Source organism: Muribaculum sp. NM65_B17, from assembly GCF_004793735.1.
Taxonomy (GTDB): Bacteria; Bacteroidota; Bacteroidia; order Bacteroidales; family Muribaculaceae; genus Muribaculum; species Muribaculum gordoncarteri.
In genome coordinates, this window is the sequence record NZ_SRYY01000003.1 from 403,699 (window position 1) to 461,369 (window position 57,671).

A 57,671-nucleotide genomic window follows, 5' to 3' on the forward strand; every position below is an offset into this window, starting at 1 on the left:
CGGAGGTCGGTTTTAATGCCGTGTGCAAGGAGTTCAACGGCTACCGTGAACTGTTGACACGAAAAGACCTGACTGATGCCCTATTGAAAAAATGCGAAGCGATTCCCGCCGGGATAGCGTCCATCCTGAACAAAGACGAAGTTACCTAAGGCGATTACTCCTTCAAGTGCTATATCCTGTTCCATATGATGGGGATTGACAAGGTAACAAGCTCCCTTGATGCGGAAAAGTCAGCAAAGTTTGCCGCCTCAATAAGGGAAGCCGCCACAAAGATGAAGGCATATCCCGATATTTTTGGGATTTCATATCGTACGGGAGTTAAGAAAAGTGGCATATCTTTACTCTCAAATCCCGTATATAATGACGCAACGAGAACAATCCCCAATGGATATTTAGTATATATTAAAGAGTTAGTATCCGGTGATTTCTCTTCCTCCGAGAAAAAGAACTATAAAAATTGGGCAATTAATGTTTATAAAGTGGAATTTGTCGAAGATGCGACATATACTTATAATTGTCATTTTTATGGATGGTATATGCAAAGTATACATACCAGTGAACGGCTCTGGCTGAACAATCCCAGTATTTATTGGGAAAGCGGATTGTACTATGAAGTTCCTGAAAAAGAAGGGGAAGTGGTGCTTTATTATGATTCGTCAGATTTTTGGTATTATAAGTGCTGGCATTCTGCTCGGCGCATAAACAGTAACCAATATGTATCCAAATGGGGACCCGGGTGCTTGGTTAAACATACGCCTACAAATGTCCCCGAGGAATATGGTAAATCACGAAAATATTACAAGCGTTATAGCCCTACTATTGACGGACCGTTATTAACATCATCAAGTGGCACATATTCCATTGACCTGTTGCCTCCGGGGTATAGCGTAACATGGAGTCTTTCCGACAGCTATTATGCACAAAACTGCATGACTGTGGATGCCAATGGGAGCTGCACCATAACATGTGCCTCCAACCGTGATATGGACAATGCCACACTTACCGCCACCTTGCATTATAATGGACATGTGGCAACAACAGCGACAAAAACCATACATGCCTATTCAGGATTTAAAGCCACCTATGATTGGACGGATCCAAACAATAAGCAATCACTTGATTATCCTTATATCATATATCGTCAATCCTCTCATAAAGGGCAGGGATTAAATATAAATTCTCCTAATCTAATAAATGCCACGGTTACTTATGATGGAGATATGGTTCCTACTCGTTGGGTATATGACAATTACAACGGCTACATAAATGTCAGTTTTGATTCAGATACACGGGCACAAGCATTCGTCATCACAGTGAATTGCGAAGCCGGAGAATATAGAATAATCGTACTAAATCAAGCTCGTTCTTACAGCCTTTCCACAGGAATGGACGGAGATAACTTAAATGTAAGTATTGGTAATGAAAATTCTGACGCTCTTGCACAGAAATATTCCTCTGTTGGCGTTCAAGCATCGGCAGAAGAATTGGAGTGGACTCTTGAGGTGTACGACACGGTTAATAGTAGGATGGTGTATTCCGGTAAAGTCATGAGCACTGAAACTTCAATAAATACCTCAGGCTGGACTCCTGGCATCTATGTAGTCCGTGCTACACTGGGTGACAATGCTTTAAGCAAGAAGATATTAATTAAATAAATTTTACTAACCATAAATTTAAAGTATTATGAAAAAGAACTTATTATGGATGTTGGCGGCATGGATGCTGGCGATGGTGACAGTAAGCTGCTCCAGTGATGACAATTATGTAGAGGAACCCATGTGGCCGAGACTTGAGAATGGGAAAGTGGTTATGGGTAGCGGTGCTTCGAGAGCGGAGATTGCCTATGTCCCGGCTAATATGGATGAGCTGCCTGAATGGCTGCAAAAACTGATTTTGACCGATGGTTCGCAACAGGTTGGATATATTCTATGCGAGGGAACATGGGATGGTCAGCATGCTTATTTTTTTTGGCATGGATTCAGTTCTCTTTTAGCGGGCTTCTATACTTACGAAGGTGTTCAATTGGCTTCTTATTTAGGAAAACCCAATGACCCGGAATTCATTGAGAAAGGAGGAGGCTGGGACAATTGGACTTGTCTTGCGTTCCATTATCCTATAGGCGAAGCCGACGAAGGCGAGGAAGCCGAGGAATAATCCCTCAGCAAGTTCCATGCTTAGCCGTGCAATTACGTTTCTCTCCATTACACGGCTAAGCATGTGGTCCGTTACGCACACCGGGTGACAATACTTTAAGCAAGAAGATATTAATTAAATAAATTTTACTAACCATAAATTTGAAGTATTATGAAAAAGAACTTATTATGGATGTTGGCGGCATGGATGCTGGCGATGGTGACAGTAAGCTGCTCCAATGATGAAAATTATGTAGAGGAATCCATAAAGGTCATAGGGGGAGCGGAGGTTGCCTATGTCCCGGCTAATATGGATGAGCTGCCTGGATGGCTGCAAGAATGGATTTTGAAGGATGATATGCAAGGGCTTGGATATATTGTATGCGAGGGAACATGGGATGGCCGGCGTGCTTATTATCTTTGGTATCCATTCACTTCTACGTTAGGGTGGTTCTGTACTTACGAAGGAGTCTATTTGGCTTCATATGGAGGAATTCCCGATGACCCTGAATTCATTGAGAAAGGAGGAGGCTGGGACAAATGGACTTGTATTGCTTACCATCATCCTATGTAAGACGAAGACGATGAATAATCCCTAAGCATGTAGTCCGCGGCACGCTGAGTGACAATACTTTAAGCAATAAGATATTAATAGAAGTTATTTAACCTTATTTTGAGTGTACTTGCTTGTTGACTCTACGCGATGAAATAATTACGGATAAATTTCCGTAATTGAATGTAAATGCCTAATTTTGCTGTTCTAAAACATAACCCCAATTAAACCCCTTTTGGATATGGAAAAAAGGAAATTGAAAATCAGAGATTTGACTATGCGCGACGGACAGCAGTCGCTTTTCGCCACCCGTATGACTCAGGCGAGCATCGACCGCTTGTTGCCGTTGTATGAGGGAGCCGACTTCTACATCATGGAAGTGTGGGGCGGTGCGGTGCCTGATTCAGTTATGCGCTATCTCGATGAGTCGCCTTGGGAACGCCTGAGAAAGGCGAGCAAGGCCATGAAGGGACATTCGCTTCTTTCAGCATTGTCGCGTGGACGTAATCTGTTTGGATATGTGCCCTATCCCGACAGTGTGCTTGAAGGATTCTACAAGGAGGCAATAAAGAACGGCTTGAACGTGATGCGTATATTTGACGCTCTCAACGACCTTGACAATGTCAAGGAGTCGATACGCATGATAAATGAACTTGGCGGCATACCCGACGGAGCGGTGTGCTATACCGTCGACCCCAAGGACGAGGATGACAACAAGGGCTTTTTCAGCCGCTTCTTCAGCAAAAAGCCTGAAAAGATATTCACCGACGAGTATTTCGTGGAGAAGGCTCGTGCAATGGAGGCTTACGGCGCCAAGATTATCACGCTCAAGGACATGGCCGGACTGGTCAATCCTTCACGCATAGCTTCAATCATGCCCAAGCTTAAGGCCGCTCTTACGGTTCCTGTGGATTTCCACACCCACTGTACGCCCGGTTACGGATTGGCTTCTTCGTTGATGGCAATGATTCACGGAGTCGACATCCTGGACACGAATATATGGTGGTTTGGCGGAGGCTCGGCCGCTCCCGCGCTTGAGCTCATCTACGTGTTTGCCGGAAAGCTCGGTATCGAGGTTGAGGTGAACATGGAGGCTGTGGGACGCATACGCAAGGAGTTGCGCACAGTGCGTGAGGAGCTGCATGCATTCGACCTCGTGAAGAATTTCCCGAAGGAATTTGACCCGTTGACCGATACTCTTCCCGCTGAAATCGATGCCTTGTTCGACAAGGCAATCGAAGCGGCCAAGGCCGACAACGAGGCTGAGTTGCTTGACGCATGTCATGCCATAGAGGACTACTTCGGATTCCCCAAGCCCAATCTCCTTGTGAAGGAGGCCGAGGTTCCGGGCGGTATGTACTCCAACATGGTTGCCCAGTTGAAGGCTTTGCAGGCCGAGGACCTTCTTGACGATGCAATGCGACTGATACCCAAGGTGCGCCGCGATGCAGGTCTCGTTCCCCTCGTTACTCCTACCAGCCAGATTGTGGGAAGTCAGGCGGTGAGTGTGGCTCTTGACCGCAAGAAGGGCAATCCCGACTATTCCAATCCGTCCAATCAGTTCATCTCGCTCGTCAAGGGAGAGTACGGACACACCCCCGTGGCCGTTGACCCCGAGTTCCGCGCCAAGATTACAGGCAGTCCCGAGGAGAAGGCTTACGATGTATCGAAGTACAAGAAGCCTGAAAATCCCGTGCTCCCTGAATACGGAGGCGTAAAGCTTGCCGCAAACGATGAGGAGTATCTGCTGCTTGAATTGCTCCCGAGCGTAGCCAACGGATTCCTGAAGCGTCGTCGCGCCGAGGAGTGGGAAGCCGCCAATGCCGCCAAGAAGGCTGAGGAAGCTGCCGCCAATGCCGCTGCCGAGGCTGAAAAGGCCGATGACGAGCCTATAACCGGCGAGGTTGTCACCGCACAGATTCTTCCCGGTACTGTAATCGAGGTAAACGTTAAGCCCGGCGACAAGGTAAAGAAGGGCGATGTATTGCTCGTTTATGAGGCAATGAAGATGGAAAATAACGTGGAGGCTGGTCACGATGCAACTGTTAAGCGTGTATTCGTAAAGCCCGGCGACATCTTCGCTCCAGAAGCAGTATTGGTTGAGTTTGAATAACTTGTTTATAAAAAATTCACAGAAAGTTTTGTCGAGTGGCAAGAAATGCGTAAATTTGCACGCCATTACGAATTATCGCCTTACCAGCGTGATTTAGACCACTTTGAATAAAACAATCAAATAATAAAGCAATAAGATGAAACAAGACATCCATCCTTCCAACTACCGCGAAGTAGTGTTTAAAGATATGTCAAACGACGAAATCTTCATTACTCGTTCAACAGTAGCCGCTAAGGAAACTATCGAGGTAGATGGCGTAACCTATCCTCTCGTGAAGCTTGAAATCACAAGCTCTTCTCACCCCTTCTTCACCGGCAAGCAGAAGCTCGTCGATACTGCCGGTCGTGTGGACAAGTTCATGAGCCGTTACGGCAACCGCAAGAAGAAATAAGTCTTGCCTCGCTAAAGCGTGCCGCCGATGCACGCTGCTCCAAAACGATTATAAAGTCCTTGACCTTCGGGTCAGGGACTTTTTTTAATGTGTTAACGGCTCCAATTGTTTTGACATATTGCTAAAATCAAGTACCTTTGTCGGTCTTATAAACGTTACGAAACAATATGAAATATTCTATATCACGGATATCTGCCGAACTTGGCATCGATAGAGTGTCATGTCCCGATTATGAAGTGTCTTTGTTGCTGACCGACTCGCGTTCGCTCATATATCCTTCGGAATCGTTGTTCTTCGCGCTGCGCACGAGCAATAACGACGGACATCGTTACATCGAGGAGCTTTACGGCAAGGGCGTGCGCAACTTTGTGGTCGAGAGGGTGCCCGATTCGCTTAAGGATGCTGCCGATGTCAACTTCCTTGTGGTGGACGATGTCAAGAGTGCGTTACAGACGATTGCCTGCCGTCACCGTGACAGGTTTGATGTGCCCGTTATCGGCATCACGGGAAGCCGTGGAAAGACTACCATAAAGGAGTGGCTCTATCAGCTGCTGCAGAGCGATTTCCGCATAGTGCGCAGCCCTCGCAGCTTTAACAGTCAGATAGGTGTTCCGCTGTCGGTGTGGGAGATGAATGATGATATAGACCTTGGCATATTCGAGGCCGGTATATCGATGCCGGGCGAGATGCAGTCGCTGCAACGCATGATAAAGCCTACCATAGGGATTCTGACTAATGTAGGCAGCGAGCATGCCGAGGGGTTTGAATCGATGCTGGAGAAGTGCCGGGAGAAGGCCGGACTTTTTGTCGATTGCGACCGATTGATATACTGTGATGACGATCCGCTGGTGAAAAAGGTGATGGACGAGGAGTTTGGCGACAAGGAGCGTTGTGCATGGTCGTTCAAGGACAGCGTTTGCCGGCTCTATGTCAAGCACGTTGAAAAGAGTGACGGGTCGACTGTGATAGAATATGTATATGACAACCGATCGAATTCGGTGACGATTCCGTTTACGGCCGACAGCGATGTCGAGAATGCGATACATTGCATAGCCGTGATGAGCTTGCTGGGTGTGTCGGACGAAGTCATTGCCGAGCGGATGTCACGCCTCACTCCCGTTGGCACGCGCCTCAATGTCATGGAGGGTGTCAACAACTGTATGCTTATATGCGATGCTTATACGAGCGATTATCACTCACTGAACCCGGCATTGGATTTTATGGGACGCCGCATGACCGCCGACCGCACATCGACGGTGATACTGAGTGATGTAATGCATGAGGATATGGACTCCGACGCTCTATACCGCAGCATAGCCGAATTGCTTCAGAACCGTCACATCGACCGTGTGATCGGCATAGGCCCTGAAATATCGCGTCACGCATCCTGCTTCGGAGGTGACGCCAAGTTTTATCGTTCGACCGACGAGTTCCTGGGTGAAACTACCACGAGCGACTTTGATCATGAGCTTGTGCTGATAAAGGGAGCGGGTGACTTCAGGTTTGACAGGATTGTCGATATACTCGAGGCGCGACAGCATGAAACGGTGCTTGAGGTCAATCTTGACGCAGTGGTGCATAACTTCAACAATTTCCGTGCGCAGGTGCGTCCTACGACCGGAGTCGTCGCCATGGTTAAGGCATCGGGTTATGGAGCAGGTTCCTACGAGCTTGCAAAGACGCTTCAGAGCCAGGGTGCGGCTTATCTTGCCGTGGCGGTGCTCGATGAAGGAGTGGACCTCCGCAAGGCAGGAATAACGATGCCTATAATGGTGCTCAATCCGCGAGTTGTCAACTATAAGTCGCTGTTCAACTACAGGCTTGAACCGGAGATATATTCATTTGACATTCTGAACGAGATAATACGTGAGGGACGGCGTTACGGCATAACCGATTATCCGGTGCACATAAAGCTTGACACCGGAATGCACCGATTGGGATTTCTTGAGAGTGACATGACCGAGCTTGTAAGAGTGCTTAAAAGCCAGAATGTAATAAAGCCGCGCTCGGTATTCAGTCACCTTGCAGCCGCCGATTGTCCCGAACTTGACGACTATACACGTGGACAGTTTGAGTACTTCGCCCGATGCTGTGAGCAGCTGCAGGGGGCATTTGACTACCACATATTGCGTCACATCCTTAACTCCACCGGCATAACACGTTTCCCCGAATATCAATATGATATGGTGCGTCTTGGTATATGCCTTTACGGAATTCCCACACTGACCGACGGTTCGCAGGGCGACTTGAAGCCGGTAAGCTCGATGCACACAGCCATCATATCGATAAAGGAGTGGGAGGCCGGAACCACCATCGGCTACAGCTGCAAGGGTGTGCTGCATCGCAAGTCACGCATCGCCACCATACCGATAGGATATGCCGACGGACTTGACCGTCATCTCGGAAACGGGCGTATGTCGGTGTGGATTAACGGTCATCGCTGCCCCACGGTGGGTAACATCTGCATGGATATATGTATGATTGATGTTACCGACGCGTCATGTGCCGTAGGCGATCAGGTCGAGATATTCGGAAACAATATATCGGTCATGGAGATTGCCGATGTCCTCGGAACGATTCCCTACGAGGTGCTCACTTCGGTGTCGTCGCGTGTCAAGAGGGTTTATTATCGTGAGTAACCTTTGACTTCGGGAGTATCTGCGGGCCTATTACCGCCGTGATAATTCCGCCTATCAGCATTACGGCAATCGACACGAGCAACACAAGCGTCGAACCGCCCCATCGCAGCAAAACCGGAATGAAAAAGGCTCCGGCCACGGCTCCCATCTTGCCTATTGCCGCCGATGCGCCCACTCCGGTGCCTCGGTCGGCTACAGGATATATTCGTGCCGGAAGTATGAATGTGATGAGGTGGGGACCTGCATTAAGAAACAGCTCGAAAATCATGAATCCTGTTATGGCTGTCCATGAAGCCCAGTGAAGCTTATAGGCTACGAGCAGAAGCGCCAGTCCTGCGGCCGATAGGAAGAATCCCCATGACTGCATGCTTACGTGATAGAGCTTGTTGAGCAGCAGTAGTCCGGCCATGAATCCCACCATCATTATTATGCTCAGCCAGATGGTGAGTTCCACCGAATTGACGATATGGTCTATTTGGGTAGCATGAGGAGGAAGATTGTCGATTCCTAATGCCATTATAAGAATAGGAAGGAATATGCCTATGCCGTATACTCCAAGTCCTTCACATGCCCAGGGCACTCCGCTGAACACCAGCTTCTTGGCGTTGCGTTTCAGGAAATCACCCATTGATTCGTCGGAGTCGGGTGACGCTTTGTCGGTCGAAGCCGGAACGGTCATCACCGCATCGGACCCGAGAAAATACTTTACCGATTGCTCGGCTTTGGCGGTCATGCCCTTTGACATCAGCCATCCGGGGCTTTGCGCGAAACGTATTCGTAGCAGGAGCATGAGTCCGGCTATGGCCGTGATTATGAACAGCAGGTTGGGCCATGGTGACGCTTTATCCCATGATTTAATCAGGAAGAAGCACGCAGTGGCCACAATCGCTCCGCCGAGCGATGCCGAGGCTTTGGCTGTACCCACCATGAAGAGTTTCCATCGGTTGGGCATAAGTTCCGATATATAGTCGGAGTCGAGGCTGTATTCACCGCCTACGGCAAATCCCATTACAAACAGGCAAATGAGCAACACCGGGATTGGATGATAGAAGTAGGCCACAAGCGATGCTGCTATCATCAGCAACGGGCATAGCCTGAAGAATAGCAGATAACCGTAACGGTCGCTTAGCTTTCCGAACACGATTGCTCCTATCATAAGTCCGATGAGCGATGTGCAACCAAGAATGCCCTGCATGCCCGCCGACAATTCGGGATGCATCATGAGCTGCATCATGGGGATGATGATGCCCACGAGAGTTGCAAGTCCTTGTCCGATGGCCTGGCCGAGCGATGCTACAATCAGCACTCTGAAATGACCCCATCGGAGGGGCATGTCGGCCACATTGACGCTGTTTTTATCCATGACAGTTGAAACGTAATTGTTTATAGATACTAAACGCTTACGCTTCATCGATGGTTCGTCATCGCGACGGTACTACCATGGCTCCGATTTCCCAAAGAAGATATAGCGGCAGAAACACTACCATAAGTGTGAATGGGTCGCCGGTGGGGGTAATCAGGGCGGCGAGGACGAGCAACACCACGATGGCATGGCGACGGTAGCTGCGAAACATGTCACGCGTCACAAGCCCGAGCTTGCCGAGCAACCATGCTAAAAGGGGGAGCTCAAACACAAGTCCCATGACAAATATCATCATCAGGAAGTTGTCCATATAGGAGTCGAGTGATATTTGGTTGGGTACGCTCGCGCTTACCTGATATTCGGCTAAAAAGCGCAAAGTAACGGGAAACACGATGAAGTATCCCACCGCCACTCCGAGAAAGAACATCAGGTTGCCGGCCACAAAAGCCGCTTGAACGCTACGGCGCTCGGTTGAATATAGGGCGGGGCTGATGAATCCCCACAGCAGATACAGGATTATCGGGCAGGAAAATACAAGTGCCAGCCAGAATGAGGTCGATATGTGTATGAAAAACTGCGATGCGAGCTGGATGTTGATGAGCTCCACATGGAAGCCGTAGGTCGAGAAATCGGGAAGCCATTCGCTCAATCGGGTGATGGAGTTGAACAACCGGTATAGCACGAAGTCACCCCGGCATGGCGCAAGTATCACCCGGTCAAACAGGTCGGGCATTACGGTAAAGAATCCGACCGAAAGCACTGTCACGACAATGGCAGCACGCACGAGGACACTACGCATTGCATCGAGATGATCCCAAAATGTCATCTCGACGAGTTGCTCCTTGTCGTTGGCTGTCGATGAACTTACCGTATTATCGGTTGTCGGCATCCTTTGCTTCGGTATTGTTTGCGGGCTTGGTTATTTCGTCCTGGATTTCGTTCATCCCTTTCTTAAAGCTGCTCACTCCTTTTCCGAGTCCTCGCATCAGTTCGGGAATCTTTCTGCCGCCGAAAAGAAGCAGCACTACGAATACGATTATTATTACTTCACCCATGCCTATATTACCGAAAAGCAGTGGAATCATGTTCACTATATTAGTCATTGGTCAATCTATTGAGGTTAAAATGTGTAGTTTATGGATGTAAAGATACGAATTTAGCCCTAAATGGCTTCGTAATTGAGGAAAAATACGTAATTTTGTAGCCTTATTTAACAATTTACCAATCACATAGACATTATGAAGGCATTTGTATTCCCCGGTCAGGGTGCGCAGTTCGTAGGTATGGGCAAGGACCTCTACGATAACAATCCCGTGGCCCGTGAAATGTTTGAAAAAGCTAATGACATTCTTGGATTCCGCATCACCGACTTGATGTTTAACGGTACCGATGAAGATCTTCGCCAGACTAAGGTGACTCAACCTGCAATATTCCTCCACTCGGTTATTCTCGCCAAGACTCTTGAGAATGAAATGAAGCCCGACATGGCTGCCGGTCATTCGCTCGGCGAGTTCTCGGCTCTTGTAGCTGCCGGAGCTCTCAGCTTCGAGGACGGACTTAGGCTCGTAAGCGCACGTGCTCAGGCTATGCAGAAGGCTTGTGAGATGAAGCCGTCGACAATGGCAGCCGTATTGGCTCTGCCCGATGAAACTGTTGAGGAGATATGCGCATCGGTTGACGGTGTTGTTGTATGTGCCAACTACAACTGCCCCGGACAGCTTGTAATATCAGGTGAAGAACCTGCTATCGATGCAGCTTGCGAAAAGGCTCTTGCAGCCGGAGCCAAGCGTGCTTTGAAGCTTAAGGTGGGTGGCGCTTTCCACAGCCCCTGCATGGAACCGGCTCGTGCCGAACTTGCCGAGGCTATCGAACGTACTCCTGTTCACACTCCCACTTGTCCCGTATATCAGAATGTGGACGCTAAGCCTCACACCGACCCCGCTGAAATCAAGGCCAACCTTGTTGCCCAGCTCACCGCTCCCGTTCGTTGGACTCAGACAGTTCAGAACATGGTAGCTGACGGAGCCGACGAGTTTATCGAACTCGGTCCGGGTAAGGTCCTTCAAGGCCTCGTGGCAAAGATTGCCAAGGGAATGAATGTATCAGGCCGTCAATAATATATTGATTCTAACATAAAAAGTCAGGGTCGTCAACGTGATGTTGGCGACCCTGATGCTTTTATGGATAATAGCGATGGTTACTTTTCGGCTTCTTCCGATTTTTCGACTTTTTTGTTGCGGAATGAATTGACCATATCCTTTCCGAGTAGAATCCACGCCGATGCAGCCACGACTGCAAGGAATACAAATCCTACAAGAATTAGCACCTTGGACGGCTTTGACGGGCGCAAAGGCACGGTGGCAGGCTGAACAACCGTGTACACGGGAGTCGTCTGCTGTACTTTTGCCTTGGCCATCTGGAGCTGCTGGGCGGTCTGATTATACAGGTTGAAAGCAAGTGATGACTCGTTCTGAAGACGGTCGCGTTCAGTCTGTGCCGACCGCAGTATCAATCCTTGGTTTTTGTCGGTATAGTCGGCATAGCGTTGCTGTGCCTTGTAATACTCGTCGCGCGCCTCGTCATTGAGTTTCTGGGCATACTCCATGTCCTGACGGGCTTTGTTGGTGCGATATTCGGTTACATACTCGCGCAGTCGCATTGCAATGGTGTCGGCCAGCATTGCCGATACTACAGGATCCTGCATTGTCGACGACAGAGTGATGACCGAAGTCTTTGTGTCCACATTTGCCGAGATTCGGCTGCTCAGAGCGAGAACGATGTCGTTTTCCTTGGGTGAAAGGTGGAAAATATTTATAGAATCGCCCTCAGCGACCTCGTCATCGGAGGTAAATAATGATTTTACACCGCCTATGACAGTTCCGGGAAGCGACATTATTGCGCTCCACCATGGAGCTGAAGTATCTTCCTCAAGGTATTGACGCACGGTAGTGGCGTTACCTTCCTTGTCGACAAGGTTTACATCAAACAAACCTACGACAAAGGGCACCGAGCTTACGACATCGGGATACAATTGAGGATACACGGCATCGGCTCCGCCTCCGGTGCCCATGGATATTCCGGCCATTGAGGCGAGGGCTCCGAGTCCTCCGCTTGCTGCCTTGCCGTCATTGGCTTCGGGAGCGAGTTTTATTGTAGTAGTGTATTCTCGAGGTATGCTGAATGCTACGATTAGTCCTATCACCGCACCGGCAATTCCCCAACGTATCAACATTCGTCGCGAGTCCCACAGTTTGCGCGCAAGTTCGAGAAGGTCTATCTCCTCTTCTTGATTCGGCATATTGTCGATATTGTCGTTCTGCTGTGTCATATTATCACTTTAATAGGTTAGAGATGGTTGCCGCCATTGTTCCGAGTGAAGCAAATGAGGTTGCGAGGCCTATGAATTGAGCCCAGTTGAAGCCTTCCTTATCAGGCTTGGACGGAACTATGATTTGGCATCCCGGTTCGATGGGGGTGTTCCCTTTGGCCCTAGCCACTGTTCCGTTCATATATACGATGAACACCTTGTTTTTGCGTGCTCGTGAGCCATATCCGCCGGCTTGGTCTATGTAGTGTTTAAGCTTTTTGCCTTTTTGGAACACCACCGTGTTGGGGAACATTACATCACCCGATATCTTCACGGTGTTTACGATTTCAGGCACCATTATTTGGTCGCCTTCCTTCAATACTATATCATAGTCGCTTCCGGGCATGGCAAGTGCTTTTTCGAGTTCTATACCTACGCTGTAGGTGTTGCCCATCTGAAGCTTTGAAACGGATATTGAATCGGCTCCTTGGCTTTGCATAGCAAGTCGCATTGCCTCGTCGCGAGCGGCAGCCTCATCTTCGGTCATCTTTCGCATCAAGCGAGCTCCACGAGGATATGCGTATTCTGTGATGCCTCCTGCACGGCGTATTACATCGCTAAGTCGTTCATTCTTGGATTGAAGCGTGTAGTTTCCGTCAAACACCACCTCTCCGTCAACCGATACTCTTCTTTGTGTCTGATAACCGGGGCTGCGGCGCACCTCAACTATGTCGTAGGGTTGCAATATGAAATCCTGCTTTCCGTCTACAACCAATCCGTCTTTAACTCCGAAGGTGAATATCTCGGCTGTCTGGCTTGTTGGTTCAAGTGTATCGGGGTCAATCAAGCGGCGTGACACATCGATTCGTGCGGTTGATGCTCCGCGTAACAATCCGCCGGCTTGGATGATGAGGTCTTCGACTGTCATGTTGTCGGCAAACGGGTATTGTCCGGGATGGGCTATTTGTCCTGCGATTGTCAGTTCGCCACGATCCTGCAAATCCTGAATTGAAGGAATCAACAGTACATCGTTACGGCGAAGAGTTACATCGGGAGCCTTACCCGACATTATTGCTTCAAGGTTGAGCGGAAGAACTTCAAGCGACAGGTCGTCACCTTCGCGGTACAAAATAGCGCGTGTGGTGAACGCATCCTCAAGTAGTCCGTCGGCATTGTTGATAAGGTCCTTTACTGTGCGGAGTCCGGGAGCAATTGCGTATATTCCGGGACGGAATGTGGCGCCCTTGATTTCAACACGATTGGCGAAACGGTCAAGAATCGTTCCTACTGTGATTTGGTCGCCGTCATTAAGTTTATATGACGCAAAGTCGCCGTTTACTATATTGTAGAGTTCGTTTTCGCGTCCTGTCTGGCGAGATAGTCTTACCTGTTCAGTGTAAGCGTCGCCTGAAAATCCTCCGGCGTAGTCAATTAGTTCGGCCAGCGTTTCACCGGGCTTCATCTCATAGGACATCGGTCGTTTTACATTTCCGTTTATGGTTACGAGCTGTTCGTAGGGCGGAACGATTATAACATCGCCTTCCTGCAGGCGAACGTTGCCGGTCTGCTTGCCGTTAAAGAGATACTCATAAACATCCACTCCTACGAGGCGGCGACCGTCGCGGAGCACCTGGATGTTACGCATTGAACCTATGTCGTTGATACCTCCCGATTTGTACAGAGCGTGAAACACTGTAGAGAACGGTGACAGGCGATAAGTACCCGGTATGGCTACTTCGCCCATTATGTCTACTTGTATGGTGCGGATGTTACCGAGTGTGACGGCTATTTCAGAGTCGGGTTGTTCGCCGCCGATTCCTGCATATTTTGACTGGAATGAGGATCGGATGTGATTGCCGGCTTCCTCAATTGTCATTCCGCTGAGATATACCGGACCTATCTGTGAAACCATTATGCTGCCTTCGGGCGAGATGGTTTGTCGGATATGGTCTTCGTTGGCTCCCCAAATGTCGATAACTACTTCATCGCCGGGGCCGAGTCGATAGTTGCGGGGTGTTGCAACGTTTTCGTTAGGTTCGAATGAGAGAGCTTGATTGTTGAACACTTCGTGGCCGAAAATCGAACGAGGCTTATTTTCGTTTGTCTGGATTTCCAGGGCAATCTCATCGTATGGGGTAGGTAATTCTTCTGAAATGTTCCTATTATAGTTTGATTCACCTCTTTGAACGCCTGTTTCATTTCTTTGAGTGCCTGAGCCTTTCTTTTGAGGACCTGATTCCTGATCGGTGGTCTTGCGTTCACGAGTGGTTATCTCCTGTGCCGAAGTGGTGGTCTGTGCGCCTTGCTCCGACTCAAAACGGGCTTTCAATCGTTCAACTTGATCCGAGGTAACTCCGCGGGCAAGCAATTCCTTTCCTATTTGCTGCTGGGATTTTCCTTGGGCTGTTGCTTGCTTTACATACGAAACGACCTGTTCATCGGTCATTTTTGCTGACACATATTGTGGCATAGCCAGAAAAATGGCGAGTAGCAGCGGGAGCAAACGTACAGCAGAGAATGCGTTTTTTCCTTTCATTACCTATTTCTTAGATTGTTATTTATTATTTTTTGCGTTATGTTTCTTTATCTGATTTGACAATATTATATTGGCGAAGGTCCACACTATTATATCGAGAAGCAAGAGTAGGGTTATGTCGATGTAGCGTGACAGTAAGATGTTTACACAGTTAAAAAGAAGTGCCACAGCCACGATTGTTACCATAGCTATACGCTGGGGCAACCCGAGTGCAAGTAACTTGTGGTGAATGTGGGTTTTGTCGGGCAGGAATGGGTTCCCGTGACTACGTACTCGATGAATGAATACTCGCGTAACATCGAAACAAGGAACGATGAGAGGCGACAACGCTAATATGAGCGGATTAGTGCCAAATATCGGGCAGCGGTCGGGTGACACCAACATGAGTTCAAGGCCGAGAAACGCTAAAAGCAGGCCAATGGTAAGACTGCCCGTGTCGCCCATGAAAATTTTTTGGCGGCGTGAAGGGTCACCAAATACGTTGAAGTAGAAGAACGGGACCAATACTCCAAGGCAGGCAAACGACAGCATGGCATAGGCGTGACGGCCTATCAGATGGAACATCACGCCGTAGGTGATGAAAGCTGCCGCTGAAAGGCCTGATGCGAGTCCGTCGATACCGTCAATTAGGTTTATTGAGTTGATTACATAGACCATGATAAGGATTGTAAGAGGTATCCCAACCCAATCGGGAATCTCATGTATGCCAAACAATCCATAGAGGTTCTGTACCCAAAGACCGCCGGCGATGACAAGGAGGGAGCAGATTATCTGCACCACGAATTTTGCGCGATAGCGAATTCCAATCAGGTCGTCGGCCATGCCTACTAAATAGAGAAGAAAAAGAGCGCAGAATCCAAATGCCAATGACCGTGAGTTATAGGTCATAAGTCCAAGAAGCCGTGCGTCACCAAACAGAATGCTCATACCCAGCAACAGTGATATGGAGAAACATATAACCGGGGTAAATGCTATTCCGCCGAGGCGTGGAACTGTGCCGTGATGGATTTTGCGTTCATCGGGTTCGTCGAAGAGATTCCTACGAAATGAAATTAGAAGAATCTGGGGTATAAGGAATCCCGCAAACGTTATACAAAGCAGAAATGCGATGGTTGAATTGAGTATCCAATAATCCATAGTTCTTAGCTAAGTGAATTTTTATCTCCGAAAAGTTAAATTACGCCTATTAATTAATCGTTTACAATCATGTGAACCGCTCTCGCAGCACACAAGACAACCATCGGAGTGCAATTTACAAAACTCCGATAATTCAAGAATCAACAATTGTTGATTGATTTCATATATATGATGCGTGTGAAACATCATTTCAGATAGTAAAAAAGTCTTTTTTAACAGTTACAAAGATAGTAACTTTTATCCACTACACCAAATGACATAAAGATATATTGGCCGATAGGCCTGCAATGAGGGTATTTAGGAGTGTTGATTTTGGTTTTATTGACGGTTATTTTATAAATTTGCGAATGGTGACACTCTGCGGTCATCTAAAATCAATAGCCAATTACATTATGCAGTTATATATATGAATGGAAAAGTTTTGATAATGATGCTTCTGGCAGCCGGAGGCATCAATTTATGGGCTTCGGCGCCCAAGGGTGCGATTACTCCCGAGATGATGTCGGAGATACGCAGTGCCTATGAAGGTTCGTCGGCCGACAAGGCTATTCATAACGCAATAGCCAATAACGGAATAGACGAATTGGCGGTGAATGCGGCCAATAAAAACGGATTTGATACCAATTTTTCTCATCGCGTGAAAAGTAAAGGCATCACAAATCAGCGTTCGTCGGGTCGCTGCTGGTTGTTTACCGGGTTGAATGTATTGCGTGCGCAGATGATGTCACAGCACAATCTACCCAAGCTTGAATTGTCGCAGAACTACAACTTTTTCTGGGATCAGCTTGAAAAGGCCAATCTTTTCCTGCAGGGGGTCATTGACACAAGCGACCGACCCATGGATGACAAGACCGTCGACTGGTTGTTTGCCAATCCGTTGAGCGACGGCGGGCAATACACCGGAATTTCCGAGAACATAATGAAGTATGGCGTTGTGCCGGTCGAGGTCATGGTCGACACCTATAGCGCAGCCAATACGAGCAAGATGCGCAATCTCATAAGTCTGCGCCTAAAGGAAGACGGTCTTGAGCTGCGTGACATGATTGCCGGCGGTGCCAAAAAAGGTGATGTGGAGAAGCGTAAGGTGGCTATGCTTGGCGAGGTTTACCGAATGTTAGTGCTGAATCTCGGCGAACCACCGGCCGAATTTACATGGACACGCAAGGATGAATCGGGCAAAATCATAGACACGCGCACATATACACCGCAGTCGTTCTACGCCGAATATGCGGGTAACGACCTCAAAAATGATTATGTGATGCTCATGAACGATCCCACACGTGAGTATTGTAAGGTGTATGAAATAGATTACGACCGACACAATTACGACGGTAAGAACTGGACCTATGTCAACCTCCCTATTGAAGAAATAAAGGAGATGGCTATTGCATCGATAAAGGACAGCACCATGATGTACTTTTCATGTGATGTGGGTAAGTTCATCGATCGTGAGCGCGGATTGCTCGATGTCGACAATTTTGACTATGAGTCGCTCTTCGGTGTTAAGTTTGGCATGGACAAGCGCCAACGCATACTCACTCATTCAAGCGCATCGTCACATGCCATGACGCTTATGGCCGTGGATCTCGATGAAAACGGAAAGCCGCGTAAATGGATGGTGGAGAACAGTTGGGGTCCCGGTGCCAATGACGGTCACCTGATAATGACCGACGACTGGTTCAATGAATACATGTTCCGACTTGTGGTGAACAAGAAGTATGTTCCCGAGAATGTGCTTGCTTTGCTGAAGCAGAAACCCATCATGCTTCCCGCATGGGATCCGATGTTCAGCGAAGAGCAATAACGTGCGTTACATAGGGTCGACATCGTAGTACACGACCAACGACCTCAACGACTTATCGGCCATCTGCGCTTCATAAACGCTGCGCAGTATGGCCTTTACTTTGCTCATCGACGCCTGAATCTCGACCTTGAGCATTATCTTGCGTATGTAGAGTGACTGTATTCGTGCGATATGCGGTTCGTCGGGTCCGAGGATTCGATTCCCGAAGAGGTGACGGAGTGTTTCGGCGTAACCTGCCGCCGCCCTTATGAGCAGATCTTCGTCACGATGCTTCAGGTAGATGTTGATGACGCGCGTAAACGGAGGATAGCCGTAACGCCTACGCTCTTCAAGCTCATGCTCGTAAAATCCCTCGTAGTTGTGGGCCTGGAGGTACGACAATATAGGATGGGCCGGTTGCGATGTCTGCACTATCACAAGGCCGCGTTTGTTGCGGCGTCCGGCTCGTCCGGCCACCTGTTCAAGCATGTTGAAGGCGCGTTCTGATGCGCGGAAGTCGGGGAAGTTTATAAGGTTGTCGGCGTTTAGGATTCCAACAAGGCTCACACGCTCGAAGTCGAGCCCCTTGGTCACCATCTGTGTGCCCACAAGTATGTCGGCTTTCCCTAGCGAAAAGTCATTTATTATATTGAGATAGCTGTCCTTGTTGCGCGTTGTGTCGAGGTCCATGCGCATTATGCGTGCGCCGGGGAATGAGCTTTCGGCTATCTCCTCGATGCGCTCTGTGCCGTAGCCGTAGACCTCTATCGCAGGCTCCTTGCACGCCGGGCATATTGTTGGCAGCTTGTAGGTTGCGCCGCAATAGTGACACACCATCTCTCCGGCTTTGCGGTGATAGGTAAGCGACACATCGCAGTTCTGGCACTTGGGCACGTAACCGCACTGCTTGCACACGACTACGGGTGCGAAGCCTCGGCGGTTGTGAAACAGGATTACTTGTTCGCCACCTTTCACGGCCTCGCGTGACATCATGGCCAGCCGTGCGCTCATCGGGCCTGATATGCGTCCGCGTCGTCGCTCATCGTTGAGGTCGACAATCTCGATCAAAGGCAGTTGCACGCCTTCGTAACGCTCGCTTAGCGTGACAAGCCCGTAGCGGCCGTTAAGTGCTTTGTAATATGTTTCGATGGCCGGGGTTGCGCTTCCGAGCAGCGTTTTAGCTCCATGCATCGAGGCGAGGACTATCGCGCAGTCACGCGCATTGTATCGCGGCGCGGGGTCGAATTGCTTGTAGCTTGATTCATGCTCCTCGTCGACGATGACAAGTCCGAGCCTTGAAAACGGTAGGAAAAGTGATGAGCGTGCGCCGATTACAACGCATGGTGACGGGTCGTGCAGCATACGCTTCCAGATGTCGACGCGCTCGTTGTCGGAAAATTTGGAGTGGTATATGATCACCCGCTTGCCGAATACCTTCTGCAAGCGGCGTGTAAGCTGTGTGGTAAGTGCTATTTCGGGCACGAGGTATAACGCCTGCGAGCCTTTCTTGAGGATGTAGTCGATCAGATGTATGTATATCTCGGTTTTGCCGCTCGATGTCACGCCATGGAGTAGGGTGACATTCTTGTCGATGAACATCCGATGGATGCTGTCGAGGGCCTCGGACTGTGGTGCGCTCAGTTTCGGGAGCTCGCCCTGCTCGGTCCCGGTGTAGTTGAAGCGGTTGATTTCGCGGGTGAAGATTTCCACGATGCCTTTCGATGCGAGTGCGGCAAGGATGGCCGGCGACAAGCCGCTCTGTTCAAGCAGATGTTGCCGAGGAACCTCGGGCGGCAATTGCTGTTGCTGACGCTTGTTGAGGTTGTCGAGCAGGGTGATGAGCATCATCTCCTGCTTCTTTGCCCCCTTGACTGCATCGAAAACCTTGTGCATCGCCTCGTTGTCGTTGCGGTCGACGGCCAGTCGGACCAGCGTTTCCTTCTTCGGGCGGTAACGCTCAATCAGCTTTTCTGCTATTATAAGCATGCGACGCTCTACCATCGACGATATGGTCGATTCAATCGAGTTGAGTCCTGTCTTCTTGCTTATCTCGGCGGGCGTCATCTTTCCGTTATGGTCGAGCGACTGCATTATTATAGCTTCGCGGTCGGTCATTCGGGCGTCGGGCATCTCCTCGTAGTCGGGATTCAGCTCGATGAATGTTTCGCTCTCGACCTTAAGTCCGGCCGGGACAGCAGCCTTGTAGACATCGCCGGCAGTGCAAAGGTAGTATTCGGCAATCCATTCCCACAGTTTCAGTTGCGGATGCTTCACCACCGGCCACGGGTCGAGAACCGACGATATGTCCTTGACCTCGAATCCCTCGGGAGCCACCGGCGTTATCGACTCGATGATTCCGGTGTAGTACTTCTTACGCCCGAAAGGCACGATGACACGATGTCCCACTGCGGCTTTCCCCTCCAGTGTCGTGGGGATGCTGTAGGTGAAGGTTCCGAAGAGCGGCAGAGGCAGTATCACCTCGGCATATAGACGGGCTTTGGATGGCATCGTTGTCGCGCGGTTATTGAAGTTTGAAAAGTAAAGTTACAAAAAAATGGAATATACTCGTCAAGTATTGCTAACTTTGTGGCGATGTAAACTTAATCTATCGTGATGCAACGACTATTATTCATCATTATATGCTTTGTCACGCTTGATTGCGCATGGCCGTGTACATCGGCAATAGTCAGTGGCAAGGTCACGGCCAACGGGCGACCGCTGTTGTGGAAACACCGTGACACCGGCACCGAGGACAACTTTGTGCAGCGTGTCGTGGCTGCCCGTCCCGGCGAGCTGGATTACGTGGCTCTGTTCAATGCCGGTGACTCGCTGCTTGCCGAAGCGTGGGTGGGACTTAACTCGGCCGGATTTGCAGTCATGAATACGGCATCCTACAATCTTGTGCCCGACACAGCCGTGTACCGTGACCGCGAGGGCTATGTGATGACGCTTGCGCTGAAGCAGTGTCGCTCTCTTGCCGACTTTGAGATGCTTCTCGACACCTTGTCACGCCCAATGGGTGTGCAGGCCAATTTCGGAGCGATAGATGCGTCGGGTGCCGGCGCTTATTATGAAACCTGCGATGACGGATATGTGAAGTATGATCTTGCCGATGCTCCCGACGGTGTGCTTGTACGCACCAACTATTCATGCTCGGGCGATTCCGACACCGGGTTCGGTTACATACGCGAAGCCAATGCCTGTCATCTGCTCAGCCCGTATGTCACTTCGGCGAGCGTGGAGCCCGCTACATTCACCGAAGTCCTGTCGAGGAGTTTTTATCACTCTATGCTTAAATGTGACGCTCTTGCCGGCAACCCTGAATGGATTGTCGACCAGGATTTCATTCCGCGCAACTCGTCGAGCGCATCAATAGTGGTTGAGGGTCTGCTGCCCGGCGAAAGTCCCGAGCATGCCGTCATGTGGTCGGCGGTGGGTTATCCTCCATGCTCCTACGTGTTGCCGGTGACGGTGGCCGATGTGCCCGAGGAGCTGCAGCCGTCACCTTCGACATGGCGCAGCAAGCTGTGTGACGATGTCGTGGCACGAAAGCGCAAGGTGTTTCCCGTTACGCGCGGCAGCGGCAGCCATTATATAAATGTGGAGGCGCTCCGTCACTACAACGATTCGTGCCGACAGGTGAGCCTTGAAAATTATAGAATTAACAAAGAACTTTTGAATAGAAAATAGAAATAAAGAGATGAAAGCGGCGATATTGACTGTTGTATTTCTGATTGTTGCCAATGTATTCATGACATTTGCCTGGTACGGGCATCTTAAGCTCCAATCAACGGGAGTTTCATCCAATTGGCCTCTTTATACGGTGATATTGATAAGCTGGGGCATCGCACTGGTCGAGTATTGTTTTCAGGTTCCCGCCAACCGCATGGGATTTGACGGTAACGGCGGTCCCTATTCGCTGATTCAGCTGAAAGTGATGCAGGAGGCGATAACGCTCGTAGTGTTCACGATTTTCAGCGTGCTGATGTTTGAAGGGACGGTGATCAGGTGGAATCACATATTGGCCTTCCTGCTGCTGATTGCTGCAGTCTACCTTGTGTTTATGAAGTGACGGCGAGGTGGCGTGACGCCGCAGCCGACCATTGTCTTAGCCCTTCCTTTGAAGCAAACGAAGCGTAGGGCAGATAGAGTATGCGATAACGCCCCGATGTGAGGCGGTACACCATTGCGTTGCGCGAGTAGGTGACGCACTTTATTTCGCTCCATGCAAGTGTAGCGGGGCGGGGAGCCGGAGTGTCCTCGTCGATGGGTTCGTAGGTCACCGTTATTCCGTTGTCGTCAAGCGTCAGCTTGTGTGACAGTATCGACATTCTTGACTCGGGCGACAGTGCGTGATAGAAGTAGACGATCATCATGATGGGCGGAATGACGACAAACACCATCATCAACGCCACGTAGACAAATTTCACATCGACTGTCAGTGCCAAGGCTATGCACGCCGCCACTGGCAGGGCTATGGCCCACCAGTTGCGCTTAATCCACATTGCCATAAGCGTGCGCATATAGGTCGATGTGCTCACCTTGAAAATCTCGGTTTCCATAATCATTTAATGAAGCGGCCTCGCCGGATTGGTTTCCGATGAGGCCGCTTTCGGTTATAAGGTTAATGGTGGTTACTTGCTTATCGGGCAGCCCTGGCAGCGTTCGGCTATCTGGGTGAAGAAGTCGTTGCCCTTGTCATCAACGAGGATGAATGCGGGGAAATTCTCCACTTCGATTTTCCAGATGGCTTCCATGCCGAGTTCGGGATATTCGAGGCACTCGACCTTCTTGATGCTGTCGTGAGCGAGGATTGCGGCGGGACCGCCGATGCTTCCGAGGTAGAAACCTCCGTGCTTGTGACATGCGTCGGTCACCTGCTTGCTGCGGTTACCCTTGGCTATCATCACCATCGAGCCGCCTGCAGCCTGGAACTGGTCGACATAGGAGTCCATTCGTCCTGCCGTAGTGGGGCCGAATGATCCTGAAGGCATTCCTGCCGGAGTCTTGGCGGGACCTGCGTAGTAGATGGGGTGATCCTTCAGGTAGTCGGGCATGGGCTCTCCGCGGTCGAGGCGCTCCTTGATCTTGGCGTGAGCTATGTCGCGGCCCACGATGATTGTACCGTTGAGCGACAGGCGTGTCGACACGGGGTACTTGGTGAGCTCGGCGAGTATTTCGGGCATCGGGCGGTTGAGGTCGATTTTAACTACATCGCCTTCGCCCTGGTTGCGGAGTTCGCCGGGAATGAGTTCGCCGGGATTGGTGTCGAGTTTCTCGATCCACAATCCGTCCTTGTTGATTTTGGCTTTCACGTTACGGTCGGCCGAGCAGCTTACGCCGAGGCCCACGGGGCATGATGCTCCGTGACGGGGAAGACGGATGACGCGGATGTCGTGAGCGAAGTACTTGCCGCCAAACTGTGCGCCGAGGCCAATCTTTTGAGCCTCTTTCAACAGTGTCTGCTCAAGCTCTACATCGCGGAATGCGCGACCGTATTCGTTGCCAGTGGTGGGAAGGTTGTCGTAGTATTTTACCGAAGCCTTCTTAACTGTGGCAAGGTTCATTTCGGCCGATGTACCGCCGATTACGAATGCGATATGGTAGGGAGGACATGCTGCCGTTCCGAGCGACTTCATCTTCTCCACGAGGAAGGGAACGAGAGTCTTGGGATTGAGCAGGGCCTTGGTTTCTTGATAGAGATAGGTTTTGTTGGCCGAGCCTCCGCCTTTTGCCACGAAGAGGAATTTGTATTCGTTGCCGTTCACTGCATAGAGGTCGATCTGTGCCGGAAGGTTGCAGCCGGTGTTCACTTCGTCATACATGTTCAGGGGAGCGTTCTGCGAGTAGCGCAGGTTGCAGCCGGTATAGGTGTCATATACACCGTGCGAGAGTTGCTCTTCGTCGTTGCCGCCGGTGTAAACGTTCTGGCCTTTCTTGCCGATTACGATTGCCGTACCGGTGTCCTGGCAGAAGGGAAGCTGTCCCTTCGATGCTATTTCAGCGTTGCGTAACATGGTGAGAGCCACAAACTTGTCGTTCTCGCTCGCTTCGGGGTCGCTGAGAATCTTGGCTACCATGGCGTTGTGCTCGCGACGAAGCATGAATGAGTTGTCGTGAGTGGCCTGGCGTGCAAGCACACGCAGTGCTTCAGGGTCGACTACGAGTATCTCGTGACCGCCCCAGTTCTCAACCTTGACATAGTCGGATGTCAGGTGATAGTACTCGGTAGTGTCGGGCGACATCGGGAATGGCTCCTGATATACAAAAGGTTTCTGTGCCATATTATATAAGTAATCTAAGGGGTTTTATATTGTGCAAATTTAGTAATTCGGCATCTACAAAGCAAAAATATTTGCTACATTTGCACTTAAAACATTATTTTCAACCATGCTGCCTGTAGTGCATATCAATTCGCGTAATGCGTTCTGGATTGTTGCGTTGATTGTCATCGCGACACTGTTGCCTTTTCTCGGCGAAACAATGTTCAACTCCAAGGGTGAGCCGCGTGAGGCCATCGTGGCTGTGTCGATGCTCAACTCGGGCGACTGGATTCTGCCGGTGAGCAACGGCGACGTGATTCCCTACAAGCCGCCGTTCATGGCCTGGTGCATAGCGTTGTTCTCGCTCCTTGCAGGTCACGTGACCGAATACACCTCGCGACTGCCGTCGGCGCTTGCGCTGATTGTGCTCGTGCTGTGGAGTTACCGTTTTTTTGCCCGTAACTACAGCTGGTCGCGTGCATTCCTTTGCTCGGTTGTCACGCTCACTGCATTTGAGGTTTACAGAGCGGGTTTTGCTTGCCGAGTCGACATGCTGCTTACGATGTTCATCGTGGGCGCGCTCTATTCGCTATACGGATATTGGCTGAACGGTTTCAGGCGTTTTCCGTGGCTTGCCGTGCTGATGATGAGCGGCGCCATGCTCACCAAAGGGCCTGTGGGAGTGTTGCTTCCCTGTGCCGTGGCGGGTGTGTTCATGCTGCTTCAGGGCGTGAACTTCGGCAAGGCTTTCATCAAGCTTCTGCTGCCGGCCCTTGCCGCACTTGTGTTGCCGGCTGTGTGGTATGTGGCGGCCTATCGCCAGGGCGGTGACGAATTCCTGAGGCTCGCCCTTGAGGAGAATTTCGGACGATTTACCGGTACGATGAGCTACGACTCGCACGTGAAGCCAGTGTGGTACAACTTCATCACCGTCATCACGGGTTACGTACCCTATACGCTGCTCATTCTGTTGTCGCTGATTCCGTGGGGGCGCATAAATGCATTGGATGGATTGCGCCGCAGCCGTGTGTCACGCTTGTGGAGCGACTTCAAGGCCATGGAGCCGGCACGAAAGTTTGCGCTCGTGAGCATTGTCGTCATCTTTGTGTTCTACTGCATTCCCAAGAGCAAGCGCAGTGTCTACCTGCTTCCCATATATCCGTTTATCGCGCTCTTCATCGCCGACTATATAACCTATCTTGCACAACGGGGACACCGCGCGTTGAAAATCTATGCCGGGGTGATGGCTTCGATTGCGCTGGCCGCTTCATTGGCGTTTCTGGTGATTCAGTGCGGATGGTTCCCCTACGGAGTGCTGAAGGGTCGTCACGCACTCGACAATGCCATGATGATTACCGGCCTTGAACAGCATGCGTCGCTTGCCAAGTGGCTTCTTGTCGAGTTGTCGGCCATAGCGGGAATCGTGGTGCTTTGGCGTTTGCGCCGCCAGAGCGCGATATCGTCGGCCCTCATGGCCATGGGCGTTACGGTGTCGATTTATTGGGCTTTTGCCGGGGTGTATCAGCCGGCAATACTTAACGCCAAGAGCGACAAGCCGGTGGCCGAGGTGATAAACACGCTGCAACCCGAGGGCGATGTCTACGCCCACGTGTCGACCGACATGTTGCGATTCTTTACCGCCAACTACTATACCGGCGATCGTATAAAGCCCTTCGAGTCGGCCGAGCCCTCTTCGGGCTATCTGCTGATAGGTGTGGATGACGCTCGCACGTTCCTTCCGTAGCATGCCGATGACTACGACTTCTACATGGTGCGTCACTTCCGCAAGCGCAGTTGCGACACGCGTCAGCCGATGCTGTTGCTTAAATTCAGGGAAAAATAATCTATCGATAGGTGGTGACCTTTATGTCGGTTGCGCTGCAATACTCCTCAAGGAGTCGTGTGGCGAGAGCCACCGTGTTGTCAACCGGCATCTCCTCGCCGTAGACATTGATGCACATCAGCAGCCGCCGGGTGTCGTCAGACAGTTTGGTGCGTTCATTGTCGCTTGTGGGTGTTCCTACTCCTCCCACCTCGTCGCGATAGACCGGCATGCAGGAAATGTTGAGCTGTCCGCGTCCTATCGCCTCAAAATCCTCGCCCTCGCGTCCGGCACCGAGCGACAGGGTGTCGCCTGCGATCTTGTCGGCGTCAAATCCTCCAATTGAATATCCCGATGCCACCGATACTACGTTTATCAGGTCGACGAGATCGCTGATGAAGTAGAGCTCCATGCCCTTTACGATGCGCCGGCACAACGCCTCGCTCGACGGGCGGTAGCGGTTGGGCTCCTTGCCGAGCGCCTTGTAGGCTGCGCGGGTAGCGGCTATTGCGGGTCGCTTGTTGATGTCGGGCATTGCGTAACGGCATTTTATCTCCTCCCCGAGCGCGAGAAGTTCCTCTTTCAGCTTAGGTGTGGTGGGGTGGTTGGTTACGTTGGCCTCTATGGTGATTACCTGCAGGTCAGGGGCCGCGTTGCGCACAATGTCCTCTATTTTTATTTCCATCGTTCAGTCGTTTATAGCGGCAAATTTAGCAAAAATCGCGGAGATGTGACGGCGTGATGTGCGAAAACGGACAGATGTACGGAATCGGACACCGCTTAAAAAAGTGAAATCACTGATTGTTAACGGCTTATAATTTTGGCACGATTAATGCAGTATAATGTTGCAGAATATTAATTTTAGACCGATAATGGACAGAGAAATTCCAAAAGAAGTGCGCGACAAAGAGCGCCGCAATCGAATCATCAAGTATGCTGTGGCAGTTGGTGCGGTGGTTGTAGTAATTGCTGTGGTTATGTCGCTGATGCGCAGCAGTGTCAGTAAAAAGGACATTGTGCTGGCTACAGTCGACCGTGGAACAATCGAATCGAGCGTAAGTGCCTCGGGTAAAGTGGCTCCGGCATTTGAGGAGGTTATAAACTCGCCTATCAGCACCCGCATCGTCGAGGTGTACCGCAAGGCCGGCGACAGCGTGGATGTGGGCACACCGTTGCTCCGCCTCGACCTTCAGAGCACCGAAACCGAGCTTAACAAGCTGCTCGACCAGTCGCAGATGAAACAGTACGAAATCGAACAGATGAAGCTCAACAACAACACCCGCCTGAGCGACCTTGCCATGAATGTAAAGGTAAAGGCCATGGCAGTAAGCCGCATGGAGGTGGAGTTGCGCAACGAGCGTTACCTCGACAGCCTCGGATCGGGTACAGGCGACAAGGTGCGTCAGGTCGAACTGGCCTACAACACCGGTAAGCTTGAACTTGAGCAGCTGCGCCAGCAGCTTGAAAACGAGCGTCAGGTGCGTGATGCCGACCTGCGTGTAAAGGAGCTTGAGCTGAACATCCACAACAAGAATCTTGCCGAGATGCGCCGCACCCTCAGCGAGGCTCAGGTGCAGTCGCCCCGCAAGGCCACGCTCACCTACATCAACAACCAGGTGGGACAGCAGATCGGAGCCGGTGAGCAGATTGCGATAATATCGGATCTCAGCCACTTCAAGGTCGACGGCGAGATTGCCGACTCCTACGGCGACCGTGTAAGCGTGGGCAGCCATGCCATCGTGAAGATTGGCCGCGAGAAGCTCGACGGAACGGTGAGCAACGTGACTCCGCTGTCGCGCAACGGCGTGATTGCATTCTCGATTCAGCTCGACGACGACAGCCATGCGCGACTTCGTTCGGGACTGAAGACCGATGTGTATGTGATGTGTGATGTAATCGAGGATGTGGTGCGCATTGCCAACGGTTCCTATTACATGGGCAAGGGCGACTACGACCTCTTTGTAGTGACGGGCGGCAATGAGCTTGTAAAGCGCAAGGTACGCCTCGGCGACAGCAACTTTGAGTTTGTCGAAGTGGTGAGCGGCCTTGAACCCGGCGATCAGGTGGTTGTGAGCGACATGAGCGACTATAAGAACTCCAATAAACTTAAACTGAAATAATCATGAACTGGACTCAGGCTTGTAAGCAGGCGTGGAACGAGGCCCGACAGCACAGCGTGTACACCTCGCTCTACATTGCGGGTGTGGCTCTTGCCATTGCGCTTACAATGATATTTGGAGTGATATATTTTGTGAAGATGGCCCCCATCTATCCCGAATACAATCGAGCCAACACCTACAGCATCGAATATATCACATTCCGAGATACGACCAATTATAGCTCGATGAGCGGACGCCTCGGATACAATGCCGTAAAGGAGTGGTTCTACACGCTCAAAAATGTCGAGCATGTAACGGCTATGACATCGTTGGGCGGCATGACCATCTACAGCGATAATAATAAGGAGGGTGTGAGAATGTCGACAAAGGGAGTCGATCCCGATTTCTTCAAGGTGTTCAATCTTGAATTTGTCGAGGGAAAACCGTTTACCGAAGAGGAACAAAATTTGCCTGTCGCCGTGATAACCGACAGGGTCGCCCGACAGCTGTTTGGCACCGATGAGGGTGTTACAGGACGCATATTCAAGATCAGTATACAGGAATTTATTGTAAAAGGCGTGGTAAAGGAGGCGAGCCGCCTTACTCCGGCGAGCTATTCACAGGTCTACTACCCTTATATGTGTCTACCCGGTTACGATTCGGGCTGGGGATTGAACGGCCAGTTGACAAATATGGGAAACTTCCTGGTCTACATGACTGTTAAGGACGATGATCAAGTCAAGGCACTGAAACGCGAAGTGCAGGAAATCGCCCATAAATTCAACACATCGGGGGGCACAGTGGAAGTAAACCTCTACAATCAGCCGTCAAGTCACTTTGAAGTGGCATTGAGGGAGTCGCCTACCGATGATTTCTCGTGGAGCAGTGTAATACGACGCAATATAATAATACTGCTTGTGCTGCTGTTGATTCCGTCGCTCAATCTTAGCGGAATGATAGCCGGACGAATGGAGAGCCGCATGTCGGAGATGGGAATACGCAAGTCCTACGGCGCCGGCAGCGGAATTTTGATGAAGCAGGTGCTGTTTGAAAATTTCCTGTGGACTGTGGCCGGCGGAGTCATAGGGCTTGCCGCCGCATGGATAGTCCTGGCGCTTGAGCGTGAGTGGATTTTCAAGCTGTTTGAAAACAATCCGGGTTCATCAGTAACCGATGTGCACCTGTCGGGCGAAATGCTCTTCAGTCCCGCGATATTCGGCGGAGCCCTTGTGCTGTGCCTTATGCTGAATCTTATGTCGGCGTTCATCCCCACATGGCGAGCCATGCGTCGGCCTATCGTTACTTCACTGTATGAAAAAAGATAACAGGCTATGTTTAAACTTATAATAAAAAATCTTTGGAGCCGTCGCAAGCGTAACGGATGGCTGCTTGCCGAGCTTATACTCGTGACAGTAGTGGCTTGGGTGATAATCGACCCTCTTGTAATGGCTGTGGTGGTCAAGACGACTCCCTACGGATACGACACCGACCGTCTTGTCGATATAAGCATGGGCTCCTACTCCTATGGTATGTCGGGTTATGACGAAAGTCAGACCGACTCGGCTTCATTGGCCGAAAATGCTATGCGCATCTACAATCGGCTCAAAAGCAATCCTCAGATAGAGAGCGTAACACGCAAAACCTACAACGGATTGGGCGGTACAAGCTATTCGTCAAATTCATTCAAGGTCGACACTGTGTACATCATGTCACGCACAATTTCATTCACACGCGGAGATAACTATTTCACTACCCATGGCATCAAGTCGTTGCCGGGCAGTCCGTCGGCCGAGGAGCTTTCAACAATGAGCTATGCCTCACCCGGTGAGTGTGTAATTACCGAGAGCCTCGCCAAGCTCATGTTTCCTTCAGTCCCAAATCCCATAGGGCACTATCTTAATGAAAATATTGAGGATTTCCAGCCCGGCGAGTGGGACTTCAAGGTGGTGGGTGTAGTGGAGGATGTGCGTCCCGACCCGTTCCAGTCGGTTGCGCTTACAATATTTTCGCCGAGAGAGGCACTTCCGTTGGATAATGGCGGTTATATGGTGCGACTGAAACCGGGAGTCGATTCGCGTAAATTTGCGCGTGAACTGAGGGAGAATCATGCCGATGACCTGAAAGCCGGCAACTACTACCTGAGTGACGCCAAGGCTCAGGATGAGATTCTTGAAGAAACCTGCTATGCGAGTGGATGGACAAATACGATACGCCTCAAGACAATGCTTGCCGTGTTCTTTTTCGTCAACCTGTGTCTTGGCGTAGTGGGTACATTTGTGTTGCAGACCCGCAAGCGTTCCGAGGACGCCGGAGTGATGCGCTCGTTCGGAGCCACTCCCTCATATATAGTGAGGATGATGCTCGGCGAAGGATGGATGCTCACCACTGTCGCATGGGTTGTGGGATGCTTCCTCTACCTGCAATATGCCTTGGCCGAGGGGCTTGCCCATACTCACAATACCGCCGACTACTACGATTACGACCCGTCATGGACCTCCAACTTCGGCATCCACTTCACCGTGGTGTCGCTTGTGGTCTACGTGATGCTGCTGATTGTCGTGACCATAGGCATATCGATTCCCGCAAGGCGCATAAGCCGTGTAAAGCCGGTTGACGCACTGCGTGACGAATAAACTCAAAATCAATAAAAATCAAGAAATAAACAAAAACCAATAAAACCAATAAAATTATGTCAATAATCAAGCTTAGCGGAATCAATAAAATCTACCGCACAAACGAAATCGAAACTCTTGCACTGGAAAACGTAAATATAGAAGTGCCTAAAGGCGAATTCCTTAGTATCATGGGCCCGTCGGGTTGCGGAAAGTCGACACTCCTCAATATCGTGGGACTTCTCGACTCGCCCACAAGCGGAACCGTTGAAATCGATGGCACTTTGGTAAAGGATATGAAGGATAAGCAGCTTGCAGCATTCCGCAACAAGGAGTTGGGCTTTGTGTTCCAGAGCTTCCACCTCATTAATTCGCTCAACGTAATTGACAATGTGGAGCTGCCGCTGCTTTATCGTAAAATGTCGGCTCGCGACCGCAACCGCATGGCCCGCGAGGTGCTTGAACGCGTGGGACTTAGCCATCGCATGCGTCACATGCCCACTCAGCTTTCGGGAGGTCAGTGCCAGCGCGTGGCAATTGCGCGTGCCATCGTGGGAAATCCCGAGATAATCCTTGCCGACGAGCCCACCGGTAACCTTGACTCTAAGATGGGTGCCGAGGTGATGGAGCTGCTCCACAAGCTCAACAAGGAGGACAAGCGCACAATCGTCATGGTGACCCACAACGAGGAGCAGGCCAAGCAGACCGACCGCATCGTGCGTTTCTTCGACGGCCGTCAGGTACAGTAAAAAACACATTTATTTAAAGGATTAAGTAATGAAGCTTATTAATTTCATAAAGCAATCGTGGACGGCGATGAGGCAGCAGTCGATGCTGAGCATTGTCACCATCGTGGGTACCGCCCTTGCTATATTCCTCATCATGATTGTGGTGATGATAGAGCAGGTCAAGGTGGATCCCTATTCGCCCGAGAGCAATCGCGACCGCATGCTCCACGCCACATGGGCCTCGATCAAGAGTGTCGATGAGAGTCAGGGTTGGTCGAGCAACGGCCCGTTGAGCTATCAGAGTGCCAAGGCATTGTACAAGGATATCGAAGAGGCCGAGGCTGTGACCATATATTGTCCCAGTACCGAAAGGGAAGTCGTTGCATTTCCCGGCAAACCGCCCGTTGAGGTAGATCTCCGTCAGACCGACGATGTGTATTGGCGAGTATTCGACTTCAAGGTAATTTCAGGAAAGCCCTACAACGAGGCCGATTTTGAGGCCGGACTTCCGGTGGCTGTGATAAGCCGCAGTGTGGCCCGTGCGGTTTTCGGCAGTGACGATGTTGCCGGAAAGGAGTTGCTTATAGGTCACGCTCCCTATAAGGTGGCGGCGGTGGTCCAGGATGCTTCCACACTCGCCACTCATGCCTACGGACAGGTGTGGATTCCGTTTACCTCGACCGAGGTTGTAAATAACACCTGGAACGGTGTGATGGGTGGTCTATGTGTCACTATACTTGCCCATGACGAGGATGACTTCGACGAAATCAGGGCATCGGTGCTTCGCAACTACGACCGTTACAACAAGGAGATTGAGGAGCCTACAGGATGGAAGTTCATCGATCTGGGCCGACCCTATACCACCGAGAAGGATGCTTATGCCTTCGGTGCCAATGTCGAGCCTGACATAAAGGCCGAAAGACGCTCGCGTTACATTGTGTACCTGATTCTGCTGATAGTGCCTGCCGTCAACCTCAGCAGCATGACCGAGAGCCGTTTGCGCCGACGCATTGCGGAGATAGGTGTACGCCGTGCGTTTGGTTGCTCACGCAAGCAGATTGTGTTTCAGATAATTGGCGAAAACATGTTCATAACTCTTATTGCCGGTATCCTCGGATTGCTCATGAGCGTGGTGTTCTCCTACCTGTGCAACTCGCTGTTGTTCTCCGAGCCTTATAGCGATACATTCAATCCTCCCGCCGTCGATGCGTCGATGCTCATTCAGCCGTCGACATTCTTGTGGGCGTTGCTGTTCTGCTTCATCCTGAATGTGCTTAGCAGTGGCATTCCCTCGCTGCGAGCATCACGCACCGATATAGTCAAGGCTCTTAACGGCAACAAACATTAATTCGTCACGACAATGTTCAAGAAACTTTTTACACAGATAAAGAATGAGTGGCGCAGCAATCTGTGGCTCGCTCTCGAGATGCTCATAGTAAGCGTGGTGCTGTGGTTTGTAGTCGACTATTTCTATGTCACGATTTACAACTACAATCTTCCGCGAGGCTTTGATACAAGCAATTGTTACAGAATAGGTGTGGCACAGCTCACCGACAAGAGTCCCGAATACATTCCCAATCGTTCCGACGATGAAATTCTACAGGACCGTGAAACTCTGCTGAGCCGCATAAGAATGCGCCCCGAAGTGGAATTTGTGTCGGTGTCCAATAATTCCCACCCCTACAACGGATCCAATAGCGGAACATCGATAAGATACGACACACTATATCCGCGTAATTTTGCGGTGCATCGCAATGTCACACCCGACTTTGTGCAGGTGTTCCGTTACGAGGGCGCTCGCGGAGAAACTCCGGCCCAGCTTGCCGAGATGCTCAACAGGGGCGAGGTGTTGATTTCCGACAATCTCTTCATGTATGACGGCGTTAAAGGTGTCGACATCGTAGGTAAGGGACTATATCTCTACGGTGACACTTCACGCACCTATCGCATAGGCGCTTCGCTCAATGAAGTGCAGTATAACGACTACGGCGGATGGGGCGACGACCTCACACTGGTGACTTCACGCGATGCCCTCGGCTATGGTCACGAGTGGTGTGTGCGCGTAAAGGAGGGTTATGACAAGGATTTCATCAAAAATTTCATGGAGGATGCCGACAAGCTCTATCGCGTGGGCAACTTCTACATCACCGATGTAAAGTCATTCGACCAGATACGTGATAATTTCCAGCGGTCATATACCAACTCGATAAGAAACTTCTGCGTGGGCATGGGCTTCCTGTTGCTTAACATTTTCCTCGGACTGCTCGGAACTTTCTGGTTCCGCACCCAGCAGCGTGTCAGCGAAATAGCCATACGCATGGTCAACGGCGCAACCCGACGCTCGATATTCGGCCGCCTCATAGGCGAGGGACTGTTGATACTTACCGTAGTTACGGTGGTTGCAATAGGTTTCGATGTACTCATATCCTATCTTGAACTCAACCAATGGCTTAACGGCAACAAATATCTTTCATGGGGACGCACTTCGCTGTGTGTGCTGATATCCTATGTGCTGATGGCCATAATGATAAGTGTAGGTATCGCTTTCCCGGCTTATCGTGCAATGCACATCCAGCCTACCGAAGCCCTGCATGATGAATAAAGACTGAAAAAGTTGATAATGAAACAATTCTTTAGGCAGACATTCAATCTGCTTGCCGAAAACAAGCTGCACTCGTCGATCGTGATTGTAGGCACGGCCGTTACAATGGCGTTTGTGATGATGGTAGTGATGACATTTGATTTCCGTGCGGCTGACCTCGCTCCCGAGAGCCACCGCAGCCGCACGGTCTACATGTCACCGGGCCACATCAACATGGTCGACGGCACCAATCACTCCTCGGGCATGGGCAAGATTCCGTTTGACGCGCTGTTTACGGCCTGTCCCGGAGTCGAGCTGGCCACGTGGAGCGGCTATCTGGCCGAGTCGTCGGTGTCGATGCCCGGCAGTGCCGACAAGCATCGTTTCTTTGTCAACGATGTGGCCGCCAACTGGTTTGACATGTTTGACTACAACTTCATTGCCGGCAAGCCGTTTACCGAGGCCGAGTATGACGGTCATCCGCGTGAGGCTGTGGTGAGCCGCACTGTTGCACGCAAGCTTACGGGCGGTGACCCTGCCTCGATCGTGGGGCGTGACATTCTGGTGAATTTCCGCCCGGTCAAGGTGACGGGCGTGTATGAGGATGTGAGTCAGGTGTTTCAGACTGCCTACAGCGATGTGCTGATGCCGTTTACCGGTGAGAAGAACATAGCAATGGGCGGCTTGGCGGGTCGCCGCCGGGGTGTGCTGCTGCTTGCTCCCGGAGCCGATGTCGACGATGTGGCCCGTGAGGTGGCGAGGCGTGAGGAGATGCTTAACTCCCGTGGAAGTGATTTCGTGTTCCATCTGGAGCGGTTGTACAACCATGTCGACTACACCTTCTTCCGCGATGCGATGATAAATCCCCGACTGGTCTACGGACTTCTCATAGCCGTGTTGCTTATAGTGCCGGCGCTCGGACTGTCGGGACTGATCAACGCGCAGATGCAGTCGCGCCTCGGCGAGATTGCAATCCGCAAGGCCTACGGAGCCACCAATCGCGGCATAATGGGCCGATTGTTTGCCGAGAATCTTGTAGCTACATTCATCGGAGCGGTCATCGGTTACATCCTGTCGTGCCTGCTCGTGTGGGCATGCCGCCGGTGGATATTTGCCGAGATGACCGACCGCATGTCGGGAACGATGGGCGACATAGGCCTTGACGGCAGCCTGTTTGTGCATCCTGCCATAGCCCTTTACGCCCTTGCGGCCTGCCTTGTGTTTACCACGGTTGCCACGGTGGTTCCCGCATGGATGTCGACTCACCGCAGTATTGCAATAACCCTGAAAGGAGGAGAGTGACGATTATGTTCAATCAAGTATTAAAGCAGTTATGGAACGCGCGTCGTTCAAATGCCTGGATATGGGCGGTGCTGCTCGTGGTGAGTGTGCTGCTGTGGTTTGCGCTCGACATCATATATAATTATGAGGCCGCAGCCCGCAAGCCGCTCGGCTATGATGTCGACGGACTGTACAACATCGAGCTGCGTTACAACTGGACCACCAATGCCGACTCAACCCAGGATGAGGACAACCGGGCCATATACAATCTCATAAAGGACTATCCGCTGGTCGACAAGATATGCTATTACAGGGGCGACGAGCCGTTCAGTGACAACCGCATGTATGAGGGATTCACGCCCCACAGCGATTCAACGTTCACGGTGTCAACCTTTATAAGGCTTGTCAGTCCGGAGTTCTTCGATGTCTACAACGTGACGCCGATCTACGGCTCCATCGACAGCGAACACTGGTCGCAGGGTGAGTATCCCGTGCCGGTGGTGATGACGCGGGAGTTGGCCGACTCGGTGTTTGGCGACATATCACAGGCGGTGGGCAAGACCTGCTACAACCCCTACTATCTGATGGCCAACATTTCGACCAACTACAAGGTGGTGGCTGTGGTAGCCGATCAGAAGCCTTTCGGCTACAGCCGTTACGAGAAGATGATCTACATGCCCAATCAGCCCGAGGCGTTGCCCTACAGCAACATCGTCGTGAGTGTCAAGCCCGAGAATCGCGCCACGTTTGCCGAGAAGTTCTACGCCGACATGCGTCAGCCTCTTGAACGTGGTGTATTCTATCTGCTCGGAGCCGAGCCGTTGTCGGCCAGGAAGGAAGCCTACGACCTGTCGCACGGAACGGTCAACTACCTCAACACTACCTACATTTTCATCGCGTTTTTCATGTTCATGGTCTTTCTTATCGTGCTCGGCTCGTTTATGATGCGCACGCGTCGCCGCCGTTGCGAGATAGGTGTACGCATGGCCATGGGCAGCTCACGCCGCATGGTGATGCTGCAGCTGATGGGCGAGGGGCTACTGCTGCTTGCACTGGCATTGCTACCTGCGCTTGTCGTGGCACTTAACATTGTCAACGCCGACATCACGGTAAACACGTTGACCGACATGTCGGCACTGCGGTTTATCGTAACGTTTGGCACGGCGGCGCTGCTGCTTGCGCTGGTGATTGTGGCTGCGATATATCCGTCGGCCCGTAAGGCCATGAATCTTGACCCGGCTGAAACACTGCATGATGAATGAAAACCCGTTAAATAAATTACCGATTATGAAACTGAACAAGATATTTGCCTGCCTGCTTGTGGCCTCCGCGGCCTGGCAGGGCGGTTACGCGCAGGAAACCAAGCGTAACATAACACTTGAGGAAACCATCAACCTGGCCCGCGCACAGAGCGTGAACGCCGCTGTGGCGCTTAACGAGCTAAAGGCCGCTTACTGGGAATATCGCACTTTCCGCGCCGATCTGCTTCCCGAAGTCAATTTCTCGGCTAAGTTGCCGGGCTACTATAAGAGCTACTCACCCTATCAGCTCGACGACGGTTCCTACACATTTGTGCGCAACAACTACATGCAGATGAACGGTGAGCTGTCGATTTCACAGAACATCTGGTTTACGGGCGGTACGCTGTCGCTCAACACCTCGCTCGACTTCCTGAAGCAGCTCGAGGGCGACAAGTACAACCGATTCATGTCGATTCCCATCGCGCTGACATTGAATCAGCCCATATTCGGCGTCAACCACATCAAGTGGAGCCGCCGCATAGAGCCGGTGCGTTACGAGGAGGCCAAGGCCGCGTTCCTGTCGGCAACCGAGCAGGTGGCCATGACTGCGATAAACCACTTCTTCAATCTGCTGATGAGCAAGGAGAGCGTCAATGTGGCCAAGCAGAATCTCGCCAACGCCGAGAAGCTCTATGAGGTTGCGCTGGCAAAGCGACAGATGGGTCAGATAAGCGAGAACGACCTGCTGCAGCTTGAGCTAAACAAGCTTAACGCACAGTCGACACTTACCGACAGCGAGAGCTCGTTGAAAAACAATATGTTTCAGCTGCGTTCATTCCTCGCCCTTGACGAGTCGGAGGATCTTGAGCCGGTGTTGCCCGGCACCGTGCCCGAAGTGATGGTACACTATGACGATGCGCTCGATAAGGCGCTTTCCAACAACTCATTCGCCAAGAACATCCGCCGCCGTCAGCTTGAGGCCGATTACGAGGTGGCCAGGGCCAAGGGTAATCTGCGACAGATAACGCTGTTTGCTCAGGTGGGATACACCGGAACCGCCGATAACTTTGACATGGCCTATAGCGGGCTGAAGGACAACCAGATTGTGGAGGTGGGATTCAAGATTCCCATCCTGGACTGGGGAAAACGCCGCGGACAGGTGAAGGTGGCCGAGAGCAACCGCGAGGTGGTGGAGAACCGTCTGCGTCAGGAAACGATGGACTTCAACCAGAACCTTTTCATCCTCGTGGAGCGTTTCAACAATCAGCGCGCACAGCTCAATATCGCCGACATGGCCGACCAGATAGCACAGAAACGCTACAACACCAATGTGGAAACCTTCATGATAGGCAAGATTTCGACTCTCGACCTCAACGATTCGCAGACCAAGAAGGATGAATCGAGAAGGGACTACATCAATGAGCTATTCTACTACTGGTACTACTACTATCAGTTGAGGAGCGTGACGCTGTGGGATTTTGACAACAGCACCAGCATTGATGCTGACATTGAATCGATAATTAAGCGTTGAAAAAAATAGGCCGATAGGATTGAAATGAGTAAATTTGCACCGATGATACTTATAATTGATGATGATAGGGCGGTGTGCCTGTCGCTGGAGCTGCTGTTGAAGCGTGCAGGATATGAAGTGACTTCGGTCAATACTCAGGCCGATGCCATTGACTATGTTCGGGGCAACTCTCCGCAGCTGGTGCTGATGGACATGAACTTCTCGCGCTCGACTTCGGGTGACGAGGGGCTGATTCTGCTCCGTCAGGTAAAGCTGTTTCGCCCTGCCGTCCCTGTAATCCTCATGACGGCATGGGGCAGCATTCCCCTTGCGGTGCAGGGCATACAGGCGGGTGCAAGCGACTTCATCACCAAGCCGTGGAACAATCAGCTGCTTCTGCAGCGCATAAGCACGTTGCTTGACATCGCCGGACGCGAGGATGAGGGAGAGTCGGCGGTTGATTCCGACGGATTTGACCGCTCGTTCATCATCGGCAACAGTCCCGAGCTGATCGCCGTGCTCGACACTATCAAGAGAGTGGCCAAGACCGACGCATCGGTGCTGATAATGGGCGAGAACGGAACCGGAAAGGAGCTGATAGCCCAGGCGCTCCATGTCAACAGTCGCCGCAAGAGCAAGCCCTTTGTCAAGGTGAATCTCGGGGGTGTGTCACACTCACTGTTTGAGAGCGAGATGTTCGGACACAAGAAAGGAGCTTTCACCGGAGCCACCGCCGACCGTGAAGGCCGCTTCTCGGTAGCCGACAAGGGCACGATATTCCTCGACGAGATAGGCGACCTCGACATGAGCTGTCAGGTGAAGCTGCTCAGGGTGCTTCAGGAGCACACTTTCGAGGTGCTCGGCGAGAGCACTCCGCGCAAGGTCGACATAAGGGTGGTGTGTGCCACCAATGCCGATTTGGCGCAGATGGTGCGTGACCGCACATTCCGCGAAGACCTTTTCTACCGCATAAATCTTATTACCGTGACGCTGCCTCCGCTGAGGGAGCGCCGAAGCGACATTCCGCTCCTCGTGCGATACTTTGCCGACGAGATATGCCGCCTCAACGACATGCCGCCGGTGAAGATAGCCAAGACGGCGATGAGCTATCTGTCGAAGTTGCCCTATCCCGGCAACATTCGCGAACTTAAGAATCTGGTCGAGCGCACCCTGCTCGTGGGTGGAGCCGATGAGCTGAAGGCCTCGCACTTTGAGCGTCAGTATGCTCAGCAGTCGTCGGAGCTGCCGGGCAAGATGATGTCGCTCAACGGCCTCACGCTCGATGAAATAGAGAAGCGCACCATTGTCGACGCACTCGAGAAGTATAACAACAATCTGTCGCAGGTGGCACAGGCGCTCGGCATAACCCGCCAGTCGCTCTACCGACGCATGGAAAAATACCATATCGGCCTATGAAGCTGAGATGGATGTTTGCTCTCGTTGCCTTGATGGTCATTGCTGCGGGTGTCATCTTTGCGATGACCATGAGGGAAGTGTCGTCGCAATGGACCGTCTACATCGTTGAAGGCATAATGGTCTTTTGTCTTGTCGTGCTTCTTTTGTTTTACCGCACGTCAATGCGACTGGTAAGATCGGTGTCCAACGGCATGGATCTGCTCCGCGAACAGGATTTCAGCAGCCGTCTTGCCCATGTCAACCAGCGAGAGGCCGACCGCATAGTCGATGTGTTCAACCGCATGATGGACAGCCTTAAGAACGAGCGGTTGAAGCTGCGTGAGCAGAATCACTTCCTTGACCTGCTGATGGGGGTGTCGCCGATGGGAATATTGATTTTCGACCAGTCGGAGATGATAACGATGGGCAACAAGGCCGCCGCCTCGTTTTTCGGCTATGACGATAGCAGTGATTTGATAGGGCGCAAGCTCATAGGCATTCCGTCGCCTCTTGCCGCCGTGATAAAGGGCATGGAACCCGAAACTATAGAAACTGTGCGCCTCAGCAACTCCAAGATATACCGATGCTCGCGACTGTCGTTCATGGATAGCGGATATGCCCATCCGTTTGTGCTCATCGAGCATCTCACATCCGAAATGGTCAAGGCCGAGAAGAAAGCCTATGAGAAGGTGATAAGGATGATAGCCCACGAAGTCAACAATTCGATGGCCGGTGTCAACTCCACGCTCGACACTGTGGCCTCGATGCTCGAGGAGGAGAGCGACGACGCGCTGCACGCTACGGCCGATGTGCTTAGGGTGTGTCAGGAGCGTTGCATGACAATGAGCCGCTTTATAACATCCTATGCCGATGTAGTGAAGATTCCCGAAGCCAACCTGATGCTTACCGACCTCAACGAGCGTGTGTATGCCTGCAAAGAGTTCATGGAGAGCATGTGCAACGAGCGTGACATACGCCTCCACGTGCAGCTGTGTGACGAGTGTGTGCAGGTTAAGATCGACAATGTGCTCTTTGAGCAGGCTCTCGTCAATATACTCAAGAATGCAATCGAAAGCATAGGTAGCGACGGCGATGTCTACATTACCACCACCGCTAAGCCGGCCACGCTCACGATTGCCGACAATGGCGCAGGCATAAGCCCCGATATAGAGTACAAGCTCTTCAGTCCCTTCTTCTCGTCAAAGCCCAACGGACAGGGACTCGGATTGATATTTATAAGTGATGTGCTCACTAAACATAATTGTTTGTTCTCGTTACGTACTTGTGATGACGGACTTACCCGCTTCAGTATAAGGTTTAAATGATGCGTAAGCCACCGTTCCCGGCGGTAACAAATATTGGGGGAACTGGGTCTAAGTTAAATTTTAACACTTGCGGCGTCAACTTTAACTGATTGTAGATGTTATTAAGGTAACTAACGATACTTTCACTTATTTTAAAGACTAACAATTATGAAGAAGTATTTACTTGCGCTGTGCGCTATATTGGGAATCTTTACTGCCGCTCAGGCTCAACGTACTGAATTGACTGTAAGCTACGGCGGATATACTCAGATGGATGCCATGGATTGCCATGACGGAGGTCATGATGTTAACACTGCATGGGGTGCTCTTAACGTGGGCGTGAACTTCAATGTAGCTCCCAATTTCTGGATTGGCCCTTCCTACACTTTCTCAAGCACTACGCGCAAGCACAATTCCGACAACAAGTTCTACTATCACGCAATCATGCTTAACGGTCGTTACAACTATTACCGCAATTCAATCGTGACATTGTACTGCAAGGGCGGTATCGGAACAATCATCTCGCATCAGACATGGGATGACAGCTCCAAGAACAACGGCTACTTCGCATTCCAGATCAACCCGCTGGGCGCTCAGGTGGGCATAAGCAATGTCGTTTCGATGTTTGGCGAGCTCGGCTTCGGTGCACAAGGTTTGCTTCAGGTCGGATTCAAGTTTAATCTGTAATACTCTTTATTGTCGATTCAAGGCGGATTGCTTGGCAACCCGCCTTTTTTGTGTCAATTCAGGACGAGAGTCTGAAAAATTGTTAAATGAGCGAGCGTAATCAATCATCGGTTGTAAATGAATGTTAACCCACGGCTTGATTTCTCGCGTTTAGGCGTTATATAAAAAGGTAAGTGTATAACTTTGTCGCTAAATTTTGTATTTATGCCAAATATATTGACAAGCTTAATAAGCAAGCAAACCTTGAAGTACGGCGAGCGCGCTGCATTTAGCTTTAAGGCTGAACCGCAGGGAAAGTGGATTGACACATCCTGGAATGAATTTAGCCGCAAGGTCGACATGGCTGCATGTTCATTAGAGATACTGGGCATGGAACCGGAGGCTACTGTTGGAGTCTTCTCGGCCAACCGTCCTGAGATACTTATTACCGATTTTGCCGCCTTTGCCAACAGGGTGGTGCCGGTTTCCATATACTCGACAAGCAGTGAGGAGCAGGTTGAATACATAGTCAACGATGCCCGCATCAATATGCTCTTTGTGGGAAACGAGGAGCAGTATCACATAGCCCGAAAGGTTCAGAAACGCAGTCGTCACATTCAGCAGATTGTAGTGTATCAGAACATAAATCTGCAGCCCGACGATTGCAGGACGATGACATTCGATTCATTTCTGAAGCTCGGAGAGGCCGCAGGCGAGTCATGTCACGAAGTCGTTGAGTCACGCAGGTCGTCGGCCACAGGAAGCGACCTTGCAACTCTGCTTTACACTTCGGGAACTATCGGCGAGCCCAAGGGTGCGATGCTCACTCACGACTGCTTCAATGCCGCGCTCGACATTCACCTCGAGCGATTGCCGATGCTGTCCGACAAGGATACTTCGATCTGCTTCCTTCCGTTGAGCCACATCTTTGAGAAGGCATGGACATTCTTCTGCCTGTTGAAGGGCATGAAGGTGTACATCAACCATGATCCGCGTGACATCCAGAACTCGATACGCGAGGTGCATCCTACATGTATGTGCAGTGTGCCGCGCTTTTGGGAGAAGGTCTACGCTGCGGTTCAGGCCAAGATTTCACGCATGAATCCGCTGCAGAAGCTGCTCGTGAAGCGTGCCCTTGCAGTGGGAGCCCGTCGCAACCTTGATTATGTGCGCCTCGGCCGCAAGGTCCCGGCATGGCTTGCCGCACAGTACCGTTTCTACGACAGCAAGGTGTTTGCACCCATGCGTAAGGTGATAGGCATTGAGCATGGAAACATATTCCCGACTGCCGGCGCTCCGTTGTCGGCCAACATCGTGGAGTTTCTGCACTCGTGCGGTATAAACATCGTGATAGGTTACGGCTTGTCGGAAACCACCGCCACCGTTACGTGCTTCCCCACCGTGGGCTACGAGATAGGCACCGTGGGCACCGTGCTTCCGCGAATACAGGTGAAGCTCGGCGCCGACAACGAGATATTGGTAAAGGGCCCCACCGTGATGACGGGTTACTTCAACAAGCCCGAGGAAACGGCCAATGCGTTCACCGATGACGGATGGTTCCGCACAGGCGATGCCGGAGTGGTCGACGACACCGGCGCACTCATCCTCACCGAGCGCATAAAGGACCTGTTCAAGACCTCCAATGGAAAATATATCGCTCCGCAGGCTATCGAGAGCCGTCTGGGCGAAGACAAGTACATCGAGCAGGTGGCTGTGATAGGCGACCAGCGTAAGTATGTGACGGCGATTATAATACCCGCCTTTGAGGCTCTTAAGGAGTATGCCCGCAATAAGAAGATTCAGTATAAGTCGGTCTACGACCTTGTCAACAACAGCGAGATACGCCGCATGATACAGGAGCGCATCGACAAGCTTCAGAATGGATTTGCCAACTATGAGAAGGTGAAGAAGTTCACGCTGCTGCCCAAGGAGTTCTCAATGGAAACGGGCGAGCTCACCAATACGCTTAAGATACGCCGTCCGGTGATCAATCGCAAGTATGCCCACGAAATCGAGGCTATGTACGCTCAATAATTGACGAATTACATTTTTTTCAACAAAACATATATAAATTTGCTATGATAACTTTCGAGCAGCTAAAAGAGACGATAGAGCGCAAGGATGCGCTGGGGAGGTATCTTTGACATCGACAGCAAGCGTGTCGAAGTAGAAGAGGAGGAGTTGCGCACTCATGTTCCCGATTTCTGGGAACATCAGAAAGAGGCGCAAGCCCAGATGAAGAAAGTAAAGGAGCTGCACCAGTGGATTGACGGCTACGATGAAATAGACAAGGCTGTGGGCGAGCTGTCGCTTGCATGGGACTTCCTGAAGGAGGGACTCGTGGAGGAGAGCGAGCTCGACACAATGTATGCCGATGTGATTTCAAAGCTGGAGGCCATGGAGCTGCGTAACATGCTGCGCCGCGAAGAGGACTCTCTCGGTGCGGTGTTGAAGATAAACTCGGGCGCGGGCGGAACCGAGAGCCAGGACTGGGCGTCGATGCTGATGCGAATGTATCTGCGCTGGTGCGAGTCTAAGGGCTATAAGACCGCCATTGCCAACATGCTTGAAGGTGACGAGGCGGGAATAAAGTCGGTTACGATTGAAGTCGACGGTTCGTTTGCCTACGGTTACCTTAAGAGTGAGAACGGTGTGCACCGTCTTGTGAGGGTGTCGCCCTACAATGCACAGGGTAAGCGAATGACATCGTTTGCTTCGGTGTTTGTCACTCCGCTTGTCGACGACACAATCGAAGTGAAGGTTGAGCCTGCGTTACTGTCGTGGGACACTTTCCGAAGCGGCGGTGCCGGCGGTCAGAATGTGAACAAGGTCGAGTCGGGCGTGCGCCTGCGCTATCAGTTCACCGATCCCTATACCGGCGAGAAGGAGGAGATTCTCATTGAAAACACCGAAACCCGCGACCAGCCCAAGAACAAGGAGAACGCCATGCGTCAGTTGAGGTCGATACTCTATGACAAGGAACTCCAGCATCGTCTTGCCGAGCAGCGTAAAATCGAGGACGGCAAGATGAAAATCGAGTGGGGCTCGCAGATAAGGAGCTACGTGTTTGACGACCGACGGGTCAAGGATCATCGCACCAATTGGCAGACGAGCGATGTGAACGGCGTGATGGACGGTGATCTTGACGGATTTATAAAAGCCTATCTTATGGAATTTGCCGCTGAAGGCGACAATGCTTAATGTGGGATGACAAAGGACAAACTTACTATAGTTAAGGTTGGCGGAAAGATTGTCGAGGAGGAAGAATCCTTGCGTCAGCTTCTTGCCGACTTCGCCTCGATAGAGGGATTCAAGCTTTTGGTACACGGTGGGGGACGGTCGGCCACAAAAGTGGCTGCCGACCTCGGCATCGAAACCAAGATGGTCGACGGACGAAGGATTACCGACGACGACATGCTCAAGGTGGTGACGATGGTCTATGGCGGCCTTGTCAACAAGAGTGTCGTTGCACGACTGCAGTCGCTCGGAGTGGATGCTCTGGGAATGACCGGTGCCGACATGAACATAATATTGAGCCGCAAGCGCCCGGTAAAGAGTGTCGACTACGGCTGGGTGGGCGATGTTGAGCGCGTCAACGGCGAGGCTCTTTCAGCGCTGATACGCTCGGGCGTGGTGCCTGTTATCGCTCCTCTGACTCATGACGGTGAGGGACATCTGCTGAACACCAATGCCGACACGATGGCCGGCAGCACGGCGCGGGGGCTTGCTCCTTACTTCGATGTGCGCCTTGTGTTCTGTTTTGAAAAGCCCGGAGTGTTGCGTGACGAAAACGATGACGATTCGGTGATAGCGCGAATCGACCGAGCCGCTTTCGGTCAACTTAAAAATGAGGGAATTGTGAGCGGAGGGATGCTGCCTAAACTTGAGAATGCTCTTGATGCAATAGACTCGGGTGTAAGCGAGGTTATCATCACAAAAGCATCGTCACTCGGCAATCTTGATGCCGGAACCCACATTGTAGATAACAAAATGATATAATTTTTTGTGTAAAAGAAGTTTTTAGCTAATTTTGCAGCGAATTTAAGAAAAACGGTAATCTATGAGAATTGCTATTGTAGGAGCGAGTGGAGCTGTAGGTCAGGAATTCCTGAGAGTGCTCGACGAGCAGAATTTTCCGATTGACGAGTTATTGCTTTTCGGCTCAAGCCGCAGTGCAGGACGCAAGTATACTTTCCGAGGAAAGGATATCGTAGTCAAGGAGCTCAAGCATAACGATGACTTTGAAGGCGTTGACATCGCCTTTACATCGGCAGGAGCCGGCACTTCGCGTGAATATGCTTCAACTATTACAAAGCATGGAGCTATCATGATTGACAATTCAAGCGCATTCCGCATGGACGAGGATGTGCCTTTGGTGGTTCCTGAGGTTAACGGTGATGATGCATTCAACACTCCCCGTAACATAATAGCAAATCCCAACTGCACCACAATCCAGATGGTGGTCGCTCTCAAGCCCCTCAACGACATTTCGCCCATAAAGCGCGTGCATGTGGCAACCTATCAGGCAGCCAGCGGCGCAGGTGCGGCTGCAATGGACGAGCTTATGGAGCAGCATGCGCAACTTGTGCGCGGCGAAGAGCCCACGATTGAGAAGTTTGCCTATCAGCTCGCTTACAATGTCATCCCTCAGGTCGATGTGTTCACCGACAACGGTTACACCAAGGAGGAGATGAAGATGTATAACGAAACCAAGAAGATTATGCATGCTCCCTCGCTCGATGTGAGCGCAACCTGCGTTCGTGTCCCCGTGATGCGTGCTCACTCCGAATCAATCTGGATTGAAACCGAACAGCCTATTTCGATAGAGCAGGCCCGTGAGGCATTGAGCAACGCCGAAGGAGTCGTAGTGCTTGACGATCCCGCACAGAAGAAATATCCCATGCCCCTTGATATAGCCAACGAGGATCCCGTATACGTGGGTCGTCTTCGCAAGGACTTGACTTGCGCTAACGGACTTTCGTTCTGGGTGGTTGGCGACCAAATCAAGAAAGGCGCAGCACTGAATGCAGTGCAGATTGCCCAATACATGATTGCCCACGGCAAGAAATTTTAGGCAATAATTGGAAAGAACCTCTGTACAAATAAGATTTATATTAATTTAAGCCTTTATTTTATTAAGGAAGGGAGTCGGCGAGAGCCGCTTCCCTTTTTTGTTATTGCGAAAAAATGTTTAATTTTGTAACAGTAAAAAATATCGAGCCACAATTATGATGCTTAAAGCGACTTTGCCCCTGGTGACTGATCCGGTACTGATATTCTTCATCGTACTGGTCATAATTCTGCTCGCACCGCTGTTGCTTAACAAGTTGAAGATTCCCCACATCATAGGAATGATTGTGGCGGGTATTGTCGTGGGCCCTTACGGAATAGGATTGCTTGAGCGTGACGCCAGTTTCGAGATATTCGGTCAGGTGGGTATCCTGTACCTTATGTTTCTTGCGGGAATCGAGATTGACATGTATCATCTCAAGAAGAATCTAAGCAAGGGACTGTGTTTCGGAATGTACACCTTCATGGTGCCTATGATAGTGGGTACGCTCACATCGGTTTATCTGCTGCACTTCGACTGGCTCACTTCGATATTGCTGGCTTCGATGTATGCTTCCCACACTTTGATAGCCTATCCGATAGTTTCTCGTTTCGGACTCACCAAGTCGCCGGCTGTCATCATAACCATCGCCGGTACCATCGTTACGGTGCTTGGCGCGTTGATTGTGCTTGCCGGGGTTGTGGGCATCTACAACGAGGGATCGTTCAATGTAGCCGACCTGCTCAAGCTGTTGCTGATGCTTGTCGTCTACTGTCTTGTGATAGTATATGTGTTTCCCCGCCTCACTCGGTGGTTCTTTAAGAAGTATAGCGACAATGTGACGCAGTTCATATATGTGCTTGCAATGGTGTTCCTCGCCAGCTATTCGGCCAAGATGATAGGGCTTGAAAGCGTGCTCGGAGCCTTCTATGCCGGTCTTGTGCTGAACCGTTACATCCCCAACATGTCGTCGCTGATGAACCGCATCGAGTTTGTGGGTAACGCCATCTTCATTCCATACTTCCTTATAGGAGTGGGCATGCTGATAAATGTCAATGTCATCGTGTCAAACTGGAACACCGTCTACGTGGCGGTGGTGATGTCGGTTGTCGCCACGCTGGTTAAGTGGCTTGCCGCGTGGCTCATGCAGAAGAGCTATCGCATGACCTCGACCGACCGCAACATGATGTTTGGCCTCTCCAACGCTCAGGCGGCCGCTACTCTTGCAGCCGTGATGATTGGTTTCAACATAGGCATCTTTGACGAATCGGTGCTTAACGGAACGATTGTGATGATACTCGTCACCTGTGCCGTGTCGTCGATAGTGACCGAGCGAGCCGCCGCCAAGATGAAGCTCGATATGCTGCGTGACGATAACTCGTCGCAGATGTCGAGTGAAAACCGCACATGTCACACCCTTATTTCGGTTGCCAATCCCATAACCGCTTCATCGCTTGTAGACCTTGCCATACTGATGCGCAACGAACGCTACGGCAACAAGCTCTATGCCCTCCACGTGCGTAACGACAATTCGGCGGGCTCGAGAGCGATAGGCCGCAATTCGCTCGATGTAGCCGAACAGACGGCTGCAAGCGTCGACACCAAGCTCACGCCTATCGAGCGTTACGACCTGAATGTGGTGACCGGCCTTGTGAATACCATAGAGGAGCGTGACATATCGCAGGTAATCATAGGCATGCATCGCAAAACCACGGTGATAGACTCCTTCTTCGGCTCCAAGGTGGAGCAGTTGCTGAAGTCGACCAACAAGATGATTGTCATAACGCGATGCTTCATCCCGGTGAGCACGATAACGCGAATAGTGGTGTCGGTACCCGATAAGGCTCAGTTTGAAACCGGTTTCAAGGCATGGGTGATGACGATAGCCAATCTCGCCCGCCAGATAGGATGTCGCGTCATATTCTGTTGTCACCCCGAGGTGCAGCCTTACATCAGGGGCGTGTTGCGTCATGAGCGTTACGACATACGCAGTGAGTATCGCGATGTCGAGGAGTGGGATGACTTTGTATTGCTGGCCAACAGGATTCTTGACGATGACCTGTTTATCGTGATCAGCGCACGTCGCACATCGGTGTCGTTTAACTCGTCGATGGACGAGCTGCCGGGATTCTTGCAGAAATATTTCTCGCGCAACAACCTGATAGTGCTCTATCCCGAGCAGTTTGGCGATGAAGTTCCTCTCACATCGTTTGTCGACCCGTTGTCGAGTGACATATCGGGTGCTCCCGGCGGATTGTGGCTCACCATGGCAAGCTATTATCGTCGACTGGTGCAGTTGCGCAAGCGTTTCACCCACCGCAAGAGGGTTAAGAAGATAGACCTTTAGACTGTAGATGTCGACTCACGAAATGAATGTTTACGTAGCACCGCTTCAGGGGTTCACCGAAGCGCCTTTCAGGCATTGTCACGCATCGGTATACGGGGCCGCCGACCGATATTACACTCCATTCCTGAGAATTGGGCATGGTGAGCCGCGTCATCGTGACATGAGGGATGTCACATCGCAACTGAACGACAATCATGATGTGGTTCCTCAGATAATATTCCGTGACATCGATGAATTTGACCTCCTGATAGGGGCATTGAAGGAGGCCGGTTGCCGCCGCGTCGACCTCAACATGGGGTGTCCGTTCCCGCCTCAGGTCAACAAGGGGCGTGGCGCGGGAGTGTTACGCAACAAGGCGTTACTTGAGAAAGTGGCTGAGCGGATTGACGCAGAGCGTGACATGACATTTTCGGTCAAGATGCGTCCCGGCATATCGGCTTACGATGAGTGGCGTGACATAGTGGACATCATAAACGCCATGCGTCTTGAGCACGTGACGGTGCATCCGCGTGTCGCAGCCTTGCGTTACGGCGGCAGTGTCGACATGGATGCGTTTGCCGCGATGTTCTCGCAATTGCAGCACCGGGTGGTGTATAACGGCGATATAATGTCACGTGACGATGCGGCGCGGATAGCCGATTCATTTCCCGGCCTTGACGGCATCATGATAGGGCGGAGTGTTCTTGCCCGTCCGTCGCTTATCGCCGAGATGCGCGAGGGCAGGGATTGGAGCAGTGAAGAGCGCGTCGATCACCTGTTGCAGCTTCACGCAGGGATATTCCAACATTACAGTACGACACTGTGCGGTGACGCACAGGTGTTGTCAAAAATAAAGCCGTTCTGGGAGTATCTCGAATGGGAGATAGGCCACAAAACGGCTAAAATGATCAAGAAGGCGACATCGATTGAAAAGTATGAAAAGGCTGTCGCCTCAATAGGGTGATTCTACTTGTAGGTTTCGGCTATTTCGTAGATTGAGTTGAAGATTTCGATGTCGACATCGGTAAGCTCGACATGGCGGCGTGCCATTACGCGGCGTGCAATGTCGAAGAATTTGGATAGCGACACATCGTTGAATCCTGCCGCTCCGCCTTCGCTGAACGATGCCACGAAGTTGCGCGGGAATCCCGAGCCGTGTATGTTGCAGCCCACTCCCACTACGGTGGCGGTGTTGAACATCGTGTTGATGCCGGCCTTGGTGTGGTCGCCCATAATAAGTCCGCAGAACTGAAGTCCGGTGCGCAGGAACCGGTGGGCGGGATAGTTCCAAAGCTTGGTTTCGGAATAGTCGTTCTTGAGGTTTGACGCTACGCAGTTGGCTCCGAGGTTGCACCATTCGCCTATTACGGCGTTACCGAGGAATCCGTCGTGACCCTTGTTGCTGTATCCGATCATGACGACATTGTTGAGCTCGCCTCCCACTTTGCAATAGGGGCCTATCGTGGTGGCTCCGTAGATTTTTGTGCCCATGTTGACATAAGCGTGCTCGCACAGTGCCAGAGGTCCGCGAATGCAGCTGCCTTCCATGATTTCGGCGTCACGGCCTATGTATATCGGGCCCTTGTTGACATTCAGGATTGCGGCTTCGGCCTTGGCTCCCTCTTCGAGGAATATCTTGGGCGTTCCGTCGGGGAAGCATGGGTCGCCGATTACGGTGCAGGTCGAGCTGAGCTTTTGGCTCTTGGCGTTACGTGTTATGGTCATGAAGTCGTCGAGAAGAGCCTGCTCGTTGAGCATGAATATGTCGGGAAGCATGTTTATGGCGAGAGGCGCTTCGGCGATTTCCAGTGACTCGGCGGGGTTCTCGCCACGGTAGGCGATGGTCTTGCCCTTGCATGTCACGGCTTGTCCCGGATGGAGGTTCTCAAGCATCGTCACAAACTCGGGGGTGGGGCAAACGTTGCCGGCTATGTGGTAGTCGTTGTCACGGTCGGCCTCGACGCGGGGATATTTTATCGAGAGGTATTCGGCCGTAGCATAGGAGTAGGTGCCGGGGAAGGCTTTTTCCCATTTCTGGCGGATGGTAAGTATTCCGAATCGGATATCGGATACGGGGCGCGTAAATGTGATGGGGAGAAAATTTTCACGCGTCGCAGTTTCATCGAAAAGAATAATGTTGCGCATTGTGATTGATGATGGTTTTAAATATATGCAAACATAGCAAAAAAAAGCCGAATCGAGAAATTTGTCACCTTCAATAGCAATTTTTGACAGTGACGATTCATAAACTTAATGACGGTTGGCGTGTTAATTAATTTAAGAAATAGATTTAACACAGAACGATTATGCACATGGCTGACGCATTGGTGTCGCCGGCAGTTGCCGGTGTCGCCGCAGTAGTATCGGTATCGCTATTGGTGGTCGCTGCGAAAAAAATACGCAAAGAATCATCGGACAGTAGTGTAGTGCCCCTGATGGGAGTGATGGGCGCATTCATATTCGCCGCACAGATGATAAATTTCACCATTCCGGGGACGGGGTCGAGCGGACACATCGTAGGAGGAATACTGCTCGGTGCCATACTCGGGCCGTGGGCCGCGCTGCTGACGCTTGCATCGGTGCTTGTGGTCCAGTGCCTCATATTTGCCGACGGCGGCCTTATGGCGCTCGGCTGCAACATACTCAACATGGGTGTCGTGTCGACGCTTATCGCTTATCCGCTGGTGTTCAAGCCCATTATGGGACACGGCACATCGACATGGCGCATGATTGTTGCGTCGATAACCGCAAGCGTGGTGGGACTGGAACTTGGCGCTGTGCTCGTGACGCTTGAAACCGAACTCTCGGGAGTCACGGCGTTGCCTACGGGTGATTTCCTTGCGCTGATGACATCGATACACCTCTTTATCGGAATCGGAGAGGGACTTGCCACTGCCGCCGTGCTCTACTTTGTGCTTAGATACAAGCCATCGCTTCTCGAATGTCGCGCAGAGGCCGGCGCAGGTCACCGCGGTCACTACGGCAAGGCCGCGATAGTGTTCATAAGCATCGCGCTGCTTCTCGGAGTGGCCTTTACGTGGATCGCATCGAGCAATCCCGACGGCCTTGAGTGGTCGATTGAGAACCTTACGGGAAGCAGTGAGCTTACCGGTGGAGTGGGGAGCAAAGTCGCCGACACCCTTGCCGGAGTTCAGACTACGACATCGCTGCTACCCGACTACGACAGCACATGGTCGGGAATAATAGGATGTCTTGTCGTCGTGGCCATAGTGTGGGTCGTGGCTTCGTTGCTCGGCCGACATCAGAGTGTGGGTTCCAAAGCCTAAACCTGTATGGGAGCGCTGGAAAAGGCATTGACCGAGCTGAACGAGGTGGAGCGAATGGCCTGCACGGGCAGCCGCATGCATTCGATCGACCCGAGGGCGAAGCTCATCGTGACGGTGATCTACATCGTTGTCGTGCTGTCGTTTGCCCTTGATTCGCCGGCGGGGATAATACTTTTCTGGGTGTTCCCGATAATAGTGAGCGCCATGTCGGGGATAAGCTATAATGCCGTTTTCGTCAAGTCGCTCTACACGCTCCCTTTCATAATGTTCATCGGCATATTCAACCCTATATTCAATCGTGAGCCTATGCTTTATATAGGTGACATGGCCATATCGAGAGGATGGGTCGAGTTTGTGTCGATAATAATAAGAGGGTTGCTGTCGGTTCAGGCCGTGCTGCTTCTTATAATGTCGACAGGGTTTAACCGGCTGTGTGCGGCTATGGGCAAGCTTGGAGTGCCGTCGATATTCACTACGCAGCTGATGCTGCTCTACCGCTACATATTCGTGCTGCTGGACGAGGCTTTGAGCATGGACCGTGCGAGGACGTCACGCAGCTACGGGCGCAAGAAGTACGGGCTGAAGATGTGGGGCACGTTCATAGGGCAGTTGCTCCTGCGTACGGTAGAACGGGCCCAGCGCATACACCGGGCGATGTTGTCGCGAGGTTTTACGGGAAAGATATTGATGCGCGGCAACATGCACTGGCGGCTTTGCGACACGATTTACGTTGTCGTGTGGTGCCTTCTCTTTGCGGCGGGTCGCTTCTGCGATGTGTCGGGATTGTTTCCATTTACAAGATAGCCTGAATATGAGTCACCACTATGTAAAATTTGATCACGTAAGCTACACCTATCCCGGAGGGTATGAGGCTCTCAAGGATGTGTCGCTCTACATAAGCCACGGTGAAAAAGTGGCCATAGTAGGAGCCAACGGCGCCGGAAAGTCGACGCTGATGCTCCATGTCAACGGGCTTCTTCAACCCACTTCGGGGAGCGTAACAATAGGCGACATCCCCATAACGAAGTCCACGCTTCCGATAATAAGGCAGACGGTGGGGCTCGTGTTCCAGAACCCCGACGACCAGCTATTCATGCCCACCGTGGAGGAGGATGTGGCTTTCGGACCGGTGAACATGAAGCTTCCCGATGACGAGGTGGAGCGTCGCGTGGTGATGGCGCTCGAGGCGGTGGGTGCGACATCGTTGCGCAAGCGTGCGATCTACCAGCTTTCGGGAGGGCAGAAGCGCAGTGTGGCCATAGCCACAGTGTTGTCGATGGAGCCTGACATATTGGTGCTCGACGAGCCGTCGAGCAATCTCGACCCACATTCACGCCGGTTGATGATGGAGCAATTGCGCCGATTCAAGCACACCTGCATAGTGACGACCCATGACATCGACATGGTAAAGGAGCTGTGTGCGCGCACTATAGTCATGGCCGAAGGACGCATAATAGCCGACGGCGCTACCGAGGATGTGTTTCGTGACGAAGAGGTGCTGTGTCAGGGAGGCCTTGTGTGACATCACGGATGAACATAGCTCCGATGCCCGGTGTTATAATCAGTGGACATGAAGATGTCCACCACAGAGGATTGTAACAACCAAAACTAATATAATCATGACCGAAATCACTTATTTGGACCATAGCGGATTCGTGGTAACGTTGCCCGATGTAATAATGGTGTTTGACTACTATCGCGACCCCGCTCATGCTCTCCATAAAATTCTTGAAAAGAAAGCCGAGCTTCCTGTAATATTCTTTGTAAGCCACCATCACCACGATCACTACAATACAGGAATATTCGAGATAGCGCAGAATAATGAACGCACCTATGTGCTGTCGAACGACATATTGGCCGAAAAGGTTCCGTCGACACTCGCCGTTGCCGGAATGAGCGCGGGCGACATCCTGGAGAACCTTCCCGGCGGAATAAAGGTCAAGGCTTACAAGTCGACCGACGAGGGAGTTAGCTTCCTTGTCACGACAGCCGACGGAACCACCATATACCATGCCGGCGATTTCAACGACTGGCACTGGCAGGACGAGTCGACCGAGCGTGAGGCAAGAGTGGCCGACGAGCTATTCAAGAAGATTCTCAACCGCATAGCGTCGGAAAACGAGAAGATCAACATAGCCATGTTCCCTGTCGATGTAAGGCAAGGCAGCGACTTCGCCCGAGGCGCCAAGCTGTTCCTGAAGGCTATAAAGGTCGACGACTTCTTCCCGATGCACTTCGGCGGCGACTACAAAGAGGCTTGCGACTTCTCGGAGTATGCCGAAAGCCCCGAAACGACATTCCATTGCCTGCATAAACCGGGTGAAACCGTGGAGCTGAAATAACAATTATCAGTGACGAATGAATATCTGCGGCGGCAGTTGTGGAGCGACAATGCTTCATGGCTGCCGCCGCTCCATTTTGCGGCCCGGCCAACACGCCTGCGATGGAGTTGAGGTGAAATAACGGCTAAAATATGTTAAAGCATGCAAAATGCGACAAAACATCAATTCAAAAATAAACAAATCGATGCCGAAAAACGTTTTTCGCATTTTTAAGTTGGAAATATTTGGAAAATAGCAATTTAGTAGCTAACTTTGCAAAGTTTTTGAGGGCGATTATGTGCCGGGCAACGTATAATGTTGAATGACAATGCGGTAGCCGGCATTTATATGTATGCTGACAATAAACGAAACTATATAACGATAAAATAAAAATTTAAGTAAAACAAGAACTAAGATGCCTACAATTCAGCAATTAGTAAGAAAAGGACGTGTAGCTCTTGAGGATAAGAGTAAGTCGCCTGCGCTTGACAGCTGTCCCCAGCGTCGTGGCGTATGTGTTCGTGTTTACACAACCACTCCCAAGAAGCCTAACTCGGCTATGCGTAAAGTAGCTCGTGTAAGATTGACTAACGGTAAGGAGGTTAACTCCTATATCCCCGGTGAAGGTCACAACCTTCAGGAACACTCGATCGTTCTCGTTCGCGGTGGCCGTGTTAAGGACCTCCCCGGTGTGCGTTACCACATCGTTCGCGGAACACTTGACACAAGCGGTGTAAAGGATCGCACACAGCGTCGCTCAAAGTACGGGGCAAAGCGTCCGAAACCGGGAGCAGCACCCGCAGCAAAGGGCAAGAAGTAATTAACGGCCCTGCGCGATAAAGCTGAACAAAGAGATAAACAAAACCCAGTTATTTTACAACTTCGTTTTTGATTTATTGGCTTAGCAATTTCGGTTGAGTAAACGAGGCAAGAGAGCCAAGTTGAAGAAAGTAGAAAGCAACCAAGCAACCAAAAACAACAATTTAATTAACAAATGAGAAAAGCAAAACCCAAAAAGCGGGTTATCCTGCCGGATCCCGTTTTCAATGATGTGAGAGTATCAAAGTTCGTTAACCACTTGATGTATGACGGCAAGAAGAATACCTCTTACACAATATTCTATTCGGCTCTTGAAACTGTGAAGTCGAAGATGCCCAACGAAGAGAAGACCGCCCTCGAAATATGGAAGAAGGCTCTCGAGAACATCACTCCCCAGGTGGAGGTGAAGTCGCGTCGTGTAGGTGGTGCAACATTCCAGGTTCCTACTGAAATCCGCCCCGACCGTAAAGAGTCAATATCTATGAAGAACCTCATTCTTTACGCACGCAAGCGCGGTGGAAAGACCATGGCCGACAAGCTTGCAGCTGAAATCGTAGACGCATACAATGAACAAGGAGGTGCTTACAAGCGCAAAGAGGATATGCACAAGATGGCTGAGGCCAACCGCGCATTCGCACACTTCCGTTTCTAATACATTATATGATTCACTAATATCTTTACGATAATGGCAAAAATAGACGATAATTTAAAATATACCCGTAATATCGGTATTATGGCTCACATCGACGCCGGTAAGACCACCACGTCGGAGCGCATCCTCTTCTACACCGGTTTGACCCACAAGATTGGTGAGGTTCATGACGGTGCTGCAACAATGGACTGGATGGAGCAGGAGCAGGAACGCGGTATTACAATTACTTCAGCCGCCACTACCACATTCTGGAAGTATGACGGTGACAAGTACAAAATCAACCTGATTGACACTCCGGGACACGTTGACTTCACTGTCGAGGTAGAGCGTTCGCTCCGCGTGCTTGACGGTGCCGTTGCCACTTTCTGTGCTGTAGGCGGTGTTGAGCCTCAGTCGGAAACCGTATGGCGTCAGGCCGATAAGTACAATGTACCCCGTATCGGTTATGTCAACAAGATGGACCGCTCGGGTGCCAACTTCTTCGAGGTTGTTCGTCAGCTCAAGGAAGTGCTCGGAGCAAACCCCGCTCCCATCCAGATTCCTATCGGTGCTGAGGAAACCTTCAAGGGCGTTGTCGACCTGATTACAATGAAGGCCATCTACTGGCACGACGAGTCAATGGGTGCCGACTATACAGTAGAGGAAATCCCCGCCAACCTCCGCGACGAAGCCGAGGAGTGGCGTGACAAGATGCTTGAGAAGATCGCCGAATTTGACGACGACCTCATGGCAAAATATTTCGACGACCCCAGCACAATCACCGAGGAGGAAATCCGTAAGGCTCTCCGCGCAGCCACTCTTTCGATGTCGGTTGTTCCGATGATTTGCGGTAGCTCGTTCAAGAACAAGGGCGTTCAGTGCCTGCTCGACGCAGTGTGCGCATATCTTCCCTGTCCTACCGATGCCGGTGCAGTTGAAGGTCACGCAGTAGGCAACTCCGATGAGATACTCACCCGCGAGCCCTCAAGCGAAGCTCCCATGTGTGCTCTTGCGTTCAAGATTGCAACCGACCCCTATGTAGGCCGTCTTTGCTTCTTCCGCGTTTACTCGGGTAACATCGAGGCAGGAAGCTACGTTCTCAACAGCCGTTCGGGCAAGAAGGAGCGTGTTTCGCGTCTGTTCCAGATGCACTCCAACAAGCAGAACCCCAAGGAGATGATCGAGTGCGGTGATATAGGTGCCGGAGTAGGATTCAAGGATATCCGCACAGGTGACACCCTTTGCGCCGAGGACGCTCCCATCGTGCTTGAGGCTATGGAGTTCCCCGATCCCGTAATCGGTATCGCAGTAGAGCCCAAGACTCAGAAGGACCTCGACAAGCTCGGAGTAGGCTTGCAGAAGCTTGCAGAAGAAGACCCCACCTTCCGTGTTGAAACCAACGAAGAAACCGGACAGACCGTCATCTCAGGTATGGGTGAGCTTCACCTCGACATCATCATCGACCGTCTTCGTCGTGAGTTCAAGGTAGAGTGCAACCAGGGTCGTCCCCAGGTTACCTACAAGGAAGCAATCACCAAGCCCGTTGAGCTTCGCGAAGTATTCAAGAAGCAGACCGGTGGTCGTGGTAAGTTTGCCGATATCATCGTACGCGTAGAGCCCGTTGACGAAGGCTTCGAGGGCAACCTCCAGTTCATCGACGAGGTTAAGGGCGGTAACATTCCTAAGGAATTCATCCCCTCAATCCAGAAGGGCTTCCAGGCTGCGATGAAGAACGGTGTTCTCGCCGGCTATCCCGTAGAGCAGCTCAAGGTTACCGTAAT

The 57,671-nt window shown here is 51.3% G+C and carries 48 protein-coding genes (2 of these 48 only partly in view); 37 read left to right on the top strand and 11 right to left on the bottom strand.

The window, feature by feature from the left end:
• The 7 genes from E5354_RS06265 to E5354_RS06295 all read left to right on the top strand — a co-directional run.
• Positions 1–149, top strand: the 3' portion of a protein-coding gene (locus tag E5354_RS06265; protein WP_135946811.1) for a hypothetical protein. It extends 256 nt beyond the left edge of the window; the window shows 149 of its 405 coding nt (coding positions 257–405); its start codon lies off the left edge, out of view; it ends in the stop codon at positions 147–149.
• 36 nt (positions 150–185) lie between these two features.
• Positions 186–1,655, top strand: coding sequence for a T9SS type A sorting domain-containing protein (locus tag E5354_RS06270; RefSeq protein WP_135946812.1), 1,470 nt, complete (start codon positions 186–188; stop codon positions 1,653–1,655).
• A 28-nt stretch (positions 1,656–1,683) separates the two neighbouring features.
• Positions 1,684–2,154: an extracellular solute-binding protein gene (locus E5354_RS06275; RefSeq protein ID WP_135946813.1), complete on the top strand. Its 471-nt coding sequence runs from the start codon at positions 1,684–1,686 to the stop codon at positions 2,152–2,154.
• Positions 2,155–2,304: 150 nt separating this feature from the next.
• Positions 2,305–2,706 (top strand): hypothetical protein, encoded by a 402-nt coding sequence (locus E5354_RS06280; protein ID WP_135946814.1) that lies wholly within the window; start codon positions 2,305–2,307, stop codon positions 2,704–2,706.
• A 220-nt stretch (positions 2,707–2,926) separates the two neighbouring features.
• Positions 2,927–4,798 carry a biotin/lipoyl-containing protein gene (locus E5354_RS06285; protein WP_135946815.1) on the top strand — a complete coding sequence of 624 codons (1,872 nt, stop codon included), beginning with the start codon at positions 2,927–2,929 and terminating at the stop codon, positions 4,796–4,798.
• A 136-nt stretch (positions 4,799–4,934) separates the two neighbouring features.
• Positions 4,935–5,189 carry a type B 50S ribosomal protein L31 gene (locus E5354_RS06290; RefSeq protein ID WP_123395722.1) on the top strand — a complete coding sequence of 85 codons (255 nt, stop codon included), beginning with the start codon at positions 4,935–4,937 and terminating at the stop codon, positions 5,187–5,189.
• 167 nt (positions 5,190–5,356) lie between these two features.
• A complete protein-coding gene (locus E5354_RS06295; RefSeq protein WP_135946816.1) occupies positions 5,357–7,828 on the top strand; it encodes a bifunctional UDP-N-acetylmuramoyl-tripeptide:D-alanyl-D-alanine ligase/alanine racemase in 2,472 nt (823 codons plus the stop codon).
• On the opposite strand, the gene E5354_RS06300 is transcribed toward E5354_RS06295, so the two are convergent.
• Genes E5354_RS06300 through E5354_RS06310 form a run of 3 tightly spaced genes read right to left on the bottom strand, consistent with a single transcriptional unit; the run spans position 7,803 to position 10,294 of the window.
• A complete protein-coding gene (locus E5354_RS06300) occupies positions 7,803–9,191 on the bottom strand; it encodes an MFS transporter (RefSeq protein WP_168353838.1) in 1,389 nt (462 codons plus the stop codon). The genes E5354_RS06295 and E5354_RS06300 overlap by 26 nt on opposite strands.
• A gap of 58 nt (positions 9,192–9,249) precedes the next feature.
• On the bottom strand, positions 9,250–10,080 hold the full coding sequence (tatC, locus tag E5354_RS06305) for a twin-arginine translocase subunit TatC (RefSeq protein WP_135946817.1): 831 nt from the start codon (positions 10,078–10,080) through the stop codon (positions 9,250–9,252).
• On the bottom strand, positions 10,064–10,294 hold the full coding sequence (locus E5354_RS06310) for a twin-arginine translocase TatA/TatE family subunit (RefSeq protein ID WP_369698990.1): 231 nt from the start codon (positions 10,292–10,294) through the stop codon (positions 10,064–10,066). The genes tatC and E5354_RS06310 overlap by 17 nt, the downstream gene beginning before the upstream one ends.
• 135 nt (positions 10,295–10,429) lie before the next feature.
• On the opposite strand from E5354_RS06310, the gene fabD reads away from it, so the two are divergent.
• Positions 10,430–11,308, top strand: coding sequence for an ACP S-malonyltransferase (gene fabD, locus E5354_RS06315; RefSeq protein ID WP_135946818.1), 879 nt, complete (start codon positions 10,430–10,432; stop codon positions 11,306–11,308).
• Positions 11,309–11,388: 80 nt separating this feature from the next.
• On the opposite strand, the gene E5354_RS06320 is transcribed toward fabD, so the two are convergent.
• The 3 genes from E5354_RS06320 to E5354_RS06330 are packed head-to-tail and all read right to left on the bottom strand — an operon-like array spanning position 11,389 to position 16,171.
• Positions 11,389–12,519 carry a Wzz/FepE/Etk N-terminal domain-containing protein gene (locus E5354_RS06320; protein WP_135946819.1) on the bottom strand — a complete coding sequence of 377 codons (1,131 nt, stop codon included), beginning with the start codon at positions 12,517–12,519 and terminating at the stop codon, positions 11,389–11,391.
• 4 nt (positions 12,520–12,523) lie between these two features.
• A complete protein-coding gene (locus E5354_RS06325; protein WP_370455938.1) occupies positions 12,524–15,034 on the bottom strand; it encodes an SLBB domain-containing protein in 2,511 nt (836 codons plus the stop codon).
• Positions 15,035–15,052: 18 nt separating this feature from the next.
• On the bottom strand, positions 15,053–16,171 hold the full coding sequence (locus E5354_RS06330) for an MraY family glycosyltransferase (RefSeq protein WP_135946820.1): 1,119 nt from the start codon (positions 16,169–16,171) through the stop codon (positions 15,053–15,055).
• Between the two features lie 406 nt (positions 16,172–16,577).
• Between E5354_RS06330 and E5354_RS06335 the strand changes: the two genes are divergently transcribed.
• Complete coding sequence (locus E5354_RS06335; RefSeq protein ID WP_135946821.1) at positions 16,578–17,975, top strand: C1 family peptidase; 1,398 nt, start codon at positions 16,578–16,580, stop codon at positions 17,973–17,975.
• Between the two features lie 6 nt (positions 17,976–17,981).
• On the opposite strand, the gene priA is transcribed toward E5354_RS06335, so the two are convergent.
• On the bottom strand, positions 17,982–20,462 hold the full coding sequence (gene priA, locus E5354_RS06340; protein ID WP_135946822.1) for a primosomal protein N': 2,481 nt from the start codon (positions 20,460–20,462) through the stop codon (positions 17,982–17,984).
• Positions 20,463–20,567: 105 nt separating this feature from the next.
• Here priA and E5354_RS06345 point away from each other — a divergent pair, with 105 nt between their 5' ends.
• Both E5354_RS06345 and E5354_RS06350 read left to right on the top strand, forming a co-directional pair.
• Positions 20,568–21,644, top strand: a complete 1,077-nt coding sequence (locus E5354_RS06345) for a hypothetical protein (protein ID WP_135946823.1) — start codon at positions 20,568–20,570, stop codon at positions 21,642–21,644.
• A 10-nt stretch (positions 21,645–21,654) separates the two neighbouring features.
• A complete protein-coding gene (locus E5354_RS06350; protein ID WP_123395732.1) occupies positions 21,655–22,026 on the top strand; it encodes a DMT family protein in 372 nt (123 codons plus the stop codon).
• Here the strand turns inward: E5354_RS06350 and E5354_RS06355 are convergent.
• Both E5354_RS06355 and E5354_RS06360 read right to left on the bottom strand, forming a co-directional pair.
• Positions 22,016–22,516 carry a hypothetical protein gene (locus E5354_RS06355; protein WP_135946824.1) on the bottom strand — a complete coding sequence of 167 codons (501 nt, stop codon included), beginning with the start codon at positions 22,514–22,516 and terminating at the stop codon, positions 22,016–22,018. The genes E5354_RS06350 and E5354_RS06355 overlap by 11 nt on opposite strands.
• A gap of 72 nt (positions 22,517–22,588) precedes the next feature.
• Positions 22,589–24,238: a fumarate hydratase gene (locus E5354_RS06360; protein ID WP_135946825.1), complete on the bottom strand. Its 1,650-nt coding sequence runs from the start codon at positions 24,236–24,238 to the stop codon at positions 22,589–22,591.
• A 106-nt stretch (positions 24,239–24,344) separates the two neighbouring features.
• On the opposite strand from E5354_RS06360, the gene E5354_RS06365 reads away from it, so the two are divergent.
• Positions 24,345–25,961, top strand: a complete 1,617-nt coding sequence (locus E5354_RS06365; RefSeq protein ID WP_135946826.1) for an ArnT family glycosyltransferase — start codon at positions 24,345–24,347, stop codon at positions 25,959–25,961.
• 100 nt (positions 25,962–26,061) lie between these two features.
• Here the strand turns inward: E5354_RS06365 and E5354_RS06370 are convergent, their stop codons facing one another.
• Complete coding sequence (locus E5354_RS06370; protein ID WP_135946827.1) at positions 26,062–26,724, bottom strand: B3/4 domain-containing protein; 663 nt, start codon at positions 26,722–26,724, stop codon at positions 26,062–26,064.
• Positions 26,725–26,911: 187 nt separating this feature from the next.
• Between E5354_RS06370 and E5354_RS06375 the strand changes: the two genes are divergently transcribed.
• The 18 genes from E5354_RS06375 (at position 26,912) to E5354_RS06460 (ending at position 49,796) form a co-directional block, all read left to right on the top strand.
• A complete protein-coding gene (locus tag E5354_RS06375) occupies positions 26,912–28,159 on the top strand; it encodes an efflux RND transporter periplasmic adaptor subunit (protein WP_135946828.1) in 1,248 nt (415 codons plus the stop codon).
• 2 nt (positions 28,160–28,161) lie between these two features.
• Positions 28,162–29,463, top strand: a complete 1,302-nt coding sequence (locus E5354_RS06380; protein ID WP_135946829.1) for an ABC transporter permease — start codon at positions 28,162–28,164, stop codon at positions 29,461–29,463.
• 6 nt (positions 29,464–29,469) lie between these two features.
• Positions 29,470–30,771 (top strand): ABC transporter permease, encoded by a 1,302-nt coding sequence (locus E5354_RS06385; RefSeq protein ID WP_135946830.1) that lies wholly within the window; start codon positions 29,470–29,472, stop codon positions 30,769–30,771.
• A 62-nt stretch (positions 30,772–30,833) separates the two neighbouring features.
• The gene (locus E5354_RS06390; protein ID WP_135946856.1) at positions 30,834–31,499 is read left to right on the top strand and encodes an ABC transporter ATP-binding protein; all 666 of its coding nucleotides are present in this window, start codon (positions 30,834–30,836) and stop codon (positions 31,497–31,499) included.
• A gap of 28 nt (positions 31,500–31,527) precedes the next feature.
• The gene (locus E5354_RS06395) at positions 31,528–32,826 is read left to right on the top strand and encodes an ABC transporter permease (RefSeq protein WP_135946831.1); all 1,299 of its coding nucleotides are present in this window, start codon (positions 31,528–31,530) and stop codon (positions 32,824–32,826) included.
• A 12-nt stretch (positions 32,827–32,838) separates the two neighbouring features.
• Positions 32,839–34,080: an ABC transporter permease gene (locus tag E5354_RS06400; RefSeq protein ID WP_135946832.1), complete on the top strand. Its 1,242-nt coding sequence runs from the start codon at positions 32,839–32,841 to the stop codon at positions 34,078–34,080.
• Positions 34,081–34,098: 18 nt separating this feature from the next.
• Positions 34,099–35,361 (top strand): ABC transporter permease, encoded by a 1,263-nt coding sequence (locus E5354_RS06405; protein ID WP_135946833.1) that lies wholly within the window; start codon positions 34,099–34,101, stop codon positions 35,359–35,361.
• Between the two features lie 5 nt (positions 35,362–35,366).
• The gene (locus E5354_RS06410) at positions 35,367–36,602 is read left to right on the top strand and encodes an ABC transporter permease (protein WP_168353839.1); all 1,236 of its coding nucleotides are present in this window, start codon (positions 35,367–35,369) and stop codon (positions 36,600–36,602) included.
• Between the two features lie 25 nt (positions 36,603–36,627).
• Positions 36,628–38,112, top strand: coding sequence for a TolC family protein (locus E5354_RS06415; protein WP_135946835.1), 1,485 nt, complete (start codon positions 36,628–36,630; stop codon positions 38,110–38,112).
• Positions 38,113–38,154: 42 nt separating this feature from the next.
• Positions 38,155–39,507, top strand: a complete 1,353-nt coding sequence (locus tag E5354_RS06420; RefSeq protein ID WP_135946836.1) for a sigma-54-dependent transcriptional regulator — start codon at positions 38,155–38,157, stop codon at positions 39,505–39,507.
• Entirely contained in the window at positions 39,504–40,811 is a 1,308-nt protein-coding gene (locus E5354_RS06425; RefSeq protein ID WP_135946837.1) for a sensor histidine kinase, read from the top strand. Before E5354_RS06420 ends, E5354_RS06425 begins: the two co-directional genes overlap by 4 nt.
• 147 nt (positions 40,812–40,958) lie before the next feature.
• Entirely contained in the window at positions 40,959–41,477 is a 519-nt protein-coding gene (locus E5354_RS06430; RefSeq protein WP_123395747.1) for an outer membrane beta-barrel protein, read from the top strand.
• A gap of 204 nt (positions 41,478–41,681) precedes the next feature.
• Positions 41,682–43,490, top strand: a complete 1,809-nt coding sequence (locus E5354_RS06435; protein WP_135946838.1) for an AMP-dependent synthetase/ligase — start codon at positions 41,682–41,684, stop codon at positions 43,488–43,490.
• A 44-nt stretch (positions 43,491–43,534) separates the two neighbouring features.
• A protein-coding gene (gene prfB / locus E5354_RS06440; RefSeq protein ID WP_123395749.1) for a peptide chain release factor 2 occupies positions 43,535–44,657 on the top strand; the annotation gives its coding sequence in 2 pieces (ribosomal slippage) (positions 43,535–43,597 and positions 43,599–44,657; 1,122 coding nt in all).
• A gap of 6 nt (positions 44,658–44,663) precedes the next feature.
• Positions 44,664–45,455 (top strand): acetylglutamate kinase, encoded by a 792-nt coding sequence (gene argB / locus E5354_RS06445; RefSeq protein WP_123395750.1) that lies wholly within the window; start codon positions 44,664–44,666, stop codon positions 45,453–45,455.
• A gap of 61 nt (positions 45,456–45,516) precedes the next feature.
• The gene (locus E5354_RS06450; RefSeq protein ID WP_123395751.1) at positions 45,517–46,530 is read left to right on the top strand and encodes an aspartate-semialdehyde dehydrogenase; all 1,014 of its coding nucleotides are present in this window, start codon (positions 45,517–45,519) and stop codon (positions 46,528–46,530) included.
• 154 nt (positions 46,531–46,684) lie between these two features.
• Positions 46,685–48,853 (top strand): cation:proton antiporter, encoded by a 2,169-nt coding sequence (locus E5354_RS06455; protein ID WP_123395752.1) that lies wholly within the window; start codon positions 46,685–46,687, stop codon positions 48,851–48,853.
• Positions 48,854–48,875: 22 nt separating this feature from the next.
• On the top strand, positions 48,876–49,796 hold the full coding sequence (locus E5354_RS06460) for a tRNA-dihydrouridine synthase family protein (protein WP_168353840.1): 921 nt from the start codon (positions 48,876–48,878) through the stop codon (positions 49,794–49,796).
• 2 nt (positions 49,797–49,798) lie between these two features.
• On the opposite strand, the gene E5354_RS06465 is transcribed toward E5354_RS06460, so the two are convergent.
• Positions 49,799–50,977 carry a putative sugar nucleotidyl transferase gene (locus E5354_RS06465; RefSeq protein WP_123395754.1) on the bottom strand — a complete coding sequence of 393 codons (1,179 nt, stop codon included), beginning with the start codon at positions 50,975–50,977 and terminating at the stop codon, positions 49,799–49,801.
• A gap of 167 nt (positions 50,978–51,144) precedes the next feature.
• Here E5354_RS06465 and E5354_RS06470 point away from each other — a divergent pair, with 167 nt between their 5' ends.
• From E5354_RS06470 to fusA, 7 genes are all read left to right on the top strand, one after another.
• Entirely contained in the window at positions 51,145–52,119 is a 975-nt protein-coding gene (locus E5354_RS06470; RefSeq protein ID WP_246863752.1) for an energy-coupling factor ABC transporter permease, read from the top strand.
• Positions 52,120–52,125: 6 nt separating this feature from the next.
• Complete coding sequence (cbiQ, locus tag E5354_RS06475; RefSeq protein ID WP_123395756.1) at positions 52,126–52,923, top strand: cobalt ECF transporter T component CbiQ; 798 nt, start codon at positions 52,126–52,128, stop codon at positions 52,921–52,923.
• Between the two features lie 7 nt (positions 52,924–52,930).
• Positions 52,931–53,641 carry an energy-coupling factor ABC transporter ATP-binding protein gene (locus tag E5354_RS06480; RefSeq protein ID WP_135946841.1) on the top strand — a complete coding sequence of 237 codons (711 nt, stop codon included), beginning with the start codon at positions 52,931–52,933 and terminating at the stop codon, positions 53,639–53,641.
• Between the two features lie 97 nt (positions 53,642–53,738).
• Complete coding sequence (locus E5354_RS06485) at positions 53,739–54,461, top strand: MBL fold metallo-hydrolase (RefSeq protein ID WP_135946842.1); 723 nt, start codon at positions 53,739–53,741, stop codon at positions 54,459–54,461.
• A 394-nt stretch (positions 54,462–54,855) separates the two neighbouring features.
• The gene (rpsL, locus tag E5354_RS06490) at positions 54,856–55,260 is read left to right on the top strand and encodes a 30S ribosomal protein S12 (RefSeq protein WP_121699841.1); all 405 of its coding nucleotides are present in this window, start codon (positions 54,856–54,858) and stop codon (positions 55,258–55,260) included.
• Between the two features lie 174 nt (positions 55,261–55,434).
• Positions 55,435–55,911, top strand: a complete 477-nt coding sequence (rpsG, locus tag E5354_RS06495; RefSeq protein WP_123395759.1) for a 30S ribosomal protein S7 — start codon at positions 55,435–55,437, stop codon at positions 55,909–55,911.
• A 33-nt stretch (positions 55,912–55,944) separates the two neighbouring features.
• On the top strand, positions 55,945–57,671 hold the 5' portion of the coding sequence (fusA, locus tag E5354_RS06500; RefSeq protein ID WP_123395760.1) for an elongation factor G. 400 nt of this gene lie beyond the right edge of the window; 1,727 of the gene's 2,127 nt are visible here — the first part of the coding sequence; the start codon lies at positions 55,945–55,947; its stop codon lies beyond the right edge, outside the window.

Excerpts from the sequence above, each read along its gene's own strand:
- E5354_RS06270 (WP_135946812.1), top strand. The coding sequence starts at position 186 with ATGATGGGGATTGACAAGGTAACAAGCTCCCTTGATGCGGAAAAGTCA.
- E5354_RS06275 (WP_135946813.1), top strand. The coding sequence starts at position 1,684 with ATGAAAAAGAACTTATTATGGATGTTGGCGGCATGGATGCTGGCGATG.
- E5354_RS06280 (WP_135946814.1), top strand. The coding sequence starts at position 2,305 with ATGAAAAAGAACTTATTATGGATGTTGGCGGCATGGATGCTGGCGATG.
- E5354_RS06285 (WP_135946815.1), top strand. The coding sequence starts at position 2,927 with ATGGAAAAAAGGAAATTGAAAATCAGAGATTTGACTATGCGCGACGGA.
- E5354_RS06290 (WP_123395722.1), top strand. The coding sequence starts at position 4,935 with ATGAAACAAGACATCCATCCTTCCAACTACCGCGAAGTAGTGTTTAAA.
- E5354_RS06295 (WP_135946816.1), top strand. The coding sequence starts at position 5,357 with ATGAAATATTCTATATCACGGATATCTGCCGAACTTGGCATCGATAGA.
- E5354_RS06300 (WP_168353838.1), bottom strand. The coding sequence starts at position 9,191 with ATGGATAAAAACAGCGTCAATGTGGCCGACATGCCCCTCCGATGGGGT.
- tatC (WP_135946817.1), bottom strand. The coding sequence starts at position 10,080 with ATGCCGACAACCGATAATACGGTAAGTTCATCGACAGCCAACGACAAG.
- E5354_RS06310 (WP_369698990.1), bottom strand. The coding sequence starts at position 10,294 with ATGACTAATATAGTGAACATGATTCCACTGCTTTTCGGTAATATAGGC.
- fabD (WP_135946818.1), top strand. The coding sequence starts at position 10,430 with ATGAAGGCATTTGTATTCCCCGGTCAGGGTGCGCAGTTCGTAGGTATG.
- E5354_RS06320 (WP_135946819.1), bottom strand. The coding sequence starts at position 12,519 with ATGACACAGCAGAACGACAATATCGACAATATGCCGAATCAAGAAGAG.
- E5354_RS06325 (WP_370455938.1), bottom strand. The coding sequence starts at position 15,034 with ATGAAAGGAAAAAACGCATTCTCTGCTGTACGTTTGCTCCCGCTGCTA.
- E5354_RS06330 (WP_135946820.1), bottom strand. The coding sequence starts at position 16,171 with ATGGATTATTGGATACTCAATTCAACCATCGCATTTCTGCTTTGTATA.
- E5354_RS06335 (WP_135946821.1), top strand. The coding sequence starts at position 16,578 with ATGAATGGAAAAGTTTTGATAATGATGCTTCTGGCAGCCGGAGGCATC.
- priA (WP_135946822.1), bottom strand. The coding sequence starts at position 20,462 with ATGCCATCCAAAGCCCGTCTATATGCCGAGGTGATACTGCCTCTGCCG.
- E5354_RS06345 (WP_135946823.1), top strand. The coding sequence starts at position 20,568 with ATGCAACGACTATTATTCATCATTATATGCTTTGTCACGCTTGATTGC.
- E5354_RS06350 (WP_123395732.1), top strand. The coding sequence starts at position 21,655 with ATGAAAGCGGCGATATTGACTGTTGTATTTCTGATTGTTGCCAATGTA.
- E5354_RS06355 (WP_135946824.1), bottom strand. The coding sequence starts at position 22,516 with ATGGAAACCGAGATTTTCAAGGTGAGCACATCGACCTATATGCGCACG.
- E5354_RS06360 (WP_135946825.1), bottom strand. The coding sequence starts at position 24,238 with ATGGCACAGAAACCTTTTGTATATCAGGAGCCATTCCCGATGTCGCCC.
- E5354_RS06365 (WP_135946826.1), top strand. The coding sequence starts at position 24,345 with ATGCTGCCTGTAGTGCATATCAATTCGCGTAATGCGTTCTGGATTGTT.
- E5354_RS06370 (WP_135946827.1), bottom strand. The coding sequence starts at position 26,724 with ATGGAAATAAAAATAGAGGACATTGTGCGCAACGCGGCCCCTGACCTG.
- E5354_RS06375 (WP_135946828.1), top strand. The coding sequence starts at position 26,912 with ATGGACAGAGAAATTCCAAAAGAAGTGCGCGACAAAGAGCGCCGCAAT.
- E5354_RS06380 (WP_135946829.1), top strand. The coding sequence starts at position 28,162 with ATGAACTGGACTCAGGCTTGTAAGCAGGCGTGGAACGAGGCCCGACAG.
- E5354_RS06385 (WP_135946830.1), top strand. The coding sequence starts at position 29,470 with ATGTTTAAACTTATAATAAAAAATCTTTGGAGCCGTCGCAAGCGTAAC.
- E5354_RS06395 (WP_135946831.1), top strand. The coding sequence starts at position 31,528 with ATGAAGCTTATTAATTTCATAAAGCAATCGTGGACGGCGATGAGGCAG.
- E5354_RS06400 (WP_135946832.1), top strand. The coding sequence starts at position 32,839 with ATGTTCAAGAAACTTTTTACACAGATAAAGAATGAGTGGCGCAGCAAT.
- E5354_RS06405 (WP_135946833.1), top strand. The coding sequence starts at position 34,099 with ATGAAACAATTCTTTAGGCAGACATTCAATCTGCTTGCCGAAAACAAG.
- E5354_RS06410 (WP_168353839.1), top strand. The coding sequence starts at position 35,367 with ATGTTCAATCAAGTATTAAAGCAGTTATGGAACGCGCGTCGTTCAAAT.
- E5354_RS06415 (WP_135946835.1), top strand. The coding sequence starts at position 36,628 with ATGAAACTGAACAAGATATTTGCCTGCCTGCTTGTGGCCTCCGCGGCC.
- E5354_RS06420 (WP_135946836.1), top strand. The coding sequence starts at position 38,155 with ATGATACTTATAATTGATGATGATAGGGCGGTGTGCCTGTCGCTGGAG.
- E5354_RS06425 (WP_135946837.1), top strand. The coding sequence starts at position 39,504 with ATGAAGCTGAGATGGATGTTTGCTCTCGTTGCCTTGATGGTCATTGCT.
- E5354_RS06430 (WP_123395747.1), top strand. The coding sequence starts at position 40,959 with ATGAAGAAGTATTTACTTGCGCTGTGCGCTATATTGGGAATCTTTACT.
- E5354_RS06435 (WP_135946838.1), top strand. The coding sequence starts at position 41,682 with ATGCCAAATATATTGACAAGCTTAATAAGCAAGCAAACCTTGAAGTAC.
- argB (WP_123395750.1), top strand. The coding sequence starts at position 44,664 with ATGACAAAGGACAAACTTACTATAGTTAAGGTTGGCGGAAAGATTGTC.
- E5354_RS06450 (WP_123395751.1), top strand. The coding sequence starts at position 45,517 with ATGAGAATTGCTATTGTAGGAGCGAGTGGAGCTGTAGGTCAGGAATTC.
- E5354_RS06455 (WP_123395752.1), top strand. The coding sequence starts at position 46,685 with ATGATGCTTAAAGCGACTTTGCCCCTGGTGACTGATCCGGTACTGATA.
- E5354_RS06460 (WP_168353840.1), top strand. The coding sequence starts at position 48,876 with ATGAATGTTTACGTAGCACCGCTTCAGGGGTTCACCGAAGCGCCTTTC.
- E5354_RS06465 (WP_123395754.1), bottom strand. The coding sequence starts at position 50,977 with ATGCGCAACATTATTCTTTTCGATGAAACTGCGACGCGTGAAAATTTT.
- E5354_RS06470 (WP_246863752.1), top strand. The coding sequence starts at position 51,145 with ATGGCTGACGCATTGGTGTCGCCGGCAGTTGCCGGTGTCGCCGCAGTA.
- cbiQ (WP_123395756.1), top strand. The coding sequence starts at position 52,126 with ATGGGAGCGCTGGAAAAGGCATTGACCGAGCTGAACGAGGTGGAGCGA.
- E5354_RS06480 (WP_135946841.1), top strand. The coding sequence starts at position 52,931 with ATGAGTCACCACTATGTAAAATTTGATCACGTAAGCTACACCTATCCC.
- E5354_RS06485 (WP_135946842.1), top strand. The coding sequence starts at position 53,739 with ATGACCGAAATCACTTATTTGGACCATAGCGGATTCGTGGTAACGTTG.
- rpsL (WP_121699841.1), top strand. The coding sequence starts at position 54,856 with ATGCCTACAATTCAGCAATTAGTAAGAAAAGGACGTGTAGCTCTTGAG.
- rpsG (WP_123395759.1), top strand. The coding sequence starts at position 55,435 with ATGAGAAAAGCAAAACCCAAAAAGCGGGTTATCCTGCCGGATCCCGTT.